The organism is Sphingomonas sp. BL-S-29 (genome assembly GCF_055521495.1).
Map to the genome: position 1 here is coordinate 4030415 of NZ_CM145482.1, position 55253 is coordinate 4085667.

General features: G+C 65.6%; 59 protein-coding genes and 1 pseudogene (2 of these 60 running past the window's edge). 24 read left to right on the top strand and 36 right to left on the bottom strand.

Annotation, left to right across the window (positions count from 1 at the left end; all coding sequences use genetic code 11):
- The 6 genes from leuC to grxD form a co-directional block, all read left to right on the top strand.
- Positions 1-1254, top strand: partial view of a 3-isopropylmalate dehydratase large subunit gene (gene leuC, locus ACZ1I2_RS19090; protein ID WP_465176195.1) — the 3' portion only. Its footprint begins 189 nt before the window's first position; 1254 of the gene's 1443 nt are visible here — the last part of the coding sequence; its start codon lies off the left edge, out of view; it ends in the stop codon at positions 1252-1254.
- A 106-nt stretch (positions 1255-1360) separates the two neighbouring features.
- Positions 1361-1990 carry a 3-isopropylmalate dehydratase small subunit gene (gene leuD, locus ACZ1I2_RS19095; RefSeq protein WP_465172609.1) on the top strand — a complete coding sequence of 210 codons (630 nt, stop codon included), beginning with the start codon at positions 1361-1363 and terminating at the stop codon, positions 1988-1990.
- Positions 1953-2954, top strand: coding sequence for an NADPH:quinone oxidoreductase family protein (locus ACZ1I2_RS19100; protein ID WP_465176194.1), 1002 nt, complete (start codon positions 1953-1955; stop codon positions 2952-2954). The genes leuD and ACZ1I2_RS19100 overlap by 38 nt, the downstream gene beginning before the upstream one ends.
- A 225-nt stretch (positions 2955-3179) precedes the next feature.
- The gene (locus ACZ1I2_RS19105; protein WP_465176193.1) at positions 3180-3503 is read left to right on the top strand and encodes a DUF1476 domain-containing protein; all 324 of its coding nucleotides are present in this window, start codon (positions 3180-3182) and stop codon (positions 3501-3503) included.
- Between the two features lie 4 nt (positions 3504-3507).
- The gene (locus ACZ1I2_RS19110; protein WP_372852413.1) at positions 3508-3741 is read left to right on the top strand and encodes a BolA/IbaG family iron-sulfur metabolism protein; all 234 of its coding nucleotides are present in this window, start codon (positions 3508-3510) and stop codon (positions 3739-3741) included.
- A 14-nt stretch (positions 3742-3755) separates the two neighbouring features.
- The gene (grxD, locus tag ACZ1I2_RS19115) at positions 3756-4088 is read left to right on the top strand and encodes a Grx4 family monothiol glutaredoxin (RefSeq protein WP_465176192.1); all 333 of its coding nucleotides are present in this window, start codon (positions 3756-3758) and stop codon (positions 4086-4088) included.
- Between the two features lie 291 nt (positions 4089-4379).
- Here grxD and ACZ1I2_RS19120 read toward each other — a convergent pair whose 3' ends face one another.
- Complete coding sequence (locus ACZ1I2_RS19120) at positions 4380-4697, bottom strand: antibiotic biosynthesis monooxygenase (protein WP_465172605.1); 318 nt, start codon at positions 4695-4697, stop codon at positions 4380-4382.
- Between the two features lie 203 nt (positions 4698-4900).
- Here ACZ1I2_RS19120 and ACZ1I2_RS19125 point away from each other — a divergent pair, with 203 nt between their 5' ends.
- A complete protein-coding gene (locus tag ACZ1I2_RS19125) occupies positions 4901-6547 on the top strand; it encodes a thiamine pyrophosphate-binding protein (protein ID WP_465176191.1) in 1647 nt (548 codons plus the stop codon).
- Between the two features lie 64 nt (positions 6548-6611).
- Here the strand turns inward: ACZ1I2_RS19125 and ACZ1I2_RS19130 are convergent, their stop codons facing one another.
- From ACZ1I2_RS19130 to thiS, 3 genes are all read right to left on the bottom strand, one after another.
- Complete coding sequence (locus ACZ1I2_RS19130; protein ID WP_465176190.1) at positions 6612-6782, bottom strand: CsbD family protein; 171 nt, start codon at positions 6780-6782, stop codon at positions 6612-6614.
- A 150-nt stretch (positions 6783-6932) separates the two neighbouring features.
- Entirely contained in the window at positions 6933-7706 is a 774-nt protein-coding gene (locus tag ACZ1I2_RS19135) for an alpha/beta hydrolase (RefSeq protein ID WP_465176189.1), read from the bottom strand.
- Positions 7706-8704, bottom strand: a complete 999-nt coding sequence (gene thiS / locus ACZ1I2_RS19140) for a sulfur carrier protein ThiS (protein WP_465176188.1) — start codon at positions 8702-8704, stop codon at positions 7706-7708. Before thiS ends, ACZ1I2_RS19135 begins: the two co-directional genes overlap by 1 nt.
- A gap of 147 nt (positions 8705-8851) precedes the next feature.
- Here thiS and aroQ point away from each other — a divergent pair, with 147 nt between their 5' ends.
- The 5 genes from aroQ to arsC all read left to right on the top strand — a co-directional run bounded on the left by aroQ (position 8852) and on the right by arsC (position 12389).
- Positions 8852-9286 carry a type II 3-dehydroquinate dehydratase gene (aroQ, locus tag ACZ1I2_RS19145; protein ID WP_465176187.1) on the top strand — a complete coding sequence of 145 codons (435 nt, stop codon included), beginning with the start codon at positions 8852-8854 and terminating at the stop codon, positions 9284-9286.
- A gap of 54 nt (positions 9287-9340) precedes the next feature.
- Positions 9341-9814, top strand: a complete 474-nt coding sequence (gene accB, locus ACZ1I2_RS19150) for an acetyl-CoA carboxylase biotin carboxyl carrier protein (RefSeq protein ID WP_465172599.1) — start codon at positions 9341-9343, stop codon at positions 9812-9814.
- 6 nt (positions 9815-9820) lie between these two features.
- Positions 9821-11173: an acetyl-CoA carboxylase biotin carboxylase subunit gene (gene accC / locus ACZ1I2_RS19155; RefSeq protein ID WP_465176186.1), complete on the top strand. Its 1353-nt coding sequence runs from the start codon at positions 9821-9823 to the stop codon at positions 11171-11173.
- Between the two features lie 211 nt (positions 11174-11384).
- Positions 11385-12047, top strand: coding sequence for a hypothetical protein (locus ACZ1I2_RS19160; RefSeq protein WP_465176185.1), 663 nt, complete (start codon positions 11385-11387; stop codon positions 12045-12047).
- Positions 12048-12050: 3 nt separating this feature from the next.
- Positions 12051-12389 (top strand): arsenate reductase (glutaredoxin), encoded by a 339-nt coding sequence (arsC, locus tag ACZ1I2_RS19165; protein ID WP_465176184.1) that lies wholly within the window; start codon positions 12051-12053, stop codon positions 12387-12389.
- Positions 12390-12428: 39 nt separating this feature from the next.
- Here the strand turns inward: arsC and ACZ1I2_RS19170 are convergent, their stop codons facing one another.
- The 4 genes from ACZ1I2_RS19170 to ACZ1I2_RS19185 form a co-directional block, all read right to left on the bottom strand.
- Positions 12429-13784, bottom strand: coding sequence for a hypothetical protein (locus tag ACZ1I2_RS19170; RefSeq protein WP_465172595.1), 1356 nt, complete (start codon positions 13782-13784; stop codon positions 12429-12431).
- Entirely contained in the window at positions 13781-14905 is a 1125-nt protein-coding gene (locus tag ACZ1I2_RS19175) for a zinc metalloprotease (RefSeq protein WP_465176183.1), read from the bottom strand. Before ACZ1I2_RS19175 ends, ACZ1I2_RS19170 begins: the two co-directional genes overlap by 4 nt.
- Before the next feature lie 54 nt (positions 14906-14959).
- On the bottom strand, positions 14960-15343 hold the full coding sequence (locus ACZ1I2_RS19180; RefSeq protein ID WP_465176182.1) for a hypothetical protein: 384 nt from the start codon (positions 15341-15343) through the stop codon (positions 14960-14962).
- A gap of 134 nt (positions 15344-15477) precedes the next feature.
- On the bottom strand, positions 15478-17205 hold the full coding sequence (locus ACZ1I2_RS19185) for a hypothetical protein (protein WP_465176181.1): 1728 nt from the start codon (positions 17203-17205) through the stop codon (positions 15478-15480).
- 207 nt (positions 17206-17412) lie between these two features.
- On the opposite strand from ACZ1I2_RS19185, the gene ACZ1I2_RS19190 reads away from it, so the two are divergent.
- Together ACZ1I2_RS19190 and ACZ1I2_RS19195 are read left to right on the top strand one after the other, a co-directional pair.
- Positions 17413-18723: a patatin-like phospholipase family protein gene (locus ACZ1I2_RS19190; protein ID WP_465176180.1), complete on the top strand. Its 1311-nt coding sequence runs from the start codon at positions 17413-17415 to the stop codon at positions 18721-18723.
- A 23-nt stretch (positions 18724-18746) separates the two neighbouring features.
- Entirely contained in the window at positions 18747-20540 is a 1794-nt protein-coding gene (locus tag ACZ1I2_RS19195) for a hypothetical protein (protein WP_465176179.1), read from the top strand.
- 87 nt (positions 20541-20627) lie between these two features.
- Here the strand turns inward: ACZ1I2_RS19195 and ACZ1I2_RS19200 are convergent, their stop codons facing one another.
- Genes ACZ1I2_RS19200 through ACZ1I2_RS19220 form a run of 5 tightly spaced genes read right to left on the bottom strand, consistent with a single transcriptional unit; the run spans position 20628 to position 23105 of the window.
- Positions 20628-21158, bottom strand: coding sequence for an N-acetyltransferase family protein (locus ACZ1I2_RS19200; protein ID WP_465176178.1), 531 nt, complete (start codon positions 21156-21158; stop codon positions 20628-20630).
- 35 nt (positions 21159-21193) lie between these two features.
- Positions 21194-21790 (bottom strand): phage tail protein, encoded by a 597-nt coding sequence (locus ACZ1I2_RS19205; RefSeq protein WP_465176177.1) that lies wholly within the window; start codon positions 21788-21790, stop codon positions 21194-21196.
- A gap of 21 nt (positions 21791-21811) precedes the next feature.
- Positions 21812-22354 (bottom strand): phage tail protein, encoded by a 543-nt coding sequence (locus ACZ1I2_RS19210; protein ID WP_465176176.1) that lies wholly within the window; start codon positions 22352-22354, stop codon positions 21812-21814.
- Between the two features lie 28 nt (positions 22355-22382).
- Positions 22383-22946 (bottom strand): phage tail protein, encoded by a 564-nt coding sequence (locus tag ACZ1I2_RS19215; RefSeq protein ID WP_465176175.1) that lies wholly within the window; start codon positions 22944-22946, stop codon positions 22383-22385.
- Between the two features lie 33 nt (positions 22947-22979).
- Complete coding sequence (locus ACZ1I2_RS19220; RefSeq protein WP_465176174.1) at positions 22980-23105, bottom strand: hypothetical protein; 126 nt, start codon at positions 23103-23105, stop codon at positions 22980-22982.
- A 170-nt stretch (positions 23106-23275) separates the two neighbouring features.
- On the opposite strand from ACZ1I2_RS19220, the gene ACZ1I2_RS19225 reads away from it, so the two are divergent.
- Both ACZ1I2_RS19225 and ACZ1I2_RS19230 read left to right on the top strand, forming a co-directional pair.
- Entirely contained in the window at positions 23276-23452 is a 177-nt protein-coding gene (locus ACZ1I2_RS19225; RefSeq protein WP_465176173.1) for a hypothetical protein, read from the top strand.
- A 304-nt stretch (positions 23453-23756) separates the two neighbouring features.
- Entirely contained in the window at positions 23757-25688 is a 1932-nt protein-coding gene (locus tag ACZ1I2_RS19230; RefSeq protein WP_465176172.1) for an asparagine synthase-related protein, read from the top strand.
- Here ACZ1I2_RS19230 and ACZ1I2_RS19235 read toward each other — a convergent pair.
- A complete protein-coding gene (locus ACZ1I2_RS19235; protein WP_465176171.1) occupies positions 25682-26521 on the bottom strand; it encodes a sulfotransferase domain-containing protein in 840 nt (279 codons plus the stop codon). The two genes, ACZ1I2_RS19230 and ACZ1I2_RS19235, sit on opposite strands and share 7 nt — an antisense overlap.
- Positions 26518-27432 carry an HPr kinase/phosphorylase gene (locus tag ACZ1I2_RS19240; RefSeq protein ID WP_465176170.1) on the bottom strand — a complete coding sequence of 305 codons (915 nt, stop codon included), beginning with the start codon at positions 27430-27432 and terminating at the stop codon, positions 26518-26520. Before ACZ1I2_RS19240 ends, ACZ1I2_RS19235 begins: the two co-directional genes overlap by 4 nt.
- Before the next feature lie 102 nt (positions 27433-27534).
- On the opposite strand from ACZ1I2_RS19240, the gene ACZ1I2_RS19245 reads away from it, so the two are divergent.
- Both ACZ1I2_RS19245 and ACZ1I2_RS19250 read left to right on the top strand, forming a co-directional pair.
- Complete coding sequence (locus ACZ1I2_RS19245; protein ID WP_465176169.1) at positions 27535-27831, top strand: PqqD family protein; 297 nt, start codon at positions 27535-27537, stop codon at positions 27829-27831.
- A 95-nt stretch (positions 27832-27926) separates the two neighbouring features.
- Positions 27927-28655 (top strand): helix-turn-helix domain-containing protein, encoded by a 729-nt coding sequence (locus ACZ1I2_RS19250; protein ID WP_465172579.1) that lies wholly within the window; start codon positions 27927-27929, stop codon positions 28653-28655.
- On the opposite strand, the gene ACZ1I2_RS19255 is transcribed toward ACZ1I2_RS19250, so the two are convergent.
- Positions 28642-30642: a GMC family oxidoreductase N-terminal domain-containing protein gene (locus tag ACZ1I2_RS19255; RefSeq protein ID WP_465176168.1), complete on the bottom strand. Its 2001-nt coding sequence runs from the start codon at positions 30640-30642 to the stop codon at positions 28642-28644. The two genes, ACZ1I2_RS19250 and ACZ1I2_RS19255, sit on opposite strands and share 14 nt — an antisense overlap.
- Before the next feature lie 438 nt (positions 30643-31080).
- Here ACZ1I2_RS19255 and ACZ1I2_RS19260 point away from each other — a divergent pair.
- The 6 genes and pseudogenes from ACZ1I2_RS19260 to bfr form a co-directional block, all read left to right on the top strand.
- Positions 31081-31239, top strand: a pseudogene (locus ACZ1I2_RS19260) (SPASM domain-containing protein); the annotation flags it as partial.
- Between the two features lie 18 nt (positions 31240-31257).
- Complete coding sequence (locus ACZ1I2_RS19265; protein ID WP_465181670.1) at positions 31258-32157, top strand: radical SAM protein; 900 nt, start codon at positions 31258-31260, stop codon at positions 32155-32157.
- 224 nt (positions 32158-32381) lie between these two features.
- Positions 32382-34598: a phosphoribosylformylglycinamidine synthase subunit PurL gene (gene purL, locus ACZ1I2_RS19270; protein WP_465176167.1), complete on the top strand. Its 2217-nt coding sequence runs from the start codon at positions 32382-32384 to the stop codon at positions 34596-34598.
- Positions 34599-34712: 114 nt separating this feature from the next.
- Positions 34713-35984 (top strand): DUF418 domain-containing protein, encoded by a 1272-nt coding sequence (locus tag ACZ1I2_RS19275; RefSeq protein ID WP_465176166.1) that lies wholly within the window; start codon positions 34713-34715, stop codon positions 35982-35984.
- Positions 35985-36063: 79 nt separating this feature from the next.
- Positions 36064-36234, top strand: a complete 171-nt coding sequence (locus ACZ1I2_RS19280; RefSeq protein WP_372852469.1) for a (2Fe-2S)-binding protein — start codon at positions 36064-36066, stop codon at positions 36232-36234.
- A gap of 97 nt (positions 36235-36331) precedes the next feature.
- On the top strand, positions 36332-36817 hold the full coding sequence (gene bfr, locus ACZ1I2_RS19285) for a bacterioferritin (protein WP_465172575.1): 486 nt from the start codon (positions 36332-36334) through the stop codon (positions 36815-36817).
- A gap of 68 nt (positions 36818-36885) precedes the next feature.
- On the opposite strand, the gene ACZ1I2_RS19290 is transcribed toward bfr, so the two are convergent.
- The 20 genes from ACZ1I2_RS19290 to ACZ1I2_RS19385 all read right to left on the bottom strand — a co-directional run.
- On the bottom strand, positions 36886-37203 hold the full coding sequence (locus ACZ1I2_RS19290) for a GIY-YIG nuclease family protein (RefSeq protein ID WP_465176165.1): 318 nt from the start codon (positions 37201-37203) through the stop codon (positions 36886-36888).
- 64 nt (positions 37204-37267) lie between these two features.
- Positions 37268-37549 (bottom strand): DUF1467 family protein, encoded by a 282-nt coding sequence (locus ACZ1I2_RS19295; RefSeq protein ID WP_465172573.1) that lies wholly within the window; start codon positions 37547-37549, stop codon positions 37268-37270.
- Between the two features lie 4 nt (positions 37550-37553).
- Positions 37554-39191: a ribonuclease J gene (locus tag ACZ1I2_RS19300; RefSeq protein ID WP_465176164.1), complete on the bottom strand. Its 1638-nt coding sequence runs from the start codon at positions 39189-39191 to the stop codon at positions 37554-37556.
- A gap of 129 nt (positions 39192-39320) precedes the next feature.
- Positions 39321-40103, bottom strand: coding sequence for a type III pantothenate kinase (locus tag ACZ1I2_RS19305; protein ID WP_465172571.1), 783 nt, complete (start codon positions 40101-40103; stop codon positions 39321-39323).
- A 101-nt stretch (positions 40104-40204) separates the two neighbouring features.
- Complete coding sequence (locus tag ACZ1I2_RS19310; protein WP_465177107.1) at positions 40205-40954, bottom strand: biotin--[acetyl-CoA-carboxylase] ligase; 750 nt, start codon at positions 40952-40954, stop codon at positions 40205-40207.
- Between the two features lie 47 nt (positions 40955-41001).
- Positions 41002-42441 (bottom strand): NADH-quinone oxidoreductase subunit NuoN, encoded by a 1440-nt coding sequence (nuoN, locus tag ACZ1I2_RS19315; RefSeq protein ID WP_465176163.1) that lies wholly within the window; start codon positions 42439-42441, stop codon positions 41002-41004.
- Positions 42438-43970 (bottom strand): NADH-quinone oxidoreductase subunit M, encoded by a 1533-nt coding sequence (locus ACZ1I2_RS19320; RefSeq protein ID WP_465176162.1) that lies wholly within the window; start codon positions 43968-43970, stop codon positions 42438-42440. Before ACZ1I2_RS19320 ends, nuoN begins: the two co-directional genes overlap by 4 nt.
- Positions 43967-46042, bottom strand: coding sequence for an NADH-quinone oxidoreductase subunit L (gene nuoL, locus ACZ1I2_RS19325; protein WP_465176161.1), 2076 nt, complete (start codon positions 46040-46042; stop codon positions 43967-43969). The genes ACZ1I2_RS19320 and nuoL overlap by 4 nt, the downstream gene beginning before the upstream one ends.
- Positions 46043-46046: 4 nt before the next feature.
- Complete coding sequence (nuoK, locus tag ACZ1I2_RS19330; protein ID WP_372852487.1) at positions 46047-46352, bottom strand: NADH-quinone oxidoreductase subunit NuoK; 306 nt, start codon at positions 46350-46352, stop codon at positions 46047-46049.
- A gap of 139 nt (positions 46353-46491) precedes the next feature.
- Positions 46492-47103, bottom strand: coding sequence for an NADH-quinone oxidoreductase subunit J (locus ACZ1I2_RS19335; RefSeq protein WP_465172566.1), 612 nt, complete (start codon positions 47101-47103; stop codon positions 46492-46494).
- Positions 47104-47136: 33 nt separating this feature from the next.
- Positions 47137-47622, bottom strand: a complete 486-nt coding sequence (gene nuoI, locus ACZ1I2_RS19340; protein WP_372852491.1) for an NADH-quinone oxidoreductase subunit NuoI — start codon at positions 47620-47622, stop codon at positions 47137-47139.
- Positions 47619-48797, bottom strand: a complete 1179-nt coding sequence (gene nuoH, locus ACZ1I2_RS19345) for an NADH-quinone oxidoreductase subunit NuoH (protein ID WP_465176160.1) — start codon at positions 48795-48797, stop codon at positions 47619-47621. The genes nuoI and nuoH overlap by 4 nt, the downstream gene beginning before the upstream one ends.
- 136 nt (positions 48798-48933) lie before the next feature.
- Complete coding sequence (gene nuoG / locus ACZ1I2_RS19350) at positions 48934-50934, bottom strand: NADH-quinone oxidoreductase subunit NuoG (protein WP_465176159.1); 2001 nt, start codon at positions 50932-50934, stop codon at positions 48934-48936.
- A 14-nt stretch (positions 50935-50948) separates the two neighbouring features.
- On the bottom strand, positions 50949-51611 hold the full coding sequence (locus ACZ1I2_RS19355) for a hypothetical protein (RefSeq protein ID WP_465172563.1): 663 nt from the start codon (positions 51609-51611) through the stop codon (positions 50949-50951).
- 84 nt (positions 51612-51695) lie between these two features.
- The gene (locus tag ACZ1I2_RS19360) at positions 51696-52316 is read right to left on the bottom strand and encodes a hypothetical protein (RefSeq protein WP_465176158.1); all 621 of its coding nucleotides are present in this window, start codon (positions 52314-52316) and stop codon (positions 51696-51698) included.
- Positions 52313-53614, bottom strand: coding sequence for an NADH-quinone oxidoreductase subunit NuoF (nuoF, locus tag ACZ1I2_RS19365; protein WP_465172561.1), 1302 nt, complete (start codon positions 53612-53614; stop codon positions 52313-52315). The genes ACZ1I2_RS19360 and nuoF overlap by 4 nt, the downstream gene beginning before the upstream one ends.
- Positions 53615-53782, bottom strand: coding sequence for a hypothetical protein (locus ACZ1I2_RS19370; protein WP_465172560.1), 168 nt, complete (start codon positions 53780-53782; stop codon positions 53615-53617).
- Entirely contained in the window at positions 53779-54447 is a 669-nt protein-coding gene (locus tag ACZ1I2_RS19375; RefSeq protein WP_465176157.1) for a complex I 24 kDa subunit family protein, read from the bottom strand. The genes ACZ1I2_RS19370 and ACZ1I2_RS19375 overlap by 4 nt, the downstream gene beginning before the upstream one ends.
- Before the next feature lies 1 nt (position 54448).
- Positions 54449-54964, bottom strand: a complete 516-nt coding sequence (locus ACZ1I2_RS19380) for a hypothetical protein (protein WP_465176156.1) — start codon at positions 54962-54964, stop codon at positions 54449-54451.
- 20 nt (positions 54965-54984) lie between these two features.
- Positions 54985-55253, bottom strand: the 3' end of a protein-coding gene (locus tag ACZ1I2_RS19385) for an NADH-quinone oxidoreductase subunit D (RefSeq protein WP_465172557.1). 967 nt of this gene lie beyond the right edge of the window; only the last 269 of its 1236 coding nucleotides appear in the window; its start codon lies off the right edge, out of view — the gene reads right to left on this strand; it ends in the stop codon at positions 54985-54987.

A 55253-nucleotide genomic window follows, 5' to 3' on the forward strand; every position in this document is an offset into this window, starting at 1 on the left:
CCCGATCACAACCTGCCGACGACGGCGCGGCTCGACGCGGCGGGCAAGCGCTTGCCGATCGCCGATGCCGAGAGCGCGGCGCAGCTCGACGCGCTGGAGCGCAACACCGCCGAGTTCGGCATCGACTATATCGACGCGGTCGCGCCCGAGCAGGGCATCGTCCATGTCGTCGGGCCGGAACAGGGCTTCACCCTGCCCGGCACCACCCTGGTCTGCGGCGACAGCCACACCTCGGCGCATGGCGCGATGGGGGCGCTGGCGTTCGGCATCGGCACCAGCGAGGTCGAGCATGTGCTCGCGACCCAGACCCTGTTGCTGACTCAGTCGAAGACGATGGAAATCCGCGTCGACGGGTCGCTCGGCTTCGGCGTCAGCCCCAAGGACGTGATCCTGGCGATCATCGGCAGGATCGGCGCGGCCGGCGGCACCGGCCATGTCCTGGAATATACCGGCGAAGTGATCCGCGCCATGTCGGTCGAGGGCCGGCTGACCGTCGCCAACATGTCGATCGAGGGCGGCGCGCGCGCCGGGCTGATCGCGCCGGACGAGACCACGTTCGCCTATCTGAAGGGCCGTCCGATGGCGCCCGCCGGCGCGGACTGGGACAAGGCGGTGGCCTGGTGGACGTCGCTGCGGAGCGACCCCGCCGCGACCTATGATCGTACCGTGCGCCTCGACGCGACCGATATCGCGCCATCGCTGACCTGGGGGACGAGCCCGGAGGACGTGGTGGCGATCACCGGCGTGGTGCCCGATCCCGACAGCTTCGCCGACCCCGCCAAGCGCGCCGCCGCGCGCAAGTCGCTCGACTATATGGGCCTGACGCCGGGCACCGCGATGCAGGACGTGCCGGTCGAGCACGTCTTTATCGGCAGCTGCACCAACAGCCGGATCGAGGATCTGCGCGCCGCGGCCTCGGTCGCGAACGGCCGCCATGTCGCGGACGGCGTGCGGGCGCTGGTCGTGCCCGGATCGGGCCTGGTCAAGCGCCAGGCCGAGGCCGAAGGACTCGACCGCATCTTCGTCGACGCAGGGTTCGAATGGCGCGAGCCGGGCTGTTCCATGTGCCTCGCGATGAATCCGGATAAAGTGCCGCCGGGCGAACGCTGCGCTTCCACTTCGAATCGGAATTTCGTAGGGCGTCAGGGGCCAGGAGCACGGACGCATCTGGTTTCACCCGCGATGGCGGCAGCAGCGGCTGTCACCGGGCGGTTGAGCGACGTCCGCGACCTGATGGGAGGGTCGAGACCATGAAGAAGGCGCTTGTGCTGCTGATCCTGGGCACCGTGCTGAGCGGCATCGCCGCCTATGCCGCGACGGCCAGGACGAAACCGGCCGACGGAACGATCGCGGTCCGGTAATGAAAGCGATCAGCCAGGTCTCCGGCCGCGCCTATCCATGGGGCGCGAAGAACATCGATACCGACGTCATCATCCCGGCGCACTGGCTTAAGACGGTGACGCGCGAGGGGCTCGGCAAGGGTGCGTTCGAGACGGTGCGCGCGCAGCCGGGCAATATCTTCGACGATCCGCGCTATGCCGGCAGCCCGATCCTGATCGCGGGCGACAATTTCGGCTGCGGATCGAGCCGCGAGCATGCCGCCTGGGCGCTCGCCGACATGGGCATCGTCGCGGTGATCGCGCCGAGCTTCTCCGACATCTTCTCCGGCAATGCCTTCAAGAACGGCATCGTACCCGTGGTTCTACCGCAGGAGGCGGTCGACCGGCTGGTCGAGGTCGCGGCGACCGATCCGGTGACGATCGATCTCGAGACGATGACGGTCACCACACCGTACCAGGATCGCTTTCCGTTCGAGCTCGACGCCTTCCGCCGCCAGTGCCTCATGGAGGGGCTGGACGAGATCGGGCTTACGCTGGCAAGGGATACCGCGATTTCGAAATACGAGTCCGGCGTCAACGAGCACCGGCCGTGGATGAGCGGAGGACGATCCTATGCGGGCACTGTTGTCGAAGGCGCCGGGCGGCCCTGACACCCTCGTCATCGACGAGGTGCCGGACCCCGTGGCCGGAGCCGGCCAGGTGGTGGTCGCGGTCAAGGCCTGCTCGATCAACTATCCCGACGTCCTGATCATCGAGGACAAATATCAGTTCAAGCCGCCCCGGCCGTTCGCGCCGGGCAGCGAGATTTCCGGCGTGATCGACAGTGTCGGCGACGGCGTGACCGGCTGGGCGGTGGGCGACCGGGTGATCGCCACCACGGGATCGGGCGGCCTGGTCGAGAAGATCGCGGTCGATGCGGTCCGGCTCTACCGCCTGCCCGAAGGCCGCAGTTTTGCCGAGGGCGCCTCGCTGCTGCTGACCTATGCCACCACCATCCATGCGCTGCTCGACCGCGGGCATCTGGTCGAGGGCAATACGTTGCTGGTGCTGGGAGCCGCCGGCGGCGTCGGACTGGCCGCGATCGAGCTGGGCAAGGCGTTCGGCGCGCGCGTCGTGGCGGCGGTGTCGTCCGAGGAAAAGGCCGCGGTCGCCCGGGAAGCGGGCGCCGATGTCGCGCTGGTCTATCCCCGCGCACCGTTCGACAAGGATCAATCCAAGGCGCTCGCCGAGCAGTTCAAGGCAGCGCTCGGCCCGGGCGGCGCCGATGTGATCTACGATCCGGTCGGCGGCGACTATGCCGAGCCGGCGCTGCGCTCGATCGCCTGGGAGGGGCGCTATCTGGTCGTCGGCTTCCCGGCGGGCATCCCCAAGCTGCCGCTCAACCTGACCCTGTTGAAGAGCTGCGACGTGTGCGGGGTGTTCTGGGGTGCCTTTGCCGCGCGCGACCCCAAGGCCAACCAGGCGCATATCGAGCGGCTGTTCCGCCTGTGGAAGGACGGCCGCATCGCGCCCCGCGTCACCGAAACCTTCGCGTTCGAGGATGGCGGCAAGGCGATCGCGAAGATGGCGGCGCGCGGGGCGATCGGGAAACTGGTGGTGACGGTGGCGGAGTAAGTCATTCCTCCCCGGCACGGGGAGGGGGACCACGAAGTGGTGGAGGGGCTTGGAGCGCGGAACGATCGCCCCGCGCTCCAAGCCCCTCCACCACCCGCTGAAGAAGCGGGCGGTCCCCCTCCCCGTTCCGGGGAGGATTTCACATGCCGTTGCGCGGTTGCGTCATAGCGGCCGCGCCCCTATCTCCGCGGTAATATTTGAAAGACCCAAGGGGACCGAGCAACCATGAGCACTTTCGACGATCGCGAGCGGGCCTTCGAAACCAAATATGCGCGCGACGAGGAAATGGCGTTCCGCATCACGGCGCGGCGTAACCGGCTGCTTGGGCAATGGGCCGCCGCCCGGATGAAGCTCACCCCGGAAGAGACCGACGCCTATGCCAAGGCAGTCGTGCAGGCCGATTTCGAGGAAGCGGGCGACGAGGACGTGATTCGCAAGCTGGTCAGCGACCTGAACGCCGCGGGTGTCGAGGTCGACGAGGGGGCGGTGCGCCGCGCGATCGAGGACCATACGATCGAGGCCCGCCGCCAGCTGATGCAGTCCGAATAATCCCATGGCGATGGCGGCAGAAGAGATCGAGGCGCTGATCACCGGGGGCATCCCCGATGCCCGGGTCGAGATCACCGATCTCGCCGGTGACGGCGATCATTATGCGGCGCGCGTGACGTCCGAGAGTTTCCGGGGCTTGCCCCGAATCAAGCAGCACCAGGCGGTCTATGCCGCGCTGGGCGGGCGGATGGGCGGGGTGCTTCACGCGCTTCAGCTCACCACCGCGGTTCCCGAGTAACAGGAGTAGAACCAGTGACCGATGACGCACAGGCCCGCATCGCCGAGATGGTCGCCAAGAGCGACGTTCTCCTTTTCATGAAGGGCAGCCCGCTCTTCCCGCAATGCGGCTTTTCCAGCCGCGCGGTCGCCATCCTCAATCACCTGAACGCCGAGTTCGACAGCGTCGACGTGCTGCAGGACCAGGGCGTGCGGCAGGGCATCAAGGCGTTTTCCGACTGGCCGACCATTCCGCAGCTCTATGTAAAGGGTGAGTTCGTCGGCGGATCGGACATCATGATGGAGATGTACGAGAGCGGCGAGCTCGCACAGCTTCTGGAAGATCAGGGCGTCACCTCCGCCGGATAAACCGCGCGGAAGACCATGGTTTCATGAAGGGGCTTCGCCTGCGGCATGACCGCGGCGGAGCCCTTTTTCGCGGGCTCGCTGGCCGGGACATTCGGGCGATGGAGGAACCGGGTAGGACGGACCGATACGAGATCGGGGGGAGTATCGGCCCGTCCTGCTGAAGCGATGAACGCTCGGCATGCTTCAGACTATGCAGTCGGCGTGCCAGTCCCGATGAAGGACGGACATCCGGGCATGGCGATGGTTAACGCCCCTGCCCGCGCCGCGCAGACTGTAAACCCTTCCGACAGTTCAACCGCCGATGGTGACGGCGACCTCATACAGTCCGGGATGCGCGGTGCCGAGCGCGGCGTTGCGCGCGAAGAAATCGCTCGCCTTCAGCCGGGCCATCACCCGATCCTGCGCCGCCTGGTCGCGCACCTGGGCATAGTTCACCACCCGATTTCCTTCGAGCCCGCGGTGGATGCTGGCCGACATCCAGCCCTCCACGTCACTGACCGATCGCGCGCCCTCGGCGAGCAGGGCGATCAGCGCCGCCTGGTTGGCGGGATCGCAGGTGAAGACGTTGATCTGGGTGATGACCCCGGTTCCGCTGGTAATGATCGGCATGTCGTTTCTCCGTACAGGCCTGTGGGGCGCACCCCGACAGGCCGGGAACGCGGGTATCGCGTCCCTTCCTGTCGCGGGTTCCGCCTCGGCGGATACGGAGAGCGCTCCCGAAGGAGCGGTGGCCGGGCTTACCGATACCGGCCGGCTTCTTTTCGACCGGCACGGACTAGCAAATTGGCGCGGGCCGGTCCAGGAATCACGGCATGACGAACTCACGCTCCGGCGGCCGTATCCTGGTCGACCAGCTCGTCGCGCAAGGCTGCGACCGAATCTTCACCGTTCCCGGCGAGAGCTTCCTCGCCGTGCTCGACGCGCTGCACGATACGCCCGAGATCGACCTGGTGGTGTGCCGGCAGGAGGGCGGGGTCGCCTTCATGGCCTGCGCCGACGGCACCCTGACCGGGCGGCCGGGCGTCGCCTTCGTGACGCGCGGGCCGGGCGCGACCAACGCCTCGATCGGTGTCCATGTCGCGATGCAGGATTCGCAGCCGATGCTGCTGTTCATCGGCGATGTCGATCGCGGGACGAAGGACCGCGAGGCGTTTCAGGAGATCGATTTTCCGGCGATGTTCGGGCCCATCGCGAAATGGGCGGCGAAGATCGACGATGCCGCGCGCATCCCGGAATATGTCGCGCGGGCGTGGAGTATCGCGCTGTCGGGTCGGCCGGGGCCGGTGGTGCTGGCACTGCCCGAGGACATGTTGCTGGACGAGGTCGTCGCGGTGGATCGGTCGCGGATCGAGCGGCCCGCGCAGGCGGCTTCCAGTGACGCGGTCACGGCCGCGATCGATCTTCTCGCCGGGGCGAAGGCGCCCGTCGCCATTATCGGCGGCGCGGGCTGGGATGCCGCCGCGACGCGAGACTTCACGGCCTTTGCCGAACGCTCGAGCCTTCCCGTCGCCGCCGCGTTCCGCCGACAGGATGCCATCCCCAATGCCTCGTCGGCCTGGGCGGGCAATCTCGGCTATGGCCCCAGCCCGAAGCTGGTCGCGCGGATCAAGGCGGCCGATGTGCTGCTGGTCGTCGGACCGCGCCTCGGCGAGGCGACGACCGACGGTTATGCGCTGATCACCCCGGATCATCCCGGCCAGGTCCTGATCCATGTCCATCCCGACCCGGACGAGCTGAACAGCGCCTATCACGCCGATCTCGCGATCTGCGCGGGCATGGCGGAATTCTCGGCCGCGCTCGCCGCATCCAATGCCGCCCTGCCCGGCTTTGCCGGCACGGAAGCGCATGAGGAGTGGCTCGGCTGGTCCAACCCCGCCCCGCGCGACATCAAGCTCGATCTCGCCCCCTGTGTCGCGGCGATGCGCGATGCGCTGCCGGCCGACACCATCATCTGCAACGGCGCGGGCAATTATTCGGGCTGGTGGCATCGCTACTGGCGCTATGCCGGCCCCGGCTGCCAGCTGGCGCCGACCGCCGGCGCGATGGGTTATGGCGTGCCGGCCGCCACCGCCGCGGCACTACGGCATCCGGATCGCATGGTGGTGGCGCTGGCCGGCGATGGCTGCTTCCTGATGAACGGGCAGGAACTGGCGACCGCGGTCGGGCACGGCGCCGACATGCTGGTGCTGGTGATCGACAATGGCGGCTACGGCACGATCCGCATGCACCAGGAGCGCGAATATCCCGGGCGCATTTCCGGCACCGAGCTGCGCAACCCGGACTTTGCGGCACTCGGCCGGGCTTATGGCTGCTGGGCGGAGACGGTGGAGACGACCGAAGCCTTCGCCCCCGCGCTCGAACGCGCGATGGCGGAGACCGGGGTACGCCTGCTCCATCTGAAGACCGACCTGGAGGCAATCACGCCCGCCACGACGATCTCGGCGATCCGGAAGCGATAACCAGGATGGAAAAGGCCGCCCCGGTCACCCGGAGCGGCCTTCAAGACAATCGAAACGGATCGCGTCAGATATCGTCGCCGAGCGCGCCCTTGACCTTGCCGATCGTCTGCTGGGCCTTGCCCTTCACTTCCTGACCGGCGCCTTCATCGCGCGTGGCGGGGTTGTCGCTCTGCTGCTTGGCCTTGCCGATCGCTTCGTTGACATTGCCTTTGATCTTGTCGACGAGTTCACCCATGTCCGTGCTCCTTGGTGTCCGCGGCGCCGAGGGCCGGCGCCAGCCACTCCCGGAACAAGAACGGTCGATCGCGCGCGCGGTTCCTGCGGTTCATCGCGTATCCGCCTCGCAATGCACTGAAAACAGAGGGGATGCCGCCGGCGGGCGCCCCTAGGGTGCGACCTTCTTGAGGAAGGCCATGACCGCCGCCCAGTTCGCCTCGGCGCCCTTGGGGTCCTTCGCCGCGATCAGCGTCGACGAGCCGTGCACACCAGCGGCGGGCACATATTGCTCGGCGCGACCGCCGGGCACCGCGGCGGCGATCGCCTTCGCCTCGGCGATCTCCCCGGAGTCGCTGGACGAGGTGATGAAGACCGGGACGGTCACCCTGGCCGCCGCCGTCTTCACCAGCGCCTTGTCCGGGAAATATTCGCCGGGGGAGAAGGCCAGGATCGCCTTCACCTTGCCGGGATTCTCCGCGGCGAGCGGGAAGGTCAGCGAGGAGGAGTAGCTGCTGCCCCACAGGATGACCGGCAGCTTCGACTGGCTGGCGAAATCGAGCGCGGCCTGCAGGTCGGGCTTCGCCTCGAGATAGTCAGTGCTCTTGCCGAGCAACGCCACGGTCTCGTTATCGCCATAGAGCTTGCCGCCGGAGCGCTGGTCGATCGCGATGGCGGTATAGCCGGCGTCGCGCAGGCGCGGCGCGATCTCGGTATATTCGCCCTTGCTCGAGTCCGCCTGGTGGAACAGCAGGATCACGGCCCTGGGCTTAACCGCCGGATAGCTGCGCGCGAAGATGGTGAGGTCGTCGGCGGCCTTGAAGGTCACCGGCGTCCAGGAATGCGCCTCCGAAGGGGGCACATTGTTGTATTTGGTCTCCGGCTTGTCGCACGACGACAGCGCGGTCGCCGCGAGCAGCATCAACCCGACACGCACCGACTTCATCAGATCAACCCCGCCAAAGGGCTCGACGGATCAGCATAGAGGCGCTTGCCCATGCGGCCGGCGAGATAGGCGAGCCGCCCCGCCTCGACCCCGGCCTTCATCGCCGCGGCCATCATGATCGGGTCCTTGGCTTCGGCGATGGCGGTGTTCATCAGCACGCCGTCGCAGCCGAGCTCCATCGCCGCCGCTGCGTCGGACGCCGTGCCGACGCCCGCGTCGACCAGCACGGGGACGCTCGCGCCCTCGACGATCAGGCGGATCGTCACCTTGTTCTGGATGCCGAGACCCGAACCGATCGGCGCGCCCAGCGGCATGATCGCGACCGCGCCGGCATTCTCCAGACGCTTCGCCGCGATGGGATCGTCGACGCAATAGACCATGGGTAGGAAACCTTCCTTCGCCAGGATCTCGGTCGCGCGCAGCGTCTCGACCATGTCGGGATAGAGCGTCCTGGCCTCCCCCAGCACTTCGAGCTTCACCAGATCCCAGCCGCCCGCCTCGCGCGCCAGGCGCAGGGTGCGGATCGCCGATTCGGCATCGAAGCAGCCGGCGGTGTTGGGGAGATAGGTGACTTTCTTCGGGTCGATGAAGTCCGTCAGCATCGGCGCATTGGGATCCGACACGTTGACGCGGCGCACCGCGACGGTGACGATCTCGGCGCCCGAGGCCTCGAGCGCGGCGGCGTTCTGGGCAAAATCCTTGTATTTGCCGGTGCCGACGATCAGCCGCGAGCGGAAGGTGCGGCCGGCCACCGTCCAGCTGTCGAGCGTCGGCGTGACGTCGCCGCCGCCGACGAAATGGACGATCTCCAGCTCGTCGCCATCCTCGACCATGACCTGGCCGAGCGTCGAGCGCGGCACCACCTCGAGGTTGCGCTCGACCGCGACCTTTTCGGGGACGAGGCCGAGATCGGCGGCGAGCTGCGCCAGGGTGAGGCCCGCGGCGACGCGGCGGTGTTCGCCGTTGACGCGGATCGAGACGGTGTGATCGGTGTGCATTGATCTTCCCTAGCCGTTCGCTTCGAGCGAAGTCGAGAAGCCCGTTCCCGCACCACTGTGTCTCGACTTCGCTCGACACGAACGGCTAAAGAAGGGCCGCCCGCGATATAGAGGGCGAGACGCTGCCCGCAACCGAAAGGCTCCTCCTTGGCCGATACGATCTTCGTCCTCAACGGTCCGAACATGAACCTGCTCGGGCTGCGCGAGCCGGAGATTTACGGCAGCGACACGCTCGACGACATCGCCGGGCAGCTCGAGGATCGGGCGCGGGAGCTCGACCTGAAGGTCGATGTGCGCCAGTCGAATCACGAGGGGCACCTGGTCGACTGGCTGCACGAGGCGCAGGCCGTCGGCGCCAAGGCAGTGATCCTCAATGCCGCCGCCTTCACCCACACTTCGGTCGCGATTCACGACGCGATCAAATCGATCAAAACGCCCGTGATCGAGGTGCATCTTTCCAACCCCCACAAGCGCGAGGACTTCCGGCATTTGAGCTGGGTAGGTCGTGCCGCACGGGGAACCATCGCCGGCTTCGGCGCGCTTTCGTACCTGCTTGCGCTTGAAGCCGCCGCCCGTCTCTGACAGGACGCCCCGCTTAATAGGGTTTTTGGCCCAATAAGGGAGATCATGGGTCGCATGGCCGAAGAAACGAATACCGATCCGATGCGGATCGATGTGGAGCTGGTCCGCCAGCTCGCGCAGATGCTCGACGAAACCCAGCTGACCGAGATCGAGGTCGAGGACGGCGGACGGCGCATCAGGATCGCGCGCAAGGCCGCCGCAGCGGCGCCAACGGCGCATTACGCGCCGGCGCCTGTCGCCGCGCCCGTGGCAACCGCCGCCGCGCCGGTCGAGGCCCCGGCGGCCGTTCCTGCCGCGAACGCGGTCAAGTCGCCGATGGTCGGCACCGCCTATCTGTCGCCCGAGCCCGGTGCGGCCTCGTTCATCAGCGTCGGCAAGACGGTCAAGGCCGGCGATACGCTGCTGATCGTCGAGGCGATGAAGGTGATGAACCCGATCCTCGCGCCCAGCGCCGGCACCGTCCGCGCGATCCTGGTCGAGAGCGGCCAGCCGGTCGAGTTCGACCAGCCGCTCGTGGTCGTCGAGTAAGCCATAATGGCTGAAATCAAGAAGCTCCTGATCGCCAATCGCGGCGAAATAGCGCTGCGCATCCATCGTGCCTGCCATGAGATGGGCATCAAGACGGTCGCGGTGCACTCCACCGCCGATGCCGACGCGATGCATGTCCGGCTCGCCGACGAAGCGATCTGCATCGGCCCGCCGCCCGCGACCGAGAGCTATCTCAACGTCGCCAACATCATCTCGGCGGCCGAGATCAGCCATGCCGACGCGATCCATCCCGGTTATGGCTTCCTGTCCGAGAATGCCCGTTTCGCCGAGATCGTCGAAGCGCATGGCATCATCTTCGTCGGGCCCAAGCCCGAGCATATCGTCACCATGGGCGACAAGGTGGAGGCGAAGCGCACCGCGGGGGCGCTCGGCCTGCCGCTCGTCCCCGGTTCGGACGGCGCGATCGGCGACGTGGTCGAGGCCAAGGCGATCGCGGGGGAGATCGGCTATCCGGTAATCATCAAGGCCGCCTCGGGCGGCGGCGGGCGCGGCATGAAAGTGTGCGCGTCCGAGGATCAGCTCGAAACGCTGATGATGCAGGCGGGCAGCGAAGCCAAGGCGGCGTTCGGCGACGCGACCGTCTACATGGAAAAATATCTCGGCAACCCGCGCCACATCGAGTTCCAGGTGTTCGGCGACGGCCAGGGCAATGCCATCCATCTCGGCGAGCGCGACTGCTCGCTGCAGCGCCGCCACCAGAAGGTGCTGGAGGAGGCCCCCTCCCCCGTGCTCGGCGCCGAGGATCGCGAGCGCATGGGCGGGATCGTGTCCAAGGCGATGTCCGACATGGGCTATCGCGGCGCGGGCACGATCGAGTTCCTGTGGGAAGACGGCGAGTTCTACTTCATCGAGATGAACACAAGGCTTCAGGTCGAGCATCCGGTGACCGAGATGATCACCGGTCTGGACCTGGTGCGCGAGCAGATCCGCATCGCCGAGGGGCATCCGCTGACCCTGCGCCAGCAGGACGTGGTGTTCCGCGGCCATGCCATCGAATGCCGCATCAACGCCGAGGACCCGCGGACCTTCGCGCCTTCGCCCGGGCTGGTGAAGCAATATCATGCGCCGGGCGGCATGAACGTGCGGGTCGATAGCGGGCTCTATGCCGGCTACCGCGTGCCGCCTTATTATGATTCGATGATCGCCAAGCTGATCGTCTACGGCACCACCCGCCAGGGCGCGATCCGCCGCCTGCGCCGGGCGCTGGAGGAGTTCGTGATCGAGGGCATGAAGACGACCATTCCGCTGCATCAGGCATTGATCGAGGACCCGGATTTCCAGGCGGGGGATTATACGATCAAGTGGCTCGAGGAATGGCTGGCGCGGCAGGAGGATTGAGTTGTGGAGAGACCTTCTCCCCTTGTGGGAGAAGGTGGCGCGTAGCGCCGGATGAGGGGGAGTGAGGTTCGGGACACAGGCGAGTGTCCCCCTCACCCTTCCCAAGCTTCGCTTGGGCCCAGCATCGGGTCGGTCATGCCCCCGGCATGACCTGAACAGCGCGGGGCGCTGTTCACCCAATGCTCCTCATCCCACAGGGGGAGAGGGAAATATGTTCATCGGTCATTACAGTGCAGCGTTCGTGGCGGCGACCTCGCCGAAGGCGCCGCGGCTGGGCACGTTGTTCGTCGCGGCGCAGCTCGTCGATCTCGCCTTCTTCTCCTTCGTGCTGCTCGGCGTGGAGCATATGCGGCTCGTCCCCGGGATCACCGCGATGAACCCGATGGATCTGTACGACATGCCCTGGACTCACAGCCTCATCGGCGCGCTGGCCTGGTCGGCGGGGTTCGCGCTGCTGATATGGCTGTGGCGGCGCAGCGGCGTGACGGCGCTGATCGGTGGCGCCGTCGTGTTCTCGCACTGGCTGATCGACCTGTTGGTCCACCGGCCCGATCTGACACTCGCGGGCGGGCCGCCGCCGTTCGGGCTGGGGCTGTGGAATTATCCGGCGATCGAGATGCCGCTCGAACTGATCCTCGCTTACGGCACGCTTGCCTGGTTCACCCGGAAGACGCGCGGGCCGTGGGTGCCCGTCGCGGCGCTGGCCGTGGCGATGGCGGCGTTCCAGGCGTTCAACTGGTTCGGGCCGCAGCCGGCGACGATCGTCGATCCGCCGCCGCCATCGCTCGCCATTCTCGGACTCCTTGCCTATGTGCTGCTCGCGCTGCTCGCCTGGTGGGTGAGCCTGACGAGACAGTTGAAGGTTGGGAGTTGAGAGTTGAAGGCGACGATCTGGCATAATCCGCGCTGTTCCAAGTCGCGCGAGACCCTGGCGATCCTGCAGGAGGCGCCCGGCGTGGAGGTCGCGGTGATCGAGTATCTCAAGACCCCGCCGACCCGCGAGAAGCTCGCCGCGCTGTACGAACGCGCCGGCATGACGCCACGCCAGGGCCTGCGCATGGCCGAGGATGCGGCGCGCGGCCTCAAATATGCCGAGGGCGACGCGATCCTGGATGCGATGATGGTCGATCCGATCCTGATCGAGCGGCCGCTCGTCGAGACCGAAAAGGGTGTCCGGCTCGGCCGGCCGCCGGAGAAGGTACGCGAGATTCTCTGAGGGATGCGCGTGCGCGGCCCCGATCGAGACGTTCTGCGATCATTTGCGGATTCCGACGACGAGCTTCACCGTGCGTGAATGCTCGAGCGTGTCGAGATTGCGTCCGCGATCATAGCCGAGCCCGATCGACAGATTGTCCGACGGCGCGAAGGTCAGGCGAAGCCCGAGCCGTTGGGCATCCCCGAGCCCGCGCTCCAGATTCTCGCGCAGCGCATAGGTGCCGGCCAGCGACAGGATATCCGCGTTCGCCAGCTTCAGGCGCAGCTGGGCGGCAGCATCGAACCCCAGCCGCGTATAATGCGGTGCGCCCGCCAGATCGGTCTTGCGGCCGATATCGCTGAAGCCCGCATGATCGCCGACGCCGGTAAGCTTCCACGAGAAGTCGACGCCGCCGCCCAGCGGCGCGGCGATAAGATTGCCAGGGATGGGAAAGCGCGGTGTCCATTGGGCGGCGACGGACCAGCCCGAGGAGTCGAAGCGCGTATCGGTGAGATAGCGCACGCTCAGCGCATAGAAGTGATTGGCGGTGGTCTTCCCGCGGGTTTGCACGACACCGCCGAGTTGCAGACCGAGATTGAGATTGTCGACCTTTGCCGTCGCGGCATCGCTCGCTTTCTCATATTCGAGCTGCGTGAAGACAAGCGGACGAATGCGCGCCATCACCTTGCTGCGCCCCGCGTCATACGCCTTTCTACCGATCGACCGGTCGCCAAAGCCGATGCCGAGCGTGCCGTAGAATGAATAGGTGTCAGTGTCCGCATCCTCGTCGCGCAGATAGGCGAACTCCGCGAACGGGCGGTCGGTAAGCTTTGCCGCCGCGAAATCGGTCGGCTCCTTGGCGATCAGCAACTGCCCGACACCCCCGCCATCGGAGGGCGGCGGCGTGTGCTCGGCCGACGGGATGCACAGGAAGCGGTAGTTCGCGTCGCTCCGATCGAAAATGTCGGCAAGCACGGCCGCGGTGTCGGCCGCGCCGAGCGGACCGCCGCTGCGCGCCTGCACCTCGATGCCACCATCGGCGAGCGGCAGGAAGCGTCCGGCCCCCTCTTCCGTCGGCGCAGTCCAGCCGCCGACCGTGCGGCTGACCAGCAGATACGCTCCCCGGTCATCGCCTTTCCCGGCGATGAAGAGCGGCGCCAGCACGCTCCCCGGTTGCGCCAGCAGCGGCGCAACGTTCTTGAAGGTCACCACATCGCTCGACAGCAACGCCTCGTACAGCGCCGCGGCCTTGATCTCACCCCGCCTGTCGCCGGTGGGCGTGCAATGCTTCGCGATCAGCGGGGCGAGGTTGTCGATGAGGTTCCGGTCCGGCCTCTCGGCCCCCGGGCGTGCCTGCGCGGCGGGAGAGGCGGCGATCGCCAGCCCCGTGGCGGCGGCGAGCAGCGCGCGGTTCACAGATACTTCCCATTGGCCAGCACCTGGTCGCGCACCCAGGCGGCGAGGGAGAGATAGGATTCCTTGCCCAGTTCAGTCATTTCCGCGTCGCTGCCGCTGGCAAGCGAGACGAAGATTCCGAGATCGTGGATCACATCCTGCACGCAGCTCAGCAGGACCCGCACCTTGTCCGCATCGTCGAACACATCCGCGACCGTGTCGGTCAGCGAAGGTTCCTCGGCCGGCACGCGCAGCACGCCGTCGATCACGCAGGTCTCGGCCTGCGCCTGCGAGAAGTCGGCAACGCCGCCGCCCGGGTCCCGCGCCGCCGTGAGCGCATGCAGCGCCTCCATCGCCGCGGCGGCGGGCGCGTGCGGATAGCAGGTGGCGGCGAAGTCATAGTCGAGCGTGTCGATATCCGCGCCGCCCGGGATCGGATGGTGATCCCGCGTCAGCGCGCCGGGGATCTGGTAGCACATGATCGAATTGCTGTCCGCGCGGGGCGTGCCGAGCAGGGAGCCATCCTCGATCGGCGTGAGGACCTGCGCGATCACTTCCTCGCGCGACCAGCCCTGCGTCGCCATATAATAGGCGATGGCCTTTTCCCGATCGATCTTCTCGACCAGTTCGCGGCGCATATGTTCGTGCGGGAAACCCAGGGTGTGGCCGGTCTCGTGCCGGACGACGCGAATGAACTCGCTTTCCGGCGTGTTCATGGTGAAGCCCTCGAGATTCATCGTGGGCTTGTCGGCGTCGATCAGCAGGACATCGGTGCCGAGATAGGACCAATAGCCGCCATCCTCGCCGCCGCCGCGCGCAATGCGGACCTGGGCCTCGCCGCTGGTCTCGGTGAAGGCGACGTTGGCGCTCGTCCCCCATGCGTTCATGTGCGCGAGGATGCGCCGGCGCAGCACCGGCTCGGGATTGTCGAGAAATCCGACGGTCAGCCGCACCCCGTTGGTCTTCCATTTCCGCTCGATGAGAATTGAAAGCGATGCGCGGTCGAGGTCGTGCGTGGGAAGCAATCGCTTGAAGCGCGTGACGGGAGAATAGTTGCGCAGATTGACCTCGACGGCCTTGATCAGCGCGCCGTCGATCGACGCTTCGGGCAGGCGTTTGGGCGTGCAGGTATGAACGGTCATGACGCACTCCTGTGGTAAGAAGTTGGGATGCCGACGACGCGTCGGCGGACAGGACTATTTCCTGGGCGGCTCGGCCGGCGCGAGGGCATTGCCTTGTGCGCCGCTGGCGGGCGTGCATTTCGCGGTGCACTCCGCAGGCCCAGGCTTGCCGACGACCGCGCCGCTGGCGACCGCGGCGATGGAAAGGAACAGAATCGAGCCGATCAGCAGGGCCAATGCAGGCCCCGCCTTGGACAGGCTCTCGCTCAGCGACGTCAGCGCCTTGACGAGGTCAGTGAGTTCGCCGACGCTCACCGGGGTGAGCCCCTGGGCCTTTACGGCCATCTGCCTGGCCGGTTCGGACGGCCTTGCGGTTTGCGCCTTCACACTCAACCAGAGAAACAGCGCGAAACACAGGCCGCCCATCACCAATGCGGTGATCGTGACAATGGCTTGCATGATCTTCCTCCTTCGCGATCCGGGTCGATCGCAACGAGGAGACAGTCCTCCCATCAGGGTCCGGGCAGCGTGAAATTCCTGTTCGCCGAGCGTGAAAAAGGGAATTCGCGCCGAAACGGTTCAGAATGTCCCGATCACGCGCCAGCCGCCTGCAAGATGGCCTCCAGCATCTGGCGATGCTCGGGTCGGCGCATTTGCCGCGCGAGCGCCGGTCCCGGACCATTCACCAGCGTGGCGGCAAGCGTGCGGGCCTCTTCCTGCCTGCCGAGCAAGTGGGCGCTCACGCACAGGCCGAGCGCCGTCGGCGGAAAGCCCGGCGTCGCACGGTCCGCCTCGACGAAGAAGTGATAGGCGTCCTCGATCGTGCCGCGCTGGAGCGCCGCGAAGCCGATGCCCGACAGTGTCTGCCCAAGCGCGCCGGTCGCCGGGTTGATCCGCAGCGCCAGCTCGAACCGCTCGGAGGCACGCTCGGCGTCGCCGCGCAGTACGTCCACCCAGCCGCCCCAGAACAGCGTCGGCTGGTGCGCCGGCAGCAGATGCAGCGCCCGGGCGACGATTCGATCGGCCATCTCCAGGTCGCCGCCGATATTCATCAGCGTGCCCGCGCAATAGCCCAGCGCCTCCACATTCTCCGCCCCGAAGCGCATCGCGGCCTGATAATTGCTGATCGCCCGGCGCAGCGTCGCCTCGCGGTCCGGCGAATAGTTCATGAGATAGGCGATGCTGCAACAATAGGCGGCGAGCGAGGTGGCCCAAGGGCAGGTCGGATCGTCATTGACCAGCTGCAAGGTCAGGTCGAGCGCCTCGGCGATCGCCTCCTTCTCCCAGCTACGGAACAGGGCATTGGCGCGCCAATAACGTTCATAGTCTCCGGAGATCGGGCCAGTCAGGCGCAGGCTGCGCTGGCGTTCGGCATGATCCACCTTGGTCCATATCTGCGGTGCGATCTTTCCGGCGATCGCCTGCTGGAAGGTGAAACTGGCGTCGATCCGGCCGATAAAGGTGTCCGACCAGAATTGCTCGCCGTTCAGCCCGTCGATCAGCGATGCGAGCACGCGCAGATTGTCGCCGTCGCTCAATATCGTGCCGTCGAGCAGATAGCGCACGCCCAGTCGGCTGGCGATCTCGGGGCGCGACCGCCCCTCCTCCGCCAGGAGGCGCGAAGCGTTGCTGGAGACGATGAAAAGTTGCGGAAAACCACTCAGGCACACGCTGATCTCACCTGCCAGCCCGATGCCGAGCCAGGCCTGGGGATCGGGGCCGAGCACGGTAAAGGGGAGGACGGCAACCGACGGCTTGGGCGGTGGCAACGGCCGCGTACCCAATGCCAGGGTCTCGCGCGCGGTCGGCACGGCGCCGCCGAAGATCTCGTCGGCGCTGGGCAGCGGCTCGGCAGGCTCGGGCAGCGCCAGTTCGATCATGTCGCGCACGCGCTCGCGCTCCTCGCGCAGCCAGTCCTCGAACTCGTCGCAATCCGGCAGATCGATGCCTTCCAGGAAATCGCCACCGAAGCGGGTGCGGGCATCGGGCGCGCTCACGCCGAGCGCGAACACGTCGACTTCCAGCCGGTCGATCGCCAGCGCCACCCGTTTGGTCTCGCAGATCAGCAGATCGCTCGCGCCATGATCGGACAGCACCCTGCGCAGATTGGAGAGTTCGCGGCGCAGGCTGTCCTGTGCCTGTTTGGGCGCGCGAGCCCCCCACAACATCGCCTCCAGCTTGCGGCGGGCGCGCACGCCGCCCGACGAAACGACGACGATCGCAATGAGCGCGGCGGCTTTCTGGCTGCTGATCTCGATGCGGCTGCCATCGGGCGCAAAAAGCCCGAAGGGCCCCACCAGATTGAGCCGATAGCGCTGCATCCCCAATTCCCCGCCCCCACGGCCGATGCCGGAACCCGTTACGCAGCGACGCCCGTTTCACGCTTTTCGGACTCTGCGCCGCTTAAAGCCCCCGGCAACGAGTGAATCCTTTCCTAACGCCAAAGAGGGGCAACCGAAATGCGAATCGCGGCAATCATCTCCGTCCCGGTTCTTTTGGGGGGGTGCGTCCATCTGGGCGCACGACCGATGCAGTTTCGCTGCGGCGACATGCTCAGCGGCAACATCGAGAGCTATCAATCCACGCCGCTCTTCGCGGAACTGCAGCGAGACGCCGGATATGACGAATGCCCAAACGGGCTGGACGGCAAGCCGGATTGCAGCGGAATCCGGTCGTTCCAGATCGATGGCAGCGGGAGCGATCCGATCATCGAGGCGCTCAAGGGCTGGGAGGACCGGCGGGCGAGTATCCTGTCGGACAAGCGAGCTGCGCCGCTGGAATTGCCAGTGCTCATGCTCTCCGGCGGTGGCAGCTGGGGGGCGTTCGGGGCCGGCTATCTGAACCAGCTCGGCAAGCGGGACTGGGCGGTGGTGACCGGCGTGAGCACGGGGGCGCTGCAGGGGCTGTTCATCGCCGCCAACGACTATGCGGGCCTGGAGGCCGCCTATCGCATCAAGGACGAGAGCGAGCTGTCAAAGAAGAACGGTCTGCTCCGCATGCTGTCGCGTGGATCCGAAAACGATATCACGCCGCTCCGGGCGAAGGTCATGGCCTATCTGCTCCCGTCGGACGGCTCGGAATCGCCGTTGCTGCGCATCGCCCGCCCCGACAGCCCCGCCCTGTCGGTCGCGACGGTCGAAGCGCGCAGCGGCGACCTGAAGGTAGTGCACATCACCCGGCTGGTGCGCCAGGCGATCGCCACCAACCAGCCGCTGTCCCGCGTGGCCGAATGCGTCGCCGGCGCCGCGATCGCGTCAAGCTCCATCCCGGTGCGGCTCACGCCCGTGCAGATCGACGGGCATAGCTACACCGATGGCGGCGTGCGCAGTTCGGTGTTCGATACCGGCATCGGCGAGCGGATGACGAAGTTCCTGGCACGCCCCGATGCCCGCGACCGGCCGCACCTCTATGTGATCCGCAACGGCCCGACGATCGTCTTCCGCGACGCCGATGACAAGGACCATCCCGGCACCGCCGAAGTCGATGCAAGGCCGGATATCCTGCGCCTGGGCCTGCGCGGCTATTCGACGATCGTGAACCAGAACGAGCTGATGTCGATCGCGAGCCTGCGCATCAACTATCCGAAGGGGCCGATCAGCGTGATCTCGGCCGACGGCTTCAACGCGCCGCGCCCCAAGCCGGGCGACATCTCGCACCCGGCCGGCGAAGTGCCAGTGATTCCCCCTTCCTGCGGCCCCCGCCCGGCCGCGCTGTTCGACAAGACATTCATGAACTGCCTGGCCGATTGGGGGCGCTTCAAGGCCAGGTACGGGCCTGGCTTCATTGCGCTGTCCGAGCTGGAGATGAAGCACCTGCCCGCCACTCCCGGTGGCCGCTGAACCGATCCGTGAAGGAGCAAGCGATGCCCAAGATCACCTATGAGTCCAACGTCGACTGGTCGAACTTCCACTATACGCTGGGCGTACCGACGCCACAAAACCCCGTTCCGCACCTCCAGATCAGGAGCCTGGCCCATATCGATGCGAGCGATGTGACGATGCCATCGGGGCTGGCCCGCTTCGCGGCGACCGGGGCTGTATTGTTAGACTATCTGGCCAAACTCGAAGCGCAGAATCCCGCACCTCCGACCGGCTTCGCCGCCGGCACCACCGGCAAGTGCTGGAGCTTCGCGCCGTTGATCGGCACGCCTGACGCACAGCTCGATGCGCTTGGCCTCAAGGGGACCGAGATGCTCGCCGACGACGAACGCGACCCGCGCTGCCGGTCGGCCGCCGATTTCGTGGCGCTGACCAGCGGGGGGACGACGTTGCGCGACCTCGCCGACTGGGCGGAAAGCAGGAACCGCACGATCCACACCAGCGGTACCTTTTTATGGCCCAGCGTCGCCGGATCGATCGGCACGTCGAGCCATGGCTCACGGCTCGGCTTTGGCGGTATCCAGAATATGGTGCTGGGCCTGCACCTTATCGTCGGCAGCGGCGAGCATGTGTGGATCGAGCCGGCGTCAGCGCCGCTGCTGAGCGCCCAGGGTCTGGCCAGGCTGGCGATCAACGGCAAACCGCCCAGGCTGGTACGGGACGATGATCGTTTCGAGGATGCGCTGGTCCATCTCGGCGCGATGGGAATCGTCAACGGTATGGCCCTGGAGCTGACGACCAACGACCATTTCACGGTGATGCGGCGCGTCGACATCCTGCAGCCCGCGTTGCTGACAAGCATCGCCGCCGGCGACTTCACCGCCATGGCCCAGCACCTCGGCTGCAAGGCCGCGCCGCTGTTCTACGAGGTCACGATCAATCCGCACGCGTTGTTCGACGATGTGTCCACACACACCATGTATTTCCGCACCAGCCGCGCCGCGTTCGTCTCGGAATCCGCCAACATCCAGCATCCGGACCTGGTGCTCATGGAACTCGGCGATCTGCTCGTCAACGCGGTGGCAAACGCACCGGCCACCATTCCGATGGGCTTCGCCACCAAGGCCGCCGGCACCGTCCCGGCCTGGGTTTTCTCGCTCCTCATCAACGCGCCGTCGGCCTTCGCCCGGTATCTCGGCATGCAGCATTACGACATGATCAATGGCGACTTCGATCCGGACGGAGCAGACGCACCGGGACCGTTTCGCTGGAGCCAGATGCATGACGGGGAAATCACGGGCGACCGGCCGGGCGCGCTGTACAATGCCTCCTTCGCCGTCCCGCTCGAGCAACTTGCGCAGGTGCTGCCGCTGCTCTGCGCTGCCGTAAGGGATTTGCCTCCGTCGTTCGTGTTCACCGTGCGTTTCGTCGAAAAGGCATGCGGCACGCTCGCCTTCACTCGCTTCGAGAAGAATGCGGTGATCGAGATCGACGGCCTGTCGCCGCTGATCTGCGCGATGGCCCATGCGACAGTCAAACCGACCTTGTCCTACGCCGCGGACCTGAAGGCCGCCCTCGAACTGCTCGCCGACACGCTGCCGCAAGGTGCCAAACTGGTGCGCGACACGCTGGACGGCAACCACATCCCCTATTCGATGCACTGGGCCAAGCGGGGCGAGCTCGACAAGAACAAGGTCTATGCCGATTATGGCCACCCACAGCTAAAGGACTCACTGATCCGCCAGTGGCGCGATACGCGAGACACGTTGCTCACCCCGTTCGGCAAGCGCGTGTTCCGCAACCGGGCGGTTGTCGACTATGGCCTGCTCGATCCCTGAACAGGGCAAGGCGCCGAGAGCAAGGCGAGCCGCGCCAGGAGTTTCAGCCAGGGCCGGATTCCGCTCGACCAGCCAAGCACGGGTCGCTCAGCCTCGCGCCCTGGGGACGCCGCCCGCCCGCCATTCCATGCGCCACGAAGCGCCGGTGTCCGCCGTCTTGCGAAAGCCGATGCGGCGATAGAGGTGGATGGCGCGGCTCATCTTGTCGACGTGCAGGCTGACGCTGCGCCCGCCCTCCGCCGCGGCACGCTGCACCGCGGCGAGAAGCCCGGCGCCGAGGCCCTGTCCGCGCCATTCGGGCAGGACGCTGATATCGACCAGGCGCAGATCGGGGCGCCCCGCCGCCTCGGTCCGCCAGAGGTCGATGCGGCCGATCGGCCGATCCCCGGCGAGCACGACGAGACGCTGCCCGCCGAGCATATGGTGCGCGTCGAAATGGCGGCACTGGAGATCGAACTGGCTACTCAGGAAAAGCGCGGCGGACAGCGGATCGAGCCCGGCAGCCGCCACTTCCTCGGCCCGGGTGCTGCGGTAGAGGTCGCGCAGGAACGCCAGATCCTCCGGCTGCCGCAGCCTGAGGCCGATTCCGCGCGCCTTCCACTCGGCCGACAGCGCCAACCACGGGCCACTCGGCCCCACCCGTCCGGCCCCGATCAATCGGGGCGCGGCGGGTAGGTCCCGTCGTTGCAGATATAATAGGCCATGACGAGATAAGGCTGGACGTTCGGGTGCGGATCCGTGCCCAACTGCACATTGCCATAGCCCACCGAAACCTTCACGCCAAACGCCGTATCGTTGGTCGCCGGTGGAATATCATAGGCTTTGATGGTCTGGCCCGCAGCCGTCAGCGGCCGGCTCAGGAACGACGTCCCGACCAACGACGGCGGCGTGCCGGTCGTCTGCGCGACGCCCGTCATGCCCGCTATCCCCGCGCTCGACACCTTGGCGGTGACGACATGGGTATGGGCCGGCGCCTCGTTGAAGACCAGCGTCACGGTCTCCTGCCCCAATGTCCCGGCAAAGGTATAGGGCGTGCCCGTCTTCGCGGTTCCGAAGCTCAGCGGGATGCGGCCGTTCAGATTGGGCACGTTGAAGTAGGTCTTGTTGTCCCCGCCGAACCTCGACCCCAGCAGACTGTAGAGCGCCTGATTCTGCATCAGACCGACCTGCTGACCGCTGCAGACAATCCACCCGATCGGGGCATAGCCGAAAGGAAACATGCGAATTTCGCCAATGAAAGCATCAGCCATAAAAATCTCCTGTGGTCAGGATCACGAGTTGAAGTCGGGATAGGTGCCGTTCACGGCCATCACATAGGACAGCACGAGACTTGGCTGCACATTGAGGTGCGGCTGATTGCTCCCGCCATTCGTGATCACGCTCCCCGGGGCGAGAGTCACCATCGTGCCGGCCTGGGATTCGTTACAATAATAGAAATCCGATCCGACATTGGCCGGCGCATTGTTCGACGCGGGTATCATGGCGGTCGCCGTGCTGTTCAGCGCCGATATCGTGTGTGTATGCGGCGGCACCGTCGCCAGGGTCAGCGTCACCAGTTCCGCCCCGGCGGACTGCCCGAGCGCATAATTGGTACCGCCGCCCGTGGTCTGGCCCTTGTGGACCGGGCTGCGGCCGCGCAGATCGGGGATACCGAAGGTCGAGACTCCGTCGCCGCCATAGGCCGTGCCAAGGAGCGAAAACAATGCCTGATACTGCGAAATGCCGAGCAGGCGACCGTCACAGGGCAGAAAATTGACCGGCGCAAATTGATCGAACGCCAAAAGGCGAATTTCGCCCAGGAAATAATCCGACATATATTCCTCCGCTTGATGGAGAGCACATTCAATTGCGCGCCGGCCAGAGGCCGCGCGTGGCGATGCAGATCTGCACCGCGAGAATCGGCTGCCGATTTTCATGCGCCCCGCCGCCGCCCACCGAAGAAAAGGTCGAAGGGTGCAGCGGCAGCCAGCTGGGGTCGTTGGGGTTCCCGGGCGTCGGCGCATAGAGATTGAAGGGCTGAATTCCCGTATTGCTGGCGAGCGCCTCCCCGATATAGTTGTTGGCGGGGCCGCTCGCCGTCGTCGTCGTGGACTGTGACGCAACGACGACATGGACATGCGGCGGGGTTTGAGTCGCCGTCAGCGTCACGCCTTCCGCGCCCCCGGTCTTCCCGAGCTGATAATTGGTCGGACCGGCGTTCGATTGGCCCTGTGCAACGGCGACGCGGCCCCGCAAATCGGGCAGCGCGAAATTGACCTTGCCGTCCCCGCCATAAGTGTTGTGAATGAGCGCAAAGAGCGCCTGATATTGCGTTATGGTCAGGATCTGGCCCTCGCACGGTAGCCACCCGACGGGCGTTTTTCCGAACGCGAACAGCCGCAATTCACCAACAAAATTTTCAGACATCCACTCCCTCCCACCGATTATCCTCTGGCGATTTCAACCGCACGTAACTTCACAACCTTGGCGCGCCACATCTTTTACAACAAGAAATGGTGCAATTTGTTCAGGAAGTCCGTTTTTAATCACTGCGAACAGAACAGATTTGATAACGGCTGCCATCATCAAATGCGACTATTGCCCGCCCCATTACGGGTGGGGCAGGTTCTTGAGATGAACCGGAAGCTGCGGTAAGTCCGATGAGACATAGGGAGATAAACAAGCTTGCCGCGGCGCGACGAGCTTCGTAAATCCCCGGCGGTCCGTTACGGCAACTAATTGATATGACGGGAGTGATGATGACCGAACAGTGCAATACCGACGCTCTTGTGGGCCAGCGCGCGGCCGATGCCCCGCCGGCCCTTTGGGTCGCCCCGCTCCAGTGCGTGACGGTCTTTTCGGTTGCGGAGTTCACCGAAGGTGGGGCGTTTCCTCCCAACGACGACGGTAACGGCACCTGGACGACATCCTGAACAGCCAGAGATAAGCCGGCACCTGGATCACTCTCCAAGCCACGACATCTTCGGCATGTCTTGCCGGGACTTTCGATGGAGAGCCGAAGATCCGTCGTATTGGGATTTTACTTCGTCCTTTACGTCAAGATGATCTTTCAATCCAGCCAGTCGAGACGCGCGACATCTTTCGGAGATGGCGCATTTCTGGTACGACGACGCTCTCCCGATCATCGGCCTCGCGATTGGCGGGAGGCCTGCACGGCGGCGCCCGCCATGACCTTGCAGGGCCGACCATGACCCGCGCGCCATCGACACTGCCCGCATGACGGAATTCCGCGGCTATCTCGCCTTCGAGCGGGAAGAAGGCTCACCGGACGATCGAGCGCGGGCGGGCGCGGGATTCCTCGCGGCCGGTGTCGGGCCGCCGCGCGCCTGGTTTGACGAGCATGCGGCGCTGGCGCTCGCTCAGCGGATCGTGACCGAGGAAGATCGCGGAGAACGCCAGCCGATCGAGGACCCGGCGGGGCGCGTCATCCTGTTCAATGGCTATCTGTTCGACCCTTCCGGGATGAGCGCGGCCCTTGGCCTACCGCCGCGATCGCCCGATTCCCGGATCGCCGCGGCGTGGATCGAGCGATATGGTTTCGACGAACTGCACCGGCTGAAGGGCGACTATGCCTTCGCGCTATGGGATCCGAACCGGCGGCAGATGCACCTGGTGGTCGCGCCGATGACGATCCGGGTCGTCTATTGGCATGCGCGGCGGAAAGGCTTCTGGTTCGCCACCACCTTGAGCGCGCTCCACCAGTTCCCGAGCGTTCCCCGGCAGATCGATCCGTTGCAGCTGGCGCTTCACTTCACCGCTCACGTCGCCGATCCAGCGGATACGCTCTACCGGCAGATCCGGTTGCTGCCGCCGGGAACGCATCTGACGGCCGATGCCCGAGGCGTGCGGGAACGGGCCTTTTGGCGCCCCGACCCCAGCCGCCGCCTGACCTTGCCGACACCGCAGGCTTATGTCGAGGCGGCACGCGAGCGCCTGGACCAGGCAGTGCGGCGCCAGCTGCGCGGCGCGAGGACGCCGGGCGTGCTCGCCTCCGGCGGGCTCGACAGCGCGGCGGTCGCAGCCACGGCGGCGCGCCTGATCGCGCCGGCTACCCTCCAGACCTATACCGCCGAGCCGCCGCCGGGACAGGCGGTCGAAAGCACCCAGGGCCGTTATGATCGCGAGCGGCCGCATGTCGAGGCGCTCGCCGCACGCTACCCGAATCTCGACGCCCGTTTCTGCCATTCGACCGAGCCCGCGTCGTTCGAGGAGGACCCGACCGCCCTGTTCGTCGCCGGGGGGCGCATGCAGTTCATCGCCAATCACATCGGCTGGTTCGACGCGGCCTATCGCGCCGCTCGAAACGACGGGCATGTCGCGCTGCTGACCGGTGCGATGGGCAATATGACGCTGAGCTTCGATGGCCTGCGCGGGCTGGGCGACTATGCGCGGGCCGGGCGGCTGGACAAGCTCTTCCAGCTCCTGCCCGGCGCGGCACGGTTCCGGCAGCAATCATTGTGGACCATGATCAAGGCTCATGTCCTGGCGCCCTCCCTGCCCCCTGCCGTGCGCGACGGGCTGTGGCGCCGGCGGCATCCCGGCGAGCGCCCTTGGGCAAGCTATGCCGCGATCCGCGCCACGTTTGCAGCGGAGATCGATCTGGAGGCCATGCTGCGCGCCTCGAAGGTGGACGCGCATTATCAGATCAGCCCCGACAGTCGGAAATTGGCGGCGCATTTCCTGCAGACGCAGCGGATCCGCATTCTCGAGACGCTCGGCACGCTGAGAGCCTTTTATGGTTTCGAGTTGCGCGATCCCCTGGCCGACCCCGATCTCGTCGATTTCTGCCTGGCGATCCCGCGCGACCAGTATCTCCTGGGCGGAGAACCGCGCAGCCTCGCCCGGCGCACGCTGGCCGACCGGCTGCCGCCCGCCCTGATCGCCGAACGGCGCTATGGCCAGCAGAACCCGGAATGGTTCGCCCGCCTGTCCGTCCAGCGCGCGCGTTTCGCCGACGAGATCGACCGGTTGAGCCATGTGCCGCTCGCCGCCGAGATGCTGGATCTGCCGCGGCTGAAGCAGTTGATCGACACGTGGCCCGCCGATGCCGCCGCGGCGGCGGCCCGGCGCTTCGACTATGAGCATCTGATACCGCGCGCGATTCAGACCGGCCGCTTCATCCGCTGGGCCGAGGGCAGCAATCAATAGGCCGGGAGATAGCCGAGGCGACGCATGACCGGTCCGTGATCGGCCTCGATCCGCGCGACCTGGTGCGGTGTCAGCCGGTCGCGCCAGCCCTGCACCCGGCCTTCGCCGAAAAACGCCCGCCCTTCCCATTCAGTGAAGCCTTTGTCCGCCTCCTGTGCGCGCAGCGTCTCGATCGTGGTGGCCGCGATCGCCAGCCGCACGGCCTCGGGATCGACCGGAAGAACCAAAGCGGCGAGGATCCCGGCCAAGGCGCCCTCGGGTTCCGCGCGCAATGCTTCGTACCGAACGATATGCGCCGGGAAGGGCCGCGGCGCGCACCAATCCTCGACATTCTCGCTCCAGCTGCCCCAATGATCGAACAGCTGCGGTCGCAGGCGATGGCGCGACCGCTCCATCCGCTGGCCGGGCGTGCCCATCACCGCGATGGCGGCATCGACGCTCACGTCCAGATGCCGCGCCAGCGACAGCGCCACGTCGCGCGGATCGCGCACCAGATAGATCGCGCCCGATGTCAGGTCGGCGGGGAACAGGCTGGCGATCCCCGCAACCGGCCTCCGCATTTCATGAGTCTTGAAAAAGACCGGCGGCGTCTCGGCCCGCGCCCAGGCGCGCAGCGCGGCAAGGCGCCAGGCCAGAATCTCGTCCTCGGTCAAATCCGCCGACGCGATGCCGATATCCTCGTCGAACTGCGCGCGATCCTTGCCCCGCCGGCCGGCCAGCGCGATCGCATTGATGTCGACCGCCCCGCCCCCCGCCAGACAGGATTGCAGCAGCAGCCGCAGCCAGGTGTTGCCCGATTTCGGATAGGAAGCGAGCCAGTAGATGTCCGTCATGGCGGCGAGGCGCTCAGCGAGGCCAGGATCGAGTCGACCAGGCGCGGAAGATCGGCGAGATCGTCGCTGCGCGTCGCCTCGACCACCGGGGCCGCTTCCACCAGCCGGGCCATGCCCCTGAACATCAGCGCCTGCTGGCCGAGCCCGAGCCCCAGCTTCCAGCGGTGCACGAGATCATAGCGTCGCAAGGCCTCCAGCCCGCTCAACCGCCGGAGGCGCGGTGGCCCGGACGCGTGGTTGGCGCGCAGGAACAGGGTGCAGACGGGCGATAGCGGATCGGGCTGGAAGCCGGTTTCGCCAAGGGGGATATGGTATTTCTCCAGCTCCTCCCGGCTGCGTTCCAGGCCGTCGGTGGCAATGGCGAGATGATCGGCCGAATCCCGCCACAGCTTCAGGCGCGGAAAGGCGGGACGGATTTTCGGTCCGTCCGGCCCGTCCAGGTCAAGCGCGCAGAGATCGTCGCCGAGCAGCCGATAGCCCCGCTGGACGAAGGCGGCGGCGAGCGTCGATTTCCCCGCGCCGGAATTCCCCGACAGCAGCAGGACGTGGCCATGGATATCGACCGCGCTGGCGTGAAGCGGCACCAGCCCGCGCTGAAAGCAGAGAATGGCGAGCACCGACCCGAGCAGGAACACGCGGATATCGGGCGCCTCCAGCGGCAGCACCGGCTGGATGATCACCCGCCGCCCGGCCTCGACCCAATAATCCGCCACCGCCGGAATCGTCACACGCGCGCCGGTCGGCAGGATCTGCACGGCGGGGCTGAAAACCGGCTGTTCCGGATCGAGCGGCGGCACCGCGCCGATCTCCACGGCAAGGTCCGGGTCGCGGGCATTGCCCCGCCACGGCAGCAGATCGGGAAGCGGCAGGGCGCTTCGCACGCGCCAGCCGAAAAGACCGTAATCGTTCATGCGCTCCGGCAGCTTTCGCCCCCGCGCGGAAAAGCGGGAGAAATATCGACGGTGGGACATTTTATCCGACCATGAATGCCGGACGATTCCTATACTGTGCCGATGGCAGGTCCGAAAGGGTTCGACACGATGATGGCAATGGACAGGGTGGTCGTGCGCAAGGACGGGATCCTCGATGCGCAGCTCGGCGCGGAAACCGTGCTGATGGGCGCCGACAATGATCAATATTACGCCCTGACCGCGACCAGCCGCGATATCTGGCATCGGCTGGAAACCCCGACCCGCGTCGGCGATCTCTGCCAGGCGCTCGCTGAGGCCTATGGCGTACCGGTCGATACGGTGGAGCCCGACACGCTGGCGTTTCTCGACTTTCTCCAGGCGGAGAGGTTGCTGGACTGAAGCCAGGACCGCAGTTGCTCTGTGGGCGTTGCCGTCTTGATAGCGCCCCGCGACGCCTGCAAAGTCGGTCGTGACCGACAATGCGGGAGCCGTTCTTGACCGACCGTATCGCCAGCCTTTCGGAGCGGGAGCGAGAGGCGTTGCGGCTCCTGTTCGCTGGCCACGACGCCAAATCGGCCGCCAATGCCCTCGGGCTTTCAGTGCACACGGTGAACGAACGCCTGCGGGAGGCACGGCGCAAGCTCGGGGTGTCGAGCAGCCGCGAGGCGGCGCGCCTGTTGTGCGCAACCGATGCGGAAGTCCCCAAATTCCTTGGGGACAAGGATATCGGGGTTGGCGACGGGATCGCCGCCATGGCTGTTCGCCGTCGGGACGCGATGCGGACCGCAGGCGGCAACCGCCTGCTCCTCTATGCAGGTGGAGCACTACTGATGATATTCCTGACTCTGTCCTCGATCATGTTCTGGGTCTCGGCACCCGACCAGAAGAACGAAGGCCCGGTCCCCGCCGCTGCACCCAGGGTCGTCGCGACCTATCCGGCGCGGGATAGCACGATCCCGTCCGGGTCGCTCACGCTCTCGGTCACGTTCGACCAGGCGATGCGCGACGGGAGCTATTCCTTCGTTCAGATGTCGGAGGAGACCTATCCGACATGCGAGCCGCGCCCTCAGGTTTCAGCGGACCGGCGGACCTTCACGCTCCGTTGCACGACCTTGCCGGGCCGGAAGTACGAAATCTGGTTCAACCGGGCGCCCTATATGAACTTCAGGTCCGTGGCGGGCACGCCCGCCCAGCCCTTCCAGCTGCTGTTCAGGACGCGCTGACGAAGGGGTCGGTCGCCGTCGCATAATGCGCCATCGCCATGGTGGTGAGCTGGGCGTTCACGCGGATGCAGCTCGAAAAGGTGCTGGCGTCAGTGACCAGCACATTCGCCGTGCCGTGGACGCGGCACTCCAGGTCGACCACGCCCTTTTCCGGATCGGCATTGCGCGCGTTGCCGCCCTGGGGATGCGAGCTGGACAAAGTGACGTCGTCCGCCTCGCCGATATGGCGATCGAAGAACGCATCCACGTCCTCGCCCCGGTGCAGGGTCTGGCCGCGGGCGAGGGCTGGATAGACTTCGGTCGCGCCGGCGGCGAAATGCACCTTGGCCAGCGTGCCGAGCGCACGGCGGAGCAGGGGTAGCTCGACATCGGCGCGGAGCTTGAAGTGGAGCGAGCCGCCGATCAGCCGGCCCTGGCGGTCGGCGGGGAAGAGGATGCCCGCCGAGGCGAGCTTGTTGTAGTTGAGCATGCGTTTCGCATGGCGGCCGAACCAGCCGGGCATCAGGGTCGACATGCTCATCGGCGGCTGGAAATGCGATTCGAGCAGGAAGTCGCCGCGATCGACATAGGTCGCCATCTGATCCTCGTCCCAGGCACGGACCTGGCCGGGCATCAGCGCCACCACCGGGCAGGCGATGTTGAGCGAGATGCCCTCCCCCGTGCCTTCGATGCCGCTCTTGTCGAGGATCCGGCTCGACGCCATCGTGCCGGCGGCGACGACCACGCCTTTCTTCGCCGCGATGGTGCGTCGGCTGCCGTCGGGGAGCAGGACCTCCACGCCGGTCGCGACGCGGCGCCCTTCGAGATCGGGATCGCCCCAGACGATCTTCTCGACCCGGGTCTCGGGCAGGATGCGGGCGCCCGAGCGGCGGGCGTCGATCAGGAAGGACTGGGCCATGCCCTGCTTGCGGCCGTAAGGGCAGCCGGTGTTGCAATAGCCGCAATAGGCGCAGTCCGCCTTGAGGCTGCGCGGACCATAATTCTTGCTGAACCAGAGCGCGGGGGCAGCGGTGTCCATCGGGTCGGTGCTGGCGCCGGCGTGCGTCGCCCAGCCGTTCAGCAGATGCGTGCCGTTGTTGCGGCCGGCCTTCGGATCGATCGGTTCGATGCCGAGCCGGGTCTCGACCGCGCGATAGGATTCCTCGAACCGCGCGACGTCGACCGGCGCGCCGAGCGCGGCCCAGGTGGCGAACACGTCGTTCGCATGCGGGTGCGTGAGGCCGTCCTGCTTCACGCGCAGCGCGATGCCGTTGTTGATGACGGTCGAGCCACCGACGCAGTGGCCCTGAAAGACGACGATGTCATGGTCGCGGCTGGTCTGGACGCCGCCGTCGACGAACAGCCGCGCGGTCATGCGGCGTTCCTCATGGGTGATCGCGCCCGAGGGGAAATGCGGGCCGGCCTCGATCACCAGTACATCGTGATGGCAGGCGAGATTGGCGGCGGAGACGGCGCCGCCGGCGCCCGAGCCGATGACGATGACCTCGGCCGAGGCCGGCGCCTCGGCGGGATCGAGCACATCGTCATGGCCGAGATCGCGGCCGGGAAAGGGCGCGATCGCCACCTCGCCCAGGCCGCGCTTGCGCTGGTGGGGAAGCTCGAAGCCGATCGCCTGGAAGATGGGATTGGCGTCATTGTCGGCCTCCGCCGCGCCGATCCAGTGGCCGTAATAGCCGGCATAGATGATGCCCCGGATGCGAGCGAGATCCTGCATGAGGTTGTTGCGGCTGCGCTGGAGCCGCTTCGCCACGCGCCGCTTGCGCCAGGCCGGGCCCATCCACAGGAAGAAGGGGCCGCCCATCAACAGGCAGATCAGATAAAGGGTGAAGCCGATCTCGCGCGGCTTGCCCCCTTCGACCATGCCGAACTGATGCTGGAGATTGGCGACGACGCGTTCGGGCGGGATCTTCATGTCGACGCCGTGGAACAGCGCCTCGGTCAACGCCTTGAGGATGACCGCCTGCAGCGGATTGAACGGTTCGCGCATCGCCGATTGCCCCCTTGGTCCCGGTCGTGACGCTAGCGGAGCGATATTGCAGCGGCGAGGGGGATGCGTCGGAAGTGCGACCGAATGGTTTTCCGCTTCGGCCGGAGAAGCGATGCTGTGACGACTGCGCCCTGTCGCTGCGCGCACGTCCCGCTGAAGCCCACGAGCATGGACTAAATCGCCCCCGAGATCGTCGCCTGCCGACGATCGGTGACCTCTGGCGCGAATACCGGGGTGGTCGACGTCAGCGCACTGAAATCGTCGGAATTCACGCCGGCGCGCCCATCGCGGACCTGGGCGGACACATTCTCGGGCTCGAAAAACCTCGCGGCAGCGTCATGGCATCGACATGCCGACGGACTGCGTAAGCTGTCCATATTCGCGATCACGCGTCGCGTACTGCTTGCTGGCGTATCACGATTTTGGCATGCTCCAGCCATGGAAACTGAGAAATTACCGTTCTGCAGTCAGCCTTGGACCACTCTATACGTCCAATGGGATGGTCAAGTAACCAGGCCTTGCATTCGTGGGCCTCAGAATATGGGCTCACTCGATTCCATCTCCGACATACGGAGTTTGTGGAACGGCGCCTCCTTTCAGAGCGTAAGGGATTCGGTGGCACAGGGCAGCCGATTAAATGCCGCCTGCCGCTCATGCTTTTCTTCGCCGACACGCACAATAGATCATTTGAATAGCTTTGGGCGTAATATTGGCGGAGATTTTGGTTTTGATAAAGTTGCGAATTATTATGACGTTTATGATTCGTGGTCTGGCGGCGTCGTTAATCCCAACACGGGCCCCATAGTCATTGTTATGGATATGAGCTCAAAGTGTCATATTCGTTGCCAGAAATGCTTTGTTTATCATTCCGATATGCAATACGGCCTCGGCCATATGCCCGACTCCGTTTTCGACAAGGTCAAGCCCCTATTTAGAACCGCACTTGAGGTTATCGGCCATGAGAATGGCGAATGCATGCTACACAAACGGTTCATCGAAATGGTTCGCGAAATCAAGGCGAACGGATGTCGCTTTATGTTCAATACCACCGGGCAGCTAATTACTCCGGAGCGCGCTGCTGAACTTGTCGACCTCGGCGTTGACAAGATCATGCTTTCAATTGATGCAACCGAGCCGGATACCTACGCGTATTTACACAAAGGTGGAACGATAGAAAAGACGATGCTGGGCATCCAAGCCATTAATGAAGAGAAAGCCAGACTCGGGGTTAACATGCCTCGTCTGGGCTGGTATTTCGTGGCCTGCAAGTCCAATATTGATCAGCTTGTAGCCGCCGCACGATTAGCGGTGGAATTGGGTTTTGGCATGATGTTTGTTACTCACCTAAATAAGCCAACGGGAGAGCAGTGGCGCAGCTATTTTGACTTTTATCGAAGTGAAAGTCTGTTTAGCGACCCTGTGACCCAGCAACAGTTTGTCGACGCCGTCAATGAGGCCCGGTCAATCGCCGAAGGAGCCGGGCTTGAGTTCTTCTCTGGCTCTGCCGACGCGTAGGGCAGCCCAGCTACGAACCTCAAGGCTGATGATTCGTGGAAGACGCATCGAGCCACCTCATCTCCCTCATAGATAGCAGCCCCAGCGAGCCGTCGGGCTTTGCCCCGTAAGTTAAGCCGTAACCCGGCTCTCCCGTGACACCACGCAATTTTGCCGTTTCGATAGCTGTTGCTCCTATCGACGCCCCTAGCCCCTGCCGCCCTCCCCCGCTAAAGCCCGCGGGCATGAGCCAGATCACCCCCGAGATCGTCGCCCAGCATGGGCTTTCCGTGGAAGAATATGAGCGCGTGCTGCACGCCATGGGGCGCGAGCCGAACCTGACCGAGCTCGGCATCTTTTCGGTGATGTGGTCCGAGCATTGTTCGTACAAATCCAGCCGCATCCATCTGAAGAAGCTGCCGACCACCGGCCCGCAGGTGATCTGCGGCCCGGGCGAGAATGCGGGCGTGATCGATATCGGCGACGGGCAAGCGGCGATCTTCAAGATGGAGAGCCACAACCACCCATCGTACATCGAGCCTTATCAGGGCGCGGCGACCGGCGTCGGCGGCATATTGCGCGACGTGTTTACCATGGGCGCGCGGCCGGTGGCGAATCTCAACGCGCTGCGCTTCGGCCGGCCCGATCATCCCAAGATGCGCCACCTGATCGCCGGCGTCGTCCATGGCATCGGCGGCTATGGCAATTGCGTGGGCGTGCCGACGGTCGGCGGCGAAGTGAATTTCCACCGCGCCTATGACGGCAACATCCTGGTCAATGCGATGACGGTGGGCGTCGCCGAGCAGGACAAGATCTTCTATTCGGCCGCTTCCGGCATCGGCAATCCGATCGTCTATGTCGGCTCCAAGACCGGGCGCGACGGCATTCACGGCGCGACCATGGCCTCGGCTGATTTCTCCGAGGATTCGGAGGAGAAGCGCCCGACGGTGCAGGTCGGCGACCCGTTCACCGAGAAGCTGCTGATCGAGGCGTGCCTGGAGCTGATGGCGTCGGATGCGATCGTGGCGATCCAGGACATGGGCGCGGCGGGCCTCACTTCCTCCTCGGTCGAAATGGCGTCCAAGGGCGGGGTCGGCATCGAGCTGGTGATGGACGCGGTGCCGCAGCGCGAGACCGGCATGACGCCGTACGAGATGATGCTGAGCGAGAGCCAGGAGCGCATGCTGATGGTGCTCAAGCCCGGCCGTGAAGCGTTCGCCGAGGCGATCTTCCACAAATGGGAGCTGGATTTCGCGGTCATCGGCCATGTCACCGACACCGGGCGGATGGTGCTGAAATGGCAGGGCGAGACCGTCGCCGACATTCCGCTCGGGCCGCTGGCCGACGAAGCGCCGGCTTATGACCGGCCTTGGGTGAAGACCCCGCCGGCGGCGCCGTTGACCAACGTGCCCGACACGAACGATATCGCGGCCGATCTGCTGAAGCTGATGGGCTCGCCGGATGTCGCCAGCCGGCGCTGGATCTGGGAGCAGTACGACCACATGGTCGGCGCCGACACGGTGCAACGCCCGGGCGGCGATGCCGCGGTGGTGCGCGTGCATGGGACGAGCAAGGGGCTGGCGATCACCACGGATTGCACCCCGCGCTATTGCTATGCCGATCCCTATGAGGGCGGAAAGCAGGCGATCGCTGAAGCGTATCGCAACCTCTCCGCGGTGGGCGCAAAGCCGCTCGCCACGACCGACTGCATGAATTTCGGCAACCCGCAGCGGCCCGAGATCATGGGCCAGTTCGTCGGCTGCATCGAGGGCATGGCCGAGGCCTGCGCTGCGCTCGATTTCCCGATCGTGAGCGGCAATGTGTCGCTGTACAACGAGACCAAGAATGACGACGGCACCGGGAGCGCGATCCTGCCGACCCCGGCGATCGGCGGCGTCGGGCTGCTCGACGACTGGTCGAAATCGGCGACGATCGCGTTCAAGGGCACGGGCGACGTGATCCTGCTGGTCGGCACGCGGCGCGGGCATCTGGGCCAGTCCTTGTGGCTGCGCGACGTGCATGGCCGCGAAGAGGGCCCGCCGCCGCCGGTCGATCTCGCCGCTGAGCGCCGGAACGGCGAGTTCGTGCGGGCGCATATCGCCTCGGGCGCGTTCACCGCGGTGCACGACGTGTCCGACGGCGGCGTCGCGGTGGCGATCGCGGAGATGGCGCTGGCGAGCGGCATCGGCGCGATGCTGCATGCCCCCCTGCCCTGTGGCGTCGCCTGCTCGTTGTTCGGCGAAGACCAGGGGCTGTATGTCGTGACGGTCGCCGACCATGCGCTGCTCGACACGCTGGCGGGCGCCGGTGCCGCGGGGATCGAGGTCGAGCGGATCGGGCGGACCATTGCCGGCCGGCTGATCTTCGAGTTGCCCGACGACGACCATGTCGTGACCCTGGCCGATCTGCGCGCGGCGCATGAGGGTTTCTTCCCGACCCTGATGGGCGATACGATCGTCTGAGCCCTTGGCGGAGACCGGCCCGGATCGGTCCGAAAATGCGTCAGCTCGGCATGGACCTTGGCCGTTGCGGCCGGTAGCTTCCCCCACCGCACATGTGCAAACCGGGGGGACTGCATGACGACGACGGAAGAGGCAGCCGCGTTCGCCGGACCGCGCAGGATTGCGACGCTCGACGTGATCCGCGGGGTCGCGGTGATGGGCATCCTGATCATGAACATCGTGGCGTTCGCGATGCCCGAGGTCACCTATATGAACCCGGCGGCCTTTGGCGGGCATAGGGGCGCCGATCTGGCCGTGTGGGCGTTCAACTTCGTGCTGGTCGACGGCAAGATGCGCGGCCTGTTCTCCTTCCTGTTCGGCGCCTCGACCCTGCTGGTGATCGACCTGGCGACGGCCAAGGGGACCAGCCCGGCCAGGGTGCATTTCTCGCGGATGTTCTGGCTGTTCCTGTTCGGCGAGGCGCATCTGATCCTGCTCTGGTGGGGCGACATCCTCCACCATTATGCGCTGATCGGCTGCATCGCGTATCTGTTCCGCAAGGCCGCGCCGTACAAGCTGGTGTCGATCGCGATCCTCCTGCTGCTGGTCGAGTTCGCGCTGATTTCCTCCGTGACGGTGAGCGTGCGCGCGAGCGAGATCGCGATGCAGGCGCCCAAACCGAGCGCCGAGGCCGTGCGTCAATATCAGGAGTTCCAGCGCGGATTCGGCGTGCCGACCCCGGAGGCGCTGGCAAAGGACCTGGCGCTGCATCGCGGCCCCTGGCCGGCGCTGATGGCGCACCGGCTGGCCAAGGCGCTGTCGACGACGCTGCAGACCGTCGCCTTTGTCGGGGCGGAGACATTGGCCTATATGCTCCTCGGCATGGCCTGCCTCAAAGCGGGGATGCTGACCGGCACGTGGGAGCGGAAGCGGTATCTGCGCTGGATCGCGATCGGCTTCGGGACTGGTGTGCCAGCCTATATGGCGCTTGCCTGGTACGTGGCCTCGCACGATTTCGCGCTATTCCCGCTGGTGCTCGGCGCGCTGGCATTGCCCACGCTGGTCCGGCCACTGATGATCATCGGCTGGGCCTGCCTGATCGTGCTGCTGGCGCAGCGCGGCGGCGCCATCGTCACGCGGATCGGCGCGGCGGGGCGCATGGCCTTTTCCAATTATCTCGGCACCAGCATCGTCTGCACCACCTTGTTCTACGGCTATGGGCTCGGTTGGTACGGATATCTGTCACGCGCGCAGCTCTATCCGGTGGTGATCGCGGTGTGGGTGCTGATGCTGCTCTGGTCGAAGCCCTGGCTCGCCCGTTTCCGATTCGGTCCGCTCGAATGGCTGTGGCGATCGCTGGCGCGGATGCGGTTCCAGCCCATTCGCGGGGCGGCCGGGGACAATTAAGTCTTCTGCGACTGATGCGCAAAAGCGCTTGCGACTGGTTCGCATTAGCCCTAGATCAGGGTCAGGCGAGGGAGCACCCATGGTCGTTTGTATCTGTAATGCGATTCGTGAGCAGGATGTGCGCGAGGCAGCGCGCGGCGGCGCAAAAAGTGCCTGCCAGGCCTATCGGACGCTCGGCCGCCAGCCGAAATGCGGCCAGTGCGTACCGTTCGCGAGAGCCATTATCGACGAGGAACGTGCGGCTGCGTAGCGTTCGCAGGCACGAAAAACCGCAGATTTCCGCCATTTTTCGCCTGTTCGGAGTCCCTGTTCTGCGTTAGGTTACGCAGGCATTACGGAGACACGACATGAAGGGCGACCCCAAGGTCATCGACTATCTGAACGAGGCGCTCAAGAACGAGCTGACCGCGATCAATCAATATTGGCTGCATTACCGGCTGTTCGATCACTGGGGCGTGCGCAAGCTGGCCGAGTTCGAGAAGCACGAATCGATCGACGAGATGAAGCATGCCGACATGCTGTCGGAGCGCATTCTGTTCCTCGACGGCCTGCCCAATTTCCAGCTGCTCGGGCGTTTGCGCATCGGCGAGACGGTCGAGGAAGTGCTGAAGGCCGATCTCGCGCTGGAGATGGAGGCCTTGCCGCTGCTGCGCGACGCGATCGAGCATTCCGAGAAGGTCCGCGACTATGTCAGCCGCGACCTGTTCCGCCGCATCCTCGACAGCGAGGAAGAGCATGTCGACACCCTGGAGCGCCAGTTCGAGATGATCGAGCGCATGGGCATCGCCAATTATGTGCAGCTGCAGAGCAAATCCGCGGATGAGGATGGGTGAGGCGGAAACGCCTGACGTGAAATAACCGTCACCCCGGACTTGTTCCGGGGTCCATCGGGCAACAAGCGTTATGGTAGCGGATCCAGCCCGAACCCCACCGCAAGGTCGTTCCATGCCGGATTGTCGCGCTCGATCAGGTTGATCCGCCAGTCGCGCGGCCATTTCTTGATCGTTTTCTCGCGCGCGATTGCGCCGTCCATCGTGTCGCCGACCTCGAACCAGACGAGGCGCTTGATATTATAGCGTTTGGTGAACCCATCGAACATGCCGTCGCGATGCTGCTGGATGCGGCCGACCAGGTTCGAGGTTACGCCCGTATAGACGCGACCGTAAAAGCCGCTGGCCAAGATATAGACGCAAGGCTGCCGTTCTCTCACGAGCGACATCTATCGCCGAAACATGGATGCCGGAACAAGTCCGGCATGACGGAGGATTGAGACCTCAGCCTTTTTACCGCGCCGCCTCGTTCGACAGGCCGTAGAAATCAAGCGTCTGGGGGGTCACCCAGCCATAGGAGTAGTTCAGCAGGAAGATGCCGAACAGGATGGTCGCGACGATCGTCACCCGCAGCGCCGTGCGGCCCACGCGGAATTCATGGGGCGCGCTTTCGGCCTGGCCGGGCACGCGCTCGGTTCCTGCCTCGTCTGCCGTCCTGACCCCGAAGGGCAGGACGAGAAAGACCGACAAGGCCCAGAACAGGAAGTAGATCGCGAGCATCGACGGCCAGCGCATCGGATCAGGCCTCGATCAGCAAGACGTCGACAATGGGCTTCTTGCCGGTCCACCGCGTCGCGACGCGGCGGGCCGACAGGCGAATATCCTCGCGCAGCCGGTCGCGGTCGCGGCCGCCCTTGCGGGTCGCCTCGATGACCGCGTCGATCGCTTCGTCGAGGAAGGGATCGCGATCCTCCTCCACCGGGATGCCCTGAAGCCGGACCTGGGGCTGTCCGATCATCTTGCCGGCGCGATCGATCGCCACCGCGACCGACATCTGGCCGAACAGGCCCAGCTTGCGGCGTTCGTTGATCGTCGCGCCGTCACCCGGCAGGATCACGTCGCCGTCGAGCACCAGCCGGCCGACATGGGCATGGCCGAGCTTCTCGGGCGCGCCGGGGGCGAGCCGGACGATGTCGCCATTGGTCTGCACCAGCGCGCGCGGAATACCCTCGGACAGACCGAAACGCGCCTGCTCCATCAGATGGCGCATCTCGCCGTGCACCGGCATCAGGATCTCGGGGCGGATCCAACGATACATCGCGGCCAGCTCGGGCCGGCCGGGATGGCCCGAGACATGGACATGCGCCTGGCGCTCCGTGATCATCTCGATACCCTTGGTGGCGAGCTGGTTCTGGATACGGCCGATGGCGACTTCGTTGCCCGGAATCTGCTTCGACGAGAAGACGACGGTGTCGCCCGCATCGAGGCTGATCGGATGCGTGCCGGCGGCGACGCGGGCCAGCGCGGCGCGCTCCTCGCCCTGCCCGCCGGTGGCGACGATCAGCACCTTGTTGCGAGGCAGGCGCATCGCCGCATCGGGATCGACCGTCTCCGGGAAATCCTTGAGATAGCCGGTCGCGCGCGCGACCTTCAGGATGCGGTCGAGCGACCGCCCCGCGACGCAGAGCTTGCGCCCCGTCTCGCGCGCGACCTGGCCAAGCGTGTGCAGCCGTGCGGCGTTGGAGGCGAAGGTGGTGACGAGCACGCGGCCCTTGGCCTTGGCGATCACTTCGGCCAGGCCGACGCGGACCTCGGCCTCGGAGCCCGAAGGCTCGGGATTGAAGACGTTGGTCGAATCGCAGACGAGCGCGAGCACGCCCTCGTCGCCGATCACCTCGAGCTGCTCCGGCGTGGCCGGCTGGCCGAGCACGGGGGCAGTATCGAGTTTCCAGTCGCCGGTGTGGAAGATGCGGCCGTACGGCGTGTCGATCAGCAGCGCGTTGGCTTCGGGGATCGAGTGCGACATCGGCACGAAGTTCACGCCGAACGGGCCGATATCGACGCGCTGGCCGGGCTTCACGATGTTGAGGCGGACGCGATCGGCGTTACCCTCTTCCTCGAGCTTGCCGTGGATCAGGCCGGCGGTGAAGGGCGTCGCGTAGAGCGGCACGCCCAGATCCTCGGCGAGGTAAGGCAGCGCACCGATATGGTCCTCATGACCATGGGTGAGCACGATGCCGACGAGATTGTCGATCTGTTCCTCGATAAAGGCGAGATCGGGCAGGATCACGTCGATCCCGGGATATTGGGGGTCGGCAAAGGTGATGCCGCAATCGACCATCAGCCACTTGCCGCGGCAGCCATAGAGATTGACGTTCATGCCGATCTCCCCCGACCCACCAAGGGCCAGGAAGAGGAGTTCGTTATTGGGAGTCACGTAGTTTTTGTTCTTTCTTGTCGTGGAGTCCACGCGAGTGCGGGGACGTACTGGATGCGCGGTCAGCGCTGAATAATATCGCGATGGAGATGGCGGTAACGCCACGGGACCCCTTGCCGGGATCGCACATCAGACCCTTATATGGGCGCGATCCCACAACATCGCCAGCCCCTGAATGGTGAGGTCGGGTTCGATCACGTCGAAAACGTCGGTCTGCTTCTCGAAAAGCGTGGCGAGACCGCCGGTCGCGATGACCTTTACCGGCCGCCCGACCTCCGCCTTGATGCGCGAGACCAGCCCCTCGATCATCGCGATATAGCCCCAATAGATGCCGATATGCATCTGGCTGACCGTGTCGCGGCCGATGACGCTGGTGTTGGCCGGCGCCTCGATCGCGATGCGCGGCAGCTTGGCCGCGGCGGTGACGAGCGCGTCGAGCGACAGGTTGATGCCCGGCGCGATGATCCCGCCCTTGTACGCGCCGCGAAAGTCCGAGAAGTCGAACGTGGTCGCAGTGCCGAAATCGATCGTGATCAGGTCGCCGGCATGGAGCGCATGCGCCGCGATCATGTTGACCGCGCGGTCGGCGCCGACGGCGTGCGGTTCCTCGACATCGAGCTGCATGCCCCATTCGACCGGAGGCTGGCCGGCGATCAGCGGCTCTCCGCCGAAATATTTGCGCGCGAGCGTCTGGAGATTGTGGAGCGCCCGCGGGACGACGGTGGCGATGATCACGCCCGTCACGGCGCTCCGGTCATAACCTTCGAGCGTGAGGAGCTGGCTGAGCCAGACGGCATATTCGTCGGCGGTGCGGCGCGGGTCGGTCGCGATGCGCCAGCGCGCCTTGATCGTGCCGCTATCGACAAGTGCGAAGACCACATTGGTATTGCCGGCATCGATCGCGAGCAGCATGCGAACCTCAATCCCTTCCGTTCGTGTCGAGCGAAGTCGAGACACATTTGCCTGGCGCCAAGCCCTGTTTCTCGACTTCGCTCGAAACGAACGGAGTCATATCAGATCAGGAAGACGTCGGCGGCGTGAATGACACGGCTCGATCCGTCCGCCAAGCGCAGGATGAGCGCGCCCTCCGCGTTCAGGCCCTGAAACAGGCCGTCGATCGCGCTGCCGTCGGGCAGGCGTGCGGTAAGCGCGGTGCCGGGCTGATATCCCCGTTCCAGCCAGCGGGCGCGGATCGGGGCGAGCCCCTCGACGCGCCAGATGCCGAGCCAGCGTTCGAAGGCGGCGGCGAGGGTTTCGAGGAAGTCGGCCGGATCGGGCGCCGCGCCGTGCGCCGCGAGGCTGGTGGCGGCGCGTTCGAGATCGGTCGGGTGGTGCGCGAGGTTGACCCCCATGCCGATCACCACCGCATCATCAGCGCGTTCGAGCAGGATACCGGAGAGCTTCGCCCCATCGAGCAGCAGGTCGTTGGGCCATTTGATCGCCAGCCCACCGACCCCCGCCGTTCCCCCGCGAAGGCGGGGGTCCAGAGCCACAAGCGACGCGCTCTGCGACTCTGCCCCCCCGCCTTCGCGGGGGAACAGGGAAGGAAGGTAGGCGCGAACGACCTCCTCCAGCGCCACGGCGGCCACCAGGGCCAGCGTGGACGCCTGTGGATCGTGCGGGCGCAGGCGGACCAGCGTGCTTGCGTAGAGATTGCCTTCGGGCGAGGACCAGGCCCTTCCCTGCCGCCCGCGGCCGCCGGTCTGGCGCCCGGCGCGGAGCCAGAGCCCCTCGCCTGCCCCGCTGCCGGCGAGCATCAGCATGTCGGCGTTGGTCGACCCCGTCTCCGTGACGGTGCGGATCGTATGCGTCAGAACAGCGCCTTGGCAGCGGCCGCAGCCCAGGCGCCGAGGCACGGGATGGCGAGATAGCCGATCGGCGAGATGAAGGTCGCGGCAACCGCGATCAACCCGCCCTCGACCTTACTGTCGATCGGCGCGAAGGCCGTCGCGGCATCATCGAAATACATCGTCTTCACGACGCGCAGATAATAATAGGCGCCGATCACCGAGGCCGCGATGCCGACCACCGCGAAGGGGAAGAGCCCCGCCTGCACGGCCGCCTGGAACACCACGAACTTCGCATAGAAGCCGAGCAGCGGCGGGATGCCGGCCAGGCTGAACATGAACAGGCCGAGCGCCAACGCGAGGCCGGGCTGAGTCTTGGACATGCCCGAGAGGCTGGCGATCGTCTCGACCGGCTGGCCGCTCTGGTCGCGCATCTGGAGCACGACGAGGAAGCTGCCGAGCGTCATGGCGATATAGATGGTCAGGTAGATCAGCACCGCCGACACGCCCTCGGCGGTGCCGCAGGCGAGGCCGACCAAAGCGAAGCCGACATTGTTGATCGAGCTATAGGCGAGCAGGCGCTTGATGTTGCTCTGGCCGATCGCGGCGACCGCACCGAAGATGATCGAGGCGAGCGAGGCGAAGATCACGATCTGGCGCCACTGATCGGTCGCCGGGCCCATCGCCTCGACCGCGACACGCACCGCCAGGGCCATCGCCGCGACCTTGGGCGCGGAGGCGAAGAAGGTCGTCACCGGCGTCGGCGCGCCTTCGTACACGTCGGGCGTCCACATGTGGAACGGCACCGCGCTGATCTTGAAGGCGAGGCCGGCAAAGACGAATACCAGGCCGAAGGTCAGGCCGAGCGAATGGCCCGCGCCGTACGCATCGGCGATCAGCGAGAAAAGCGTCGTGCCGCTGAAGCCATAAACCAGGCTGATGCCGTAGAGCAGGATGCCGCTCGCCAAGGCGCCGAGCACGAAATATTTGAGGCCCGCTTCGGCCGACCGCGCGTCGCGGCGCATGAAGCTCGCCAGCACATAGGCGGCAAGGCTCTGCAGCTCGAGACCGACATAGAGCGTCAGCAGGTCGCCGGCCGACACCATCATGCCCATGCCGATGGCGGAGAGCAGGATCAGGACCGGATATTCGGGACGCAGATCGTCGCCCGAGGTCTGCTGGAAGAAGCGCGGGGCGACCAGGATCGCGACGCCGGCCGCGATATAGATCAGCACCTTGGCGAACGCGGCAAAGGCATCGGCGCGGTACAGGCCGTCGAACGCCTCACCCCCCGACGAGGCCGGGCCCATCAGCGCGATCCCGGCGCCGAACAGCACCGCGACCGACGTCCAGGAAATGGCCTTGGTCGAGGCCTGTCCGCCCCAGGCGGCGGCGAGCATCAGGATCAGCGCGCCGGCGGTCAGCACCAGTTCCGGCAAGGTCATGAGCAGGGAGGCGTTCATTGATGTGCCTCCCCATGGTGCGCGGCGGGGGCGGCAGGTTTCCCTGCAGTCGGCAGCGAGTCACCGGCGGGCGCGGCGCGGGCGATGCGCGCCTCGAGCGTGGCGACGTCACCGCGCATCGGGGCGAGGAAGCTTTCCGGATAGACGCCCATCCACAGCACCACCGCCGCGATGGGGGCGAGCAGCGCGATTTCGCGCAAGCTGAGATCGGGCATCGCGCGAACGTCATCCTTGGTCAGATCGCCGAACACGACGCGGCGGTAGAGATAGAGCATGTACGCGGCACCGAGGATGATGCCGGTGGTGCACAGCAGCGTGATGGTGGTCGAGACCTTGTAGGTGCCGGCCAGCGAGAGGAACTCGCCGACGAAGCCGCTGGTGCCCGGCAGGCCGACCGAGGCCATGGTGAACAGCATGAAGAACAGCGCGTAACGCGGCATGTTGATCGCAAGGCCGCCATACCGGTCGATCTCGCGGGTGTGCAGCCGATCGTAGATCACGCCGACGCAGAGGAACAGCGCGCCCGAGACGAGGCCGTGGCTGAGCATGACGACCATAGCGCCTTCGATGCCCTGGCGGTTGAAGGCGAACAGGCCGATCGTCACGATCGCCATGTGCGCGACCGAACTATAGGCGATCAGCTTCTTCATGTCGGACTGAACCAGCGCGACCAGCGAGGTGTAGATCACCGCGACCGCCGACAGGCCGAAGATCAGCCAGACGAACTCGGCCGACGCCTCCGGGAACATCGGCAGCGAGAAGCGCAGGAAGCCGTAGCCGCCGAGCTTCAGCAGCACGCCCGCCAGGATGACCGAGCCGGCGGTCGGCGCCTGGACGTGCGCGTCGGGCAGCCAGGTATGGACCGGCCACATCGGCATCTTCACCGCGAAGGAGGCGAAGAAGGCGAGCCATAGCCAGGTCTGCGCATGCGCCGGGAAATCGGTGTTGAGCAGGGTCGGGATGTCGGCGGTGCCGGCATATTGCGCCATCCACAGCATCGCGATGAACATCAGCACCGAGCCGAGCAAGGTGTAGAGGAAGAATTTGTACGACGCGTAGATGCGGTTCGCGCCGCCCCAGATGCCGATGATCAGGTACATCGGGATCAGGCCGGCTTCGAAGAAGATATAGAACAGGAACAGGTCCTGCGCCGCGAAGGTGCCGATCATCAGCAGCTCGGTGACGAGGAACGCGCACATATATTCCTGGACGCGCTTCTCGATCGCGACCCAGCTGGCGCCGATGCAGATCGGCATCAGGAACACGCTGAGCATGATCAGCATCAGCGCGAAGCCGTCGATGCCGAGCTTCCATCCGATCGGGCCGAACAGATTCTCGTGCGCCTCGACGAACTGCCATTGCGGCCCGCCGATATCGAACTGCGCCCACAGACCGATGCCGAGCAGCAGATCGACCAGGGTCGCGATCAGCGCGATCCAGCGCGCGTTGGTCGCACTGACGAACAGGCACGCGACAGCGGCGATCGCCGGGATCGCGAGCATCAGCGACAGGATGGGGAAACCGCTCATCGTGTGATCGCCCAGGTAATAGCGGCGGTCAGGCCGATCAGCATGACGAAGGCATAGGTATAGACATATCCGGTCTGGACCCTGCCGGCGACCCGCGAGCCGAGCGCGACGACCCAGGCCGAGCCGTTGGGCCCGAAGCGGTCGATCGTCTTCTCGTCGCCGCGGTGCCAGAAGAGGCGACCAAGGGCGAAGGCGGGGCGGACGAACAGGATGTTGTACAGCTCGTCGAAATACCATTTGTTGAGCAGGAAATCGTAGAGCAGGCTGAACTGCCCCGCGAGCTTCGCCGGGAAATCCGGGTTGCGGATATAGGCGAGCCACGCGCCCAGCAGCCCGAGCAGCATCGCGACCGACGCCGACAGCTTCACGCCCAGCGGCACTTCGTGCATCGAGTGCATCAGATGTTCGCTGAAGGCGATGCTGCCCTTCCAATATTCCTCGCCCGCCGCTGGTTCGATGAAATAGCCGTGGAAGACGAAGCCGGCGGCGACCGCGCCGATCGACAGCAGGATCAGCGGGATCAGGATCGGCAGCGGGCTCTCATGCGGATGATAGCCGCCGGTGCCGTCACCATGATCGTCGTGATGTGCGTGATCGTCGTGATGCGCGCCGTGCGCGGACGTCTCGTCGGCAGGCGCATCGTCGTGATGGCCATGGCCATGCGCGTCGTGCACCGCGTGCTGGATATGCTCCGACTGCGCCCAGCGCGGTTTGCCCCAGAAGGTCAGGAACATCAGGCGCCAGGAATAGAAGCTGGTCAGCAGCGCGACGATCATGCCGACGATCGAGGCGCCGCCTTGGCCAGCGGCCCAGGCCGCTTCGATGATCGCGTCCTTCGAATGGAAGCCGGCAAAACCGATCGCGAGCGGATTGCCGAACACCGCGGGGATGCCGACGCCCGTGATGGCGAGCGTGCCCGCCATCATGCCCCAGAAGGTGATCGGGATATGTTTCCTGAGGCCGCCATAATAACGCATGTCCTGCTCATGGTGCATCGCATGGATCACCGAGCCGGCGCCAAGGAACAGCAGCGCCTTGAAGAAAGCGTGCGTGAACAGGTGGAACATCGCCGCGCCATAGGCGCCGCAGCCCGCCGCGAAGAACATGTAGCCGAGCTGCGAGCAGGTCGAATAGGCAATGACGCGCTTGATGTCGGTCTGCACCAGGCCGACGGTCGCAGCAAAGAAGCAGGTCGCGGCGCCGACCGTCATCACGACGTGAAGCGCGAACGGGCTCGTCTCGAACATCGGCGACAGGCGGCAGACCATGAACACGCCGGCGGTGACCATCGTCGCGGCGTGGATCAGCGCCGACACCGGGGTCGGGCCCTCCATCGCGTCGGGCAACCAGGTGTGCAGGCCGAGCTGCGCCGACTTGCCCATCGCGCCGACGAACAGCAGCAGGCACAGGATCGTCATCGTATCCCAGCGCTGGCCGAGAAAGCCGATGGTCGAACCGGCCATGCCGGGCGCAGCGGTGAGGATGTCGGGGATCGACACCGTGCCGAACACCAGGAAGGTGCCGAAGATGCCGAGCATGAAGCCGAGATCGCCGACGCGGTTGACGACGAACGCCTTGATCGCGGCAGCATTGGCGCTGGGCTTCTTGAACCAGAAACCGATCAGCAGATAGGAGGCGAGACCGACGCCTTCCCAGCCGAAGAACATCTGGACCAGGTTGTTCGCGGTCACCAGCATCAGCATGGCGAAGGTGAAGAGCGACAGATAGGCGAAGAAACGCGGCTGATCCGGATCCTCCGCCATATAGCCCCAGCTATAGAGGTGGACGAGCGCGGAGACGCTGGTGATGACCACCAGCATGACCGCGGTCAGCGCATCGACGCGGAGCGCCCAGGCGACGTCGAGATCCCCCGAGCGGATGAAGTCGAACACCGGCGTGACGCTGGGTTCGGCACCGCCCAGATAGGAGATGAAGATCGGCCAGCTCAGCAGGCACGAGACGAACAGCGCGCCGGTCGTGAGCGACTTGGCGACGGTGTTGCCGAGTGCCCGGTTGCCCAGGCCTGCGACGATCGCCGCGAGCAGCGGCAGGAAGACGATGAGGAGGATCAACGAATTACCCCTTCATCCGGTTGACGTCGTCGACCGAGATCGTGCCGCGTCCGCGGAAATAGATAACGAGGATGGCCAGGCCGATCGCGGCCTCGCCGGCGGCGACCGTCAGCACGAACATCGCGAACACCTGCCCGACCAGATCGTGGAGATAGGCGGAGAAGGCGACGAGGTTCAGGTTCACCGCGAGCAGGATCAGTTCGACCGCCATGAGCATGACGATGAGGTTCTTGCGGTTGATGACGATGCCGAGCACGCCGAGCGCGAACAGGATCGCCGCGACGACGAGATAATGCGTCAGGCCGATCACAGGCCGGATCCTTCTTCTTCGTCACCCTGAACTTGTTTCAGGGTCCATGCGCGGACAGTCGATCCACGAGCGTCACCCGAGAGGATGCGAACGCGCATGGATGCTGAAACGAGTTCAGCATGACGGGTGGAGGACGCGATCACAGCTCGATCCCCTGCCCTACGCCAGGCTGGGTGTTGCGGGTCGCATCCTGCGGCCGGCGCGATACCTGGCGGTTGATGTTCTGCGGGCGGGTGCCGCCACGCTCGCGGTGAGTCAGCACGATCGCGCCGATCATCGCGACGAGCAGGACGAGGCCGGCGCCTTCGAAGATGAACAGGTAGCGGGTGTAGAGCAGGTTGCCGATCGCCTGGATGTTGGGCACGTCCTCAGCGATCGGCGCCGCGCGGCGGCTGAGCTCGATCGCGCCCGCGCTATAGGCGCCGATCGCGACGACGATCTCCGCCGCGAGGCCGATCGCCAGCACCAGCCCGATCGGCAGGTAGCGCGCGAAGCCGCTGCGCAGCTCGGCGAAATCGATGTTGAGCATCATCACGACGAACAGGAACAGCACTGCGACGGCGCCGACATAGACGATGACCAGCAGCATCGCGATGAATTCGGCGCCCAGCAGCACCATCAGCCCCGCCGCGTTGAAAAAGGCGAGGATCAGCCACAGCACGGCATGGACCGGGTTCCGCGCGGTGATGGTCAACGCTGCCGACAGCAGCACCATCACGGCGAACAGGTAGAAGGCGAGTGTCTGTATCACGGAATCAGGAGGCCCCTCGGATTCGGCTGGCGCTTAACGGTACGGTGCATCGGCGGCAAGGTTCGCGGCGATCGCGCGTTCCCAGCGATCGCCATTATCGAGCAGCTTCGCCTTGTCGTAGATCAGCTCCTCGCGGGTTTCGGTGGCGAATTCGAAATTCGGCCCTTCGACCACGGCATCTACGGGGCAGGCTTCCTGGCACAGGCCGCAATAGATGCACTTGGTCATGTCGATGTCGTAGCGCGTGGTGCGGCGGCTGCCGTCCTCGCGCGGCTCGGCCTCGATCGTGATCGCCTGGGCCGGGCACACCGCCTCGCACAGCTTGCAGGCGATGCAGCGTTCCTCGCCGTTCGGATAGCGGCGCAGCGCATGCTCGCCGCGGAAGCGGGGAGAGATCGGGTTCTTCTCGAACGGATAGTTGATCGTCGCCTTCGCCTTGAAGAAATACTTCAGGGTGAGCGCGTGCGCCTTCACGAATTCCCACAGGGTGTAGGATTTGATGATCTGGCCGACGTTCACGGGCGTTTCTCCGGCTGGACGACGAGCTGGCTGCGACACGCGCCGTCGGTAGGATATTGAGGACGCTGCGCCTGATAGAGCCCCTCAGCCGTCGCATATTGCTTGAGATACACGCGCTGTGACGGATCGCACTCGGTGCCGACCCGCGTCAGCATCAGGAAGCTCGACACCAGGAACACCCAGAACAGCGACAGCGGGAGGAAAATCTTCCAGCCCAGCCGCATCAGCTGGTCGTAGCGGTAGCGCGGGACGGTGGCCTTCACCCAGCTGAACACGAAGAAGAAGAACAGCATCTTGGCGAACAGCCAGATGATGCCCGGGACGTAATAGAGCGGCGCCCAGTCGAGCGGGGGCAACCAGCCGCCCCAGAACAGCGTCGCGTTGAGCGCGCACATCAGGATGACGTTGGCATATTCGCCGAGCCAGAACAGCGCGAAGCTCATCGAGCTATATTCGGTCTGGTAGCCGGCGACGAGCTCGCTCTCCGCCTCGGTCAGATCGAACGGCGCGCGCTGCGTTTCGGCCAGCGACGAGATGAAGAACACGATCGCCATCGGGAACAGCAGCGGATTGGCGTAGAAGCCGTTGACGAAGCCGTAGAGCCCCTTCTGGGCAACGACGATGTCCGACAGGTTGAAGCTGCCCGCCCACATCACCACCGAGATCAGCACGAAGCCGATCGCGACTTCGTACGACACCATCTGCGCCGCGGCGCGGATCGCCGAGTAGAAGGGGTATTTCGAGTTGGACGACCAGCCCGCCAGGATGATGCCGTAGACGCCGAGCGACGAGGCCGCGAGCACATAGAGCAGGCCGACATTGATGTCCGCCAGCACCACGCCCGCCTGGAACGGGATGACCGCCCAGACGATCAGCGCGACGGTGAAGGTGATGATCGGCGCGAGCAGGAACAGGCCCTTGTTCGCGCTGGTCGGGATGATGGTTTCCTGCAGGAAGACCTTCAGGCCATCGGCAAAACTCTGCAACAGGCCGAACGGGCCGACCACGTTCGGGCCGCGGCGCAGCGCCATCGCCGCCCAGATCTTGCGATCGGCATAGATGATCATGGCAACCGCCAGCATCAGCGGCAGGGCGATGACGAGGATGCCGATGATCGTGGCGAGGAACCACGCCCATTCGAACTGCATGCCCCAGGAGACGAAGAGAGCGGTCATCAGTTCAGCCCTCCCTTCACAGATACGCTACGAGCACGGCACAGCCGATAAGCACGACAACCACCGCCAGACATCCGAGCTGCACCTTCGGTGGCAGCGACAGGAACAGCGCTTCGGAAATGAACTCCCACATGCATCACTCCGCCGCCTCCGCGAACTCTTCACCGTGGATCAGCTCGGCCGAGCAGCGCTGCATCGTCGGGGACGCGCGGCAGATGGCGTTGGTCAGGTAGAAATCCTTGATCGGATAGCCGACCGGGCCTTCGCTCTTCGCATCGAGCGCCGGGGCGTTCCAGGCGAAGCGGCGCAGGCCAAGCGTGGCGAGATCGGGCGTGTCGACACCCATCGCCGCGCGCAGTTCCTCGAGCGTGTCGAACGGCAGGGTCTTGCCCAACACCGCGGAAAGCGCGCGCAGGATGGTCCAGTCCTCGCGGGCGTCGCCCGGCGGGAAGACGGCGCGTTCGCCGCGCTGGACGCGGCCTTCGAGATTGACCCAGGTGCCCGACTTCTCGGCATAGCTCGCGCCCGGCAGCACGACATCGGCAGCCGCCGCGCCCTTGTCGCCGTGATGGCCGATATAGACCTTGAAGCTGTCGGCAAAGGCCGAGAAATCGGCCTCGTCGGCACCGAGGAAGAAGGTGAGCTTGGGCCTGGCCGCGACGATATCGGCGATGCCGCCCTTTTGCGCGAGGCCGAGCATCAGGCTGCCCATGCGCGACGCCGCCATGTGCAGCACGTTGAAGCCGTTCCACCCATCGCGCACCAGGTTCAGCGACGAGGCCAGCTTGAGCGCGGCACCGTGACCGCCCTTGAGCGCGCCGCCGCCGACAATGACCATCGGGCGCTGGGCATTCCTGAACGCCTCGGCCGGGCCATCGGGCAGCTTGCCGAGCAGAGTCAGGTCGTTGCCGAGCCATTCGACCTTGTAGGTCAGGTCGGTCTCTTCGCCGATCGCGAAGACCTTCGCGCCCTTCTTGATCGCCTTGCGGATGCGGGTGTTCACCAGCGGCGCTTCCCAGCGCAGATTGGTGCCGACCAGCAGGATCGCGTCGGCGTCTTCAGTGCCGGCGATGGTGGTGTTGAAATTGACCGCGGACAGCGACGACGCGTCATACGCCATGCCGGTCTGACGGCCTTCGATCAGGGTCGAGCCCATCGCGCCGAGCAGCGCCTTGGCGGCGTAGAGCGTCTCGCAATCGACCAGATCGCCATGGATCGCGGCGACGCTGGAGCCGGCGTTCACTGCGGCAATGGCGGCGAAGGCCTCGTCCCAGCTTGCCTCGGTCAGCTTGCCCTGCTTGCGCACGAACGGACGATCGAGCCGGCGGCGGACCAGCCCGTCGACCGCGTGGCGGGTCTTGTCGCTGGCCCATTCCTCGTTGACGTCCTCGTTGATCACGGGGAGCGCGCGCAGCACCTGGCGGCCGCGGCTGTCGAGGCGGATATTGGTGCCGACAGCGTCCATCACGTCGATGGTCAGCGTCTTCTTCAGCTCCCAGGGCCGCGCCTCGAAGGCATAGGGCTTGGAGGTCAGCGCGCCGACCGGGCAGAGATCGACGACATTGCCCGACAGCTCGCTCGTCACCGCACCCTCGAGGTAGGAGGTGATCTGCATGTCCTCGCCGCGGCCGATCGCGCCGATTTCCTCGACGCCGGCGACTTCCTCGGCGAAGCGGATGCAGCGAGTGCACTGGATGCACCGCGTCATCACCGTCTTCACGATCGGGCCCATGTACTTTTCGGTGACCGCCCGCTTGTTCTCGTCATAGCGGGAATGGCCGCGGCCATAAGCCAGGCTCTGGTCCTGCAGGTCGCACTCGCCGCCCTGATCGCAGATCGGGCAATCGAGCGGGTGGTTGATCAACAGGAATTCCATCACGCCTTCGCGCGCATTCTTCACCATCGGGGTGTTGGTGAAGACTTCCTGGTTTTCGGCGGCCGGCAGCGCGCACGAGGCCTGGGGCTTGGGCGGGCCCGGCTTAACCTCGACCAGGCACATGCGGCAATTGCCGGCGATCGACAGGCGCTCGTGATAGCAGAAGCGCGGGATTTCCTTGCCGGCAAGCTCGCACGCCTGCAGCACGGTGGCGCCCTGCGGCACCTCGATCTCGATTCCGTCGACTTTGAGCTTTGGCATGCGTTTCGTACTTGCTAGCTGCGCCGGCCGGCCGAAGGGCCGTCGACAATGGCGTGATAAAGGGGTTCGGCGATCATCAGGCGGAGCTGATCGCGCTTCATGCTGATCGGCTTGCCTGTCACGACGCAACCGCCGAGCACCGGCTTGATCGCATCGAGCGCGCGGCGTTCGGCATCGCTGCCGGCCGCCGACTGAACGAGATCGGTCGAGGCTTCCGGCGCCGCGTTGACCACGCAGGTGCCGAATTCCTGCATGCCGAGCGCGACCGCGTCATAACCATTGCCCGGCGACCGTCCCGCAATAGAACCGAGATACCATGTCTTCACTTCGCCCGGACGCAGCGCCCGGCGGCCACCTTTCAGCGCCAACGACGTCGCGGCAGCCGCCATATCGGCGCGGCCGTTATAGAGACCCTGCGTCCCGTTGCTGAGTGAAAGACCGAACGAGTCGCCGCTGCACGAGCTGTAGACCGAAGCAAGCCGCTTCGCCGCACGCTGCTCGTCGGAAGAGCCGGGCAAGCTGCCGAGCAGCTGGCGCACCTGATCGGGCGCTTCCGCCATCACGCATTCGGCCGTGGCGCGGAATTCGCGCGGATCGGCCTTGCGCTCCCCGGCGGCGGCGCCCGCCGCTGCCAATGGCAGTGCGGCGATAGCGGCAGCAATGACCATTATTCTCATTCCGCCTTCCCCCCGATAGACGACAACGACATGGGATAGCCGCGCAGCATCCCGCTTCCCACGAGCTCAATCGTGCCCATGGCGCTAGCTCCTCACCGCGGCGCCGGGCCGCGTCGCGATATGGTAGCTGGTCAGCGCCAGGATTGCGCGGAGCCCGGCGGCGCTTGGACGCGCGCTATGCACCGCCGCGACACAGGTACTCGCATCGGGCGTGATGGCGCGCAAGGCGCGCGGCTCTTCGGCACTGTCCGGCACGGACTTCAGCCAGGCGACCACTTTCCCGGGCGACCTGTGGATGATGCACGCGCCAAGACGTTGAGTCGCATCCGTGGACGCCAGTTCCCGGTCCATGGAACCTCGCGCCAGTTCACGCTCCAGCGAACCGCGTGACAGATGGGACGCCAGGAAATATTCCGCGATCCCGCCGCCCAGCTGGACCGGATTATAAACGACATGCCCCTGCGGCATGCAGCTGTCTGCGGGCTGCACCAGCGTGGCCAGGGCCGTACGGTAGGTCTCGGTGCCAAAATCCAGATCGATGACCCGCCGTGCGGCCGGGGAACTGCGATCCGCCACGCAAAAACCGATCACGCGAACGGCCGAATACGCCAGTCTCGGCGCCGGCTGGGACTGGGCGAGAAGCGGCTGCCAGGCGATCGTCATCGCGAGACAGGCCGTCACGTGCGCGATCGACAGCAGCTTCATTCCGCCGCTTCCATCATCGGGGCGAGATCGCCGCCGCGTTCCTTGATCCGGCGCTCCAGCTCGGGCCGGAAATGCTTGATCAGGCCCTGGATCGGCCACGCCGCCGCGTCGCCGAGCGCGCAGATGGTGTGGCCTTCGATCTGCTTGGTGACCTGCTGCAGCGTATCGATCTCGCTGATATCGGCATCGCCGGTGCGCAGCCGCTCCATCACGCGCCACATCCAGCCGGTGCCCTCGCGGCACGGCGTGCACTGGCCGCAGCTCTCATGCTTGTAGAAATAGGAGATGCGGCTGATCGCGCGGACGATGTCGGTCGACTTGTCCATGACGATGATCGCCGCGGTGCCGAGGCCGGAGCCCAGCGCCTTCAGCCCGTCGAAATCCATCGGGCAGTCCATGATCTGCGCCGCCGGCACCAAAGGCACCGAGGAGCCGCCGGGGATGACCGCGAGCAGATTGTCCCACCCGCCGCGGATGCCGCCGCAATGTTCCTCGATCAGCTGGCGGAAGGGAATGCTCATCGCTTCCTCGACCACGCAGGGCTTGTTCACATGGCCGGAGATCTGGAACAGCTTGGTGCCGCGGTTGTTCTCCGCGCCGATGCCGGCGAACCATTCGGCACCGCGCCGCAGGATCGTCGGCACGACCGCGATCGATTCGACATTGTTGACCGTGGTCGGGCAGCCATAGAGGCCCGCACCCGCCGGAAACGGCGGCTTGAGGCGCGGCTGGCCCTTCTTGCCTTCGAGGCTCTCGAGCATCGCGGTCTCTTCGCCGCAGATATAGGCGCCGGCGCCGCGATGGACGAACACGTCGAAATCATAGCCCGACCCCGAGGCGTTCTTGCCGATCAGGCCCTTGTCATAGGCTTCGGCGACCGCGGCGAAGAGCACCTCCGCCTCGCGGATATATTCGCCGCGGATATAGATGTACGCCGCGCGCGCGCGCATCGCGAAACCCGCGATCAGCGCGCCTTCGATCAGCTTGTGCGGATCGTGCCGCATGATCTCGCGGTCCTTGCAGGAACCGGGCTCGGATTCGTCGGCGTTGATGACGAGGAAGTTCGGCCGCTCGGGCTTGGGCTCCTTCGGCATGAACGACCATTTGGTGCCGGTCGGGAAACCCGCGCCGCCACGGCCGCGCAGGCCCGATGCCTTGACCGCGTCGATCAGGGCATCCTGCCCGCGCGCCATCAGGCCCTTGGTGTCATCCCAATCGCCACGCTTGAGCGCGCCTTCGAGATTCCACGGCTGGAACCCGTAGACGTTGGTGAAGATACGGTCCTTGTCGGCGAGCATCTAGCGGCCCTTCCCCGTCGCGCTCTGCACCGCGAAGTAAATGACGAGGCCGATGCCGATCAGGATCAGCAGGCCGAGCAGCTTGAAGGTCACCTTCAGCACGAAACCGAGCACAACCAGGCCGCCGATGATCGCGAGGATCGCGACGATGGGATTCGTACCCTTCATGCCCATTCCCCCCGGTAATCGTGATTCTCGTCGACCATTTCCCTGAGGCTGGTCGGGCCGCCCGCCGGGCAGCTGTCGCGGCGCCCGGTCTGCGAGCCCGGCGTGGGCGTCCTGCCCTCGGCCAGCGCATCGAGGATCGCGGTCGTGCGATCGTAATCCAGGTCTTCGTAATTGTCGTCGTTGATCTGTACCATCGGCGCGTTGGCGCAGGCGCCGAGGCACTCGACCTCGGTCAAGGTGAACAAGCCGTCGGGCGTGGTCGTGCCCTTGACCAGGCCACGATTCTTGCAGGCGGCTAGCACATCGTCCGATCCGCCGAGCATGCACGGCGTCGTGCCGCAGACCTGGACGTGATAGCGGCCGACCGGCGCCATGTTGAACATGGTGTAGAAGGTCGCGACCTCATAGACGCGCATGTAGGGCACGCCGATCTCGCGGGCGACATATTCGATCACCGGGACCGGCAGCCAGCCCTGGGTATGCGTCTCCGCGCCGACCTGGCGCTGGGCGAGATCGAGCAAGGGCAGCGACGCGGATTGCTCGCGCCCCTTGGGATAGCGGCCGAGAATCTCGGTCGCTTTCTTGCGATTCTCGGCCGTCCAGATGAACGAACCCCAGCGTGCGCGAGTCTCGGCTTCGTCGGGGATTTTGGGTGCTTCAGCCATGCTAGCCCTTGGCGTCCGGATTGAAGATGGCGGGGACGCTCGCGCGAGTGGTCACGACGCTGCGAATCTTGCCGCCGCTGAACTTCACGAACGAGATGTAGTAGAGCTGCCCCTTATAGATCCACTCGAGGCGTACGTCCGAACCACCTTCGTAAAACGGGGTGTTGGCGACACAATGCTCACCAAAGGTGAAGCCGTCGAAAGGCACCGCGTCACGACAGTTTTCGGTCATTGGGCCTTCGCACCATGTACCGGTCGCGTCAGCGGCCAGATAGGGTCGGTATGAGCCTTTTTTACCGAGTTCGTAAGCGTGAAGCAGCCCGGTGACGATGGCCAACATCGGTTGTGGGACCGGCGCAGCATTAGGCGGGGACGGTTTAAGTCCGAAACCCGGCTGCCCCTTGGCCGTCACGAGAGGGCCAAGCACGAGCTGGTCAAGCGGGCCGCCTTGCATGACGGTATCTTTTTTTGTCAGATCTTGAGCTTGCGCGATGCCGCAACCTGCCATCAGCGCCACGGCCAAGAGAGAAGCGAACCTCACCGGTCGCACTCCCCGAACACGATATCCATCGCGCCGAGAATGGCGGTGGTGTCGGCGAGCATGTGGCCCCTGGCCATGAAGTCCATCGCCTGGAGATGCGAGAAGGCGGTCGGGCGGATCTTGCAGCGGTACGGCTTGTTGCTGCCGTCGGCGACGAGATAGACGCCGAACTCGCCCTTCGGGCTCTCGGTCGCGACGTACACGTCGCCCGCCGGCACGTGGAAGCCCTCGGTATAGAGCTTGAAGTGGTGGATCAGCGCTTCCA

What these genes read in the sequence shown, in the direction of transcription:
- leuD (WP_465172609.1), top strand. Translation starts at nt 1,361, where the DNA reads ATGAAAGCGATCAGCCAGGTCTCCGGCCGCGCCTATCCATGGGGCGCG.
- ACZ1I2_RS19100 (WP_465176194.1), top strand. Translation starts at nt 1,953, where the DNA reads ATGCGGGCACTGTTGTCGAAGGCGCCGGGCGGCCCTGACACCCTCGTC.
- ACZ1I2_RS19105 (WP_465176193.1), top strand. Translation starts at nt 3,180, where the DNA reads ATGAGCACTTTCGACGATCGCGAGCGGGCCTTCGAAACCAAATATGCG.
- ACZ1I2_RS19110 (WP_372852413.1), top strand. Translation starts at nt 3,508, where the DNA reads ATGGCGATGGCGGCAGAAGAGATCGAGGCGCTGATCACCGGGGGCATC.
- ACZ1I2_RS19120 (WP_465172605.1), bottom strand. Translation starts at nt 4,697, where the DNA reads ATGCCGATCATTACCAGCGGAACCGGGGTCATCACCCAGATCAACGTC.
- ACZ1I2_RS19125 (WP_465176191.1), top strand. Translation starts at nt 4,901, where the DNA reads ATGACGAACTCACGCTCCGGCGGCCGTATCCTGGTCGACCAGCTCGTC.
- ACZ1I2_RS19130 (WP_465176190.1), bottom strand. Translation starts at nt 6,782, where the DNA reads ATGGGTGAACTCGTCGACAAGATCAAAGGCAATGTCAACGAAGCGATC.
- ACZ1I2_RS19135 (WP_465176189.1), bottom strand. Translation starts at nt 7,706, where the DNA reads ATGAAGTCGGTGCGTGTCGGGTTGATGCTGCTCGCGGCGACCGCGCTG.
- thiS (WP_465176188.1), bottom strand. Translation starts at nt 8,704, where the DNA reads ATGCACACCGATCACACCGTCTCGATCCGCGTCAACGGCGAACACCGC.
- accB (WP_465172599.1), top strand. Translation starts at nt 9,341, where the DNA reads ATGGCCGAAGAAACGAATACCGATCCGATGCGGATCGATGTGGAGCTG.
- accC (WP_465176186.1), top strand. Translation starts at nt 9,821, where the DNA reads ATGGCTGAAATCAAGAAGCTCCTGATCGCCAATCGCGGCGAAATAGCG.
- ACZ1I2_RS19160 (WP_465176185.1), top strand. Translation starts at nt 11,385, where the DNA reads ATGTTCATCGGTCATTACAGTGCAGCGTTCGTGGCGGCGACCTCGCCG.
- ACZ1I2_RS19175 (WP_465176183.1), bottom strand. Translation starts at nt 14,905, where the DNA reads ATGACCGTTCATACCTGCACGCCCAAACGCCTGCCCGAAGCGTCGATC.
- ACZ1I2_RS19180 (WP_465176182.1), bottom strand. Translation starts at nt 15,343, where the DNA reads ATGCAAGCCATTGTCACGATCACCGCATTGGTGATGGGCGGCCTGTGT.
- ACZ1I2_RS19185 (WP_465176181.1), bottom strand. Translation starts at nt 17,205, where the DNA reads ATGCAGCGCTATCGGCTCAATCTGGTGGGGCCCTTCGGGCTTTTTGCG.
- ACZ1I2_RS19190 (WP_465176180.1), top strand. Translation starts at nt 17,413, where the DNA reads ATGCAGTTTCGCTGCGGCGACATGCTCAGCGGCAACATCGAGAGCTAT.
- ACZ1I2_RS19195 (WP_465176179.1), top strand. Translation starts at nt 18,747, where the DNA reads ATGCCCAAGATCACCTATGAGTCCAACGTCGACTGGTCGAACTTCCAC.
- ACZ1I2_RS19205 (WP_465176177.1), bottom strand. Translation starts at nt 21,790, where the DNA reads ATGGCTGATGCTTTCATTGGCGAAATTCGCATGTTTCCTTTCGGCTAT.
- ACZ1I2_RS19210 (WP_465176176.1), bottom strand. Translation starts at nt 22,354, where the DNA reads ATGTCGGATTATTTCCTGGGCGAAATTCGCCTTTTGGCGTTCGATCAA.
- ACZ1I2_RS19215 (WP_465176175.1), bottom strand. Translation starts at nt 22,946, where the DNA reads ATGTCTGAAAATTTTGTTGGTGAATTGCGGCTGTTCGCGTTCGGAAAA.
- ACZ1I2_RS19220 (WP_465176174.1), bottom strand. Translation starts at nt 23,105, where the DNA reads ATGATGGCAGCCGTTATCAAATCTGTTCTGTTCGCAGTGATTAAAAAC.
- ACZ1I2_RS19225 (WP_465176173.1), top strand. Translation starts at nt 23,276, where the DNA reads ATGATGACCGAACAGTGCAATACCGACGCTCTTGTGGGCCAGCGCGCG.
- ACZ1I2_RS19230 (WP_465176172.1), top strand. Translation starts at nt 23,757, where the DNA reads ATGACGGAATTCCGCGGCTATCTCGCCTTCGAGCGGGAAGAAGGCTCA.
- ACZ1I2_RS19235 (WP_465176171.1), bottom strand. Translation starts at nt 26,521, where the DNA reads ATGACGGACATCTACTGGCTCGCTTCCTATCCGAAATCGGGCAACACC.
- ACZ1I2_RS19240 (WP_465176170.1), bottom strand. Translation starts at nt 27,432, where the DNA reads ATGAACGATTACGGTCTTTTCGGCTGGCGCGTGCGAAGCGCCCTGCCG.
- ACZ1I2_RS19245 (WP_465176169.1), top strand. Translation starts at nt 27,535, where the DNA reads ATGGCAGGTCCGAAAGGGTTCGACACGATGATGGCAATGGACAGGGTG.
- ACZ1I2_RS19255 (WP_465176168.1), bottom strand. Translation starts at nt 30,642, where the DNA reads ATGCGCGAACCGTTCAATCCGCTGCAGGCGGTCATCCTCAAGGCGTTG.
- purL (WP_465176167.1), top strand. Translation starts at nt 32,382, where the DNA reads ATGAGCCAGATCACCCCCGAGATCGTCGCCCAGCATGGGCTTTCCGTG.
- ACZ1I2_RS19275 (WP_465176166.1), top strand. Translation starts at nt 34,713, where the DNA reads ATGACGACGACGGAAGAGGCAGCCGCGTTCGCCGGACCGCGCAGGATT.
- ACZ1I2_RS19280 (WP_372852469.1), top strand. Translation starts at nt 36,064, where the DNA reads ATGGTCGTTTGTATCTGTAATGCGATTCGTGAGCAGGATGTGCGCGAG.
- bfr (WP_465172575.1), top strand. Translation starts at nt 36,332, where the DNA reads ATGAAGGGCGACCCCAAGGTCATCGACTATCTGAACGAGGCGCTCAAG.
- ACZ1I2_RS19290 (WP_465176165.1), bottom strand. Translation starts at nt 37,203, where the DNA reads ATGTCGCTCGTGAGAGAACGGCAGCCTTGCGTCTATATCTTGGCCAGC.
- ACZ1I2_RS19295 (WP_465172573.1), bottom strand. Translation starts at nt 37,549, where the DNA reads ATGCGCTGGCCGTCGATGCTCGCGATCTACTTCCTGTTCTGGGCCTTG.
- ACZ1I2_RS19305 (WP_465172571.1), bottom strand. Translation starts at nt 40,103, where the DNA reads ATGCTGCTCGCGATCGATGCCGGCAATACCAATGTGGTCTTCGCACTT.
- ACZ1I2_RS19310 (WP_465177107.1), bottom strand. Translation starts at nt 40,954, where the DNA reads ATGCTGATGCTCGCCGGCAGCGGGGCAGGCGAGGGGCTCTGGCTCCGC.
- nuoN (WP_465176163.1), bottom strand. Translation starts at nt 42,441, where the DNA reads ATGAACGCCTCCCTGCTCATGACCTTGCCGGAACTGGTGCTGACCGCC.
- ACZ1I2_RS19320 (WP_465176162.1), bottom strand. Translation starts at nt 43,970, where the DNA reads ATGAGCGGTTTCCCCATCCTGTCGCTGATGCTCGCGATCCCGGCGATC.
- nuoH (WP_465176160.1), bottom strand. Translation starts at nt 48,797, where the DNA reads ATGACCGCTCTCTTCGTCTCCTGGGGCATGCAGTTCGAATGGGCGTGG.
- nuoG (WP_465176159.1), bottom strand. Translation starts at nt 50,934, where the DNA reads ATGCCAAAGCTCAAAGTCGACGGAATCGAGATCGAGGTGCCGCAGGGC.
- ACZ1I2_RS19355 (WP_465172563.1), bottom strand. Translation starts at nt 51,611, where the DNA reads ATGAGAATAATGGTCATTGCTGCCGCTATCGCCGCACTGCCATTGGCA.
- ACZ1I2_RS19360 (WP_465176158.1), bottom strand. Translation starts at nt 52,316, where the DNA reads ATGAAGCTGCTGTCGATCGCGCACGTGACGGCCTGTCTCGCGATGACG.
- nuoF (WP_465172561.1), bottom strand. Translation starts at nt 53,614, where the DNA reads ATGCTCGCCGACAAGGACCGTATCTTCACCAACGTCTACGGGTTCCAG.
- ACZ1I2_RS19370 (WP_465172560.1), bottom strand. Translation starts at nt 53,782, where the DNA reads ATGAAGGGTACGAATCCCATCGTCGCGATCCTCGCGATCATCGGCGGC.
- ACZ1I2_RS19375 (WP_465176157.1), bottom strand. Translation starts at nt 54,447, where the DNA reads ATGGCTGAAGCACCCAAAATCCCCGACGAAGCCGAGACTCGCGCACGC.